38 protein-coding genes (1 of these 38 running past the window's edge) are annotated in these 46737 nt (G+C 31.7%); 32 read left to right on the forward strand and 6 right to left on the reverse strand.

Annotated features, from left to right (window positions below; translation table 11 throughout):
- Positions 1-383 carry the final stretch of a [FeFe] hydrogenase H-cluster radical SAM maturase HydE gene (gene hydE, locus GC105_RS01820; protein ID WP_152801094.1) on the forward strand. The gene continues 658 nt to the left of window position 1, outside the view, so the window shows 383 of its 1041 coding nt (coding positions 659-1041); its start codon lies beyond the left edge, outside the window; its stop codon occupies positions 381-383.
- 14 nt (positions 384-397) lie between these two features.
- Positions 398-1816 (forward strand): [FeFe] hydrogenase H-cluster radical SAM maturase HydG, encoded by a 1419-nt coding sequence (gene hydG / locus GC105_RS01825; protein ID WP_152801096.1) that lies wholly within the window; start codon positions 398-400, stop codon positions 1814-1816.
- Positions 1817-2048: 232 nt separating this feature from the next.
- On the opposite strand, the gene GC105_RS01830 is transcribed toward hydG, so the two are convergent.
- A complete protein-coding gene (locus GC105_RS01830) occupies positions 2049-2933 on the reverse strand; it encodes a LysR family transcriptional regulator (RefSeq protein WP_193708234.1) in 885 nt (294 codons plus the stop codon).
- 256 nt (positions 2934-3189) lie between these two features.
- Here GC105_RS01830 and GC105_RS01835 point away from each other — a divergent pair, with 256 nt between their 5' ends.
- From GC105_RS01835 to GC105_RS01845, 3 genes are read left to right on the forward strand one after another with little or no spacing between them, the layout of a single operon-like run.
- Entirely contained in the window at positions 3190-3702 is a 513-nt protein-coding gene (locus tag GC105_RS01835; protein ID WP_152801100.1) for an NADH-quinone oxidoreductase subunit NuoE family protein, read from the forward strand.
- Positions 3689-5269 carry an NADH-ubiquinone oxidoreductase-F iron-sulfur binding region domain-containing protein gene (locus GC105_RS01840; RefSeq protein WP_193708235.1) on the forward strand — a complete coding sequence of 527 codons (1581 nt, stop codon included), beginning with the start codon at positions 3689-3691 and terminating at the stop codon, positions 5267-5269. Before GC105_RS01835 ends, GC105_RS01840 begins: the two co-directional genes overlap by 14 nt.
- An 8-nt stretch (positions 5270-5277) precedes the next feature.
- Positions 5278-7011, forward strand: coding sequence for an NADH-dependent [FeFe] hydrogenase, group A6 (locus GC105_RS01845; RefSeq protein WP_152801102.1), 1734 nt, complete (start codon positions 5278-5280; stop codon positions 7009-7011).
- A gap of 241 nt (positions 7012-7252) precedes the next feature.
- On the opposite strand, the gene GC105_RS01850 is transcribed toward GC105_RS01845, so the two are convergent.
- Positions 7253-8161, reverse strand: a complete 909-nt coding sequence (locus tag GC105_RS01850) for an AraC family transcriptional regulator (RefSeq protein WP_152801104.1) — start codon at positions 8159-8161, stop codon at positions 7253-7255.
- Positions 8162-8571: 410 nt separating this feature from the next.
- Here GC105_RS01850 and GC105_RS01855 point away from each other — a divergent pair, with 410 nt between their 5' ends.
- The 7 genes from GC105_RS01855 (at position 8572) to GC105_RS01885 (ending at position 16456) form a co-directional block, all read left to right on the forward strand.
- The gene (locus GC105_RS01855) at positions 8572-9627 is read left to right on the forward strand and encodes an alcohol dehydrogenase catalytic domain-containing protein (RefSeq protein WP_152801106.1); all 1056 of its coding nucleotides are present in this window, start codon (positions 8572-8574) and stop codon (positions 9625-9627) included.
- 22 nt (positions 9628-9649) lie between these two features.
- Positions 9650-10516, forward strand: a complete 867-nt coding sequence (locus GC105_RS01860; RefSeq protein ID WP_152801108.1) for a transketolase — start codon at positions 9650-9652, stop codon at positions 10514-10516.
- A gap of 1 nt (position 10517) precedes the next feature.
- Positions 10518-11486, forward strand: coding sequence for a transketolase family protein (locus tag GC105_RS01865; RefSeq protein ID WP_152801111.1), 969 nt, complete (start codon positions 10518-10520; stop codon positions 11484-11486).
- Between the two features lie 15 nt (positions 11487-11501).
- Entirely contained in the window at positions 11502-12287 is a 786-nt protein-coding gene (locus GC105_RS01870) for an SDR family oxidoreductase (protein ID WP_152801113.1), read from the forward strand.
- A gap of 147 nt (positions 12288-12434) precedes the next feature.
- Positions 12435-13385, forward strand: coding sequence for a 6-phosphofructokinase (gene pfkA, locus GC105_RS01875; RefSeq protein ID WP_152801115.1), 951 nt, complete (start codon positions 12435-12437; stop codon positions 13383-13385).
- A gap of 129 nt (positions 13386-13514) precedes the next feature.
- Entirely contained in the window at positions 13515-14999 is a 1485-nt protein-coding gene (glpK, locus tag GC105_RS01880) for a glycerol kinase GlpK (protein ID WP_152801117.1), read from the forward strand.
- A gap of 239 nt (positions 15000-15238) precedes the next feature.
- Entirely contained in the window at positions 15239-16456 is a 1218-nt protein-coding gene (locus GC105_RS01885; protein ID WP_152801119.1) for an MFS transporter, read from the forward strand.
- 188 nt (positions 16457-16644) lie between these two features.
- Here the strand turns inward: GC105_RS01885 and GC105_RS01890 are convergent, their stop codons facing one another.
- Positions 16645-18882, reverse strand: a complete 2238-nt coding sequence (locus GC105_RS01890) for an FAD-dependent oxidoreductase (protein ID WP_152801121.1) — start codon at positions 18880-18882, stop codon at positions 16645-16647.
- Between the two features lie 414 nt (positions 18883-19296).
- On the opposite strand from GC105_RS01890, the gene GC105_RS01895 reads away from it, so the two are divergent.
- Entirely contained in the window at positions 19297-19887 is a 591-nt protein-coding gene (locus tag GC105_RS01895) for a TetR/AcrR family transcriptional regulator (RefSeq protein ID WP_152801123.1), read from the forward strand.
- Between the two features lie 138 nt (positions 19888-20025).
- Here the strand turns inward: GC105_RS01895 and GC105_RS01900 are convergent, their stop codons facing one another.
- The gene (locus GC105_RS01900) at positions 20026-20169 is read right to left on the reverse strand and encodes a hypothetical protein (RefSeq protein WP_207706923.1); all 144 of its coding nucleotides are present in this window, start codon (positions 20167-20169) and stop codon (positions 20026-20028) included.
- A 65-nt stretch (positions 20170-20234) separates the two neighbouring features.
- Complete coding sequence (locus tag GC105_RS01905; RefSeq protein ID WP_152801127.1) at positions 20235-21938, reverse strand: aldehyde ferredoxin oxidoreductase C-terminal domain-containing protein; 1704 nt, start codon at positions 21936-21938, stop codon at positions 20235-20237.
- Positions 21939-22195: 257 nt separating this feature from the next.
- Here GC105_RS01905 and amrS point away from each other — a divergent pair, with 257 nt between their 5' ends.
- The 4 genes from amrS (at position 22196) to GC105_RS01925 (ending at position 29446) form a co-directional block, all read left to right on the forward strand.
- On the forward strand, positions 22196-23041 hold the full coding sequence (gene amrS, locus GC105_RS01910) for an AmmeMemoRadiSam system radical SAM enzyme (RefSeq protein ID WP_152801129.1): 846 nt from the start codon (positions 22196-22198) through the stop codon (positions 23039-23041).
- 4 nt (positions 23042-23045) lie between these two features.
- A complete protein-coding gene (amrA, locus tag GC105_RS01915; RefSeq protein WP_152801131.1) occupies positions 23046-24485 on the forward strand; it encodes an AmmeMemoRadiSam system protein A in 1440 nt (479 codons plus the stop codon).
- Between the two features lie 265 nt (positions 24486-24750).
- A complete protein-coding gene (locus GC105_RS01920) occupies positions 24751-25980 on the forward strand; it encodes an exonuclease SbcCD subunit D (protein WP_152801133.1) in 1230 nt (409 codons plus the stop codon).
- Entirely contained in the window at positions 25955-29446 is a 3492-nt protein-coding gene (locus tag GC105_RS01925) for an AAA family ATPase (RefSeq protein ID WP_152801135.1), read from the forward strand. The genes GC105_RS01920 and GC105_RS01925 overlap by 26 nt, the downstream gene beginning before the upstream one ends.
- 95 nt (positions 29447-29541) lie before the next feature.
- On the opposite strand, the gene GC105_RS01930 is transcribed toward GC105_RS01925, so the two are convergent.
- Positions 29542-29997, reverse strand: a complete 456-nt coding sequence (locus GC105_RS01930) for a GyrI-like domain-containing protein (RefSeq protein WP_152801137.1) — start codon at positions 29995-29997, stop codon at positions 29542-29544.
- Between the two features lie 249 nt (positions 29998-30246).
- Between GC105_RS01930 and GC105_RS01935 the strand changes: the two genes are divergently transcribed.
- The 15 genes from GC105_RS01935 (at position 30247) to GC105_RS02005 (ending at position 46049) form a co-directional block, all read left to right on the forward strand.
- Positions 30247-31272, forward strand: a complete 1026-nt coding sequence (locus tag GC105_RS01935) for an XdhC family protein (RefSeq protein WP_246169659.1) — start codon at positions 30247-30249, stop codon at positions 31270-31272.
- Positions 31273-31648: 376 nt separating this feature from the next.
- Positions 31649-32671 carry a tRNA preQ1(34) S-adenosylmethionine ribosyltransferase-isomerase QueA gene (gene queA / locus GC105_RS01940; RefSeq protein ID WP_152801139.1) on the forward strand — a complete coding sequence of 341 codons (1023 nt, stop codon included), beginning with the start codon at positions 31649-31651 and terminating at the stop codon, positions 32669-32671.
- Between the two features lie 109 nt (positions 32672-32780).
- Positions 32781-33896 (forward strand): tRNA guanosine(34) transglycosylase Tgt, encoded by a 1116-nt coding sequence (gene tgt, locus GC105_RS01945; RefSeq protein ID WP_152801141.1) that lies wholly within the window; start codon positions 32781-32783, stop codon positions 33894-33896.
- Between the two features lie 55 nt (positions 33897-33951).
- Positions 33952-34260 (forward strand): preprotein translocase subunit YajC, encoded by a 309-nt coding sequence (gene yajC, locus GC105_RS01950; RefSeq protein ID WP_152801144.1) that lies wholly within the window; start codon positions 33952-33954, stop codon positions 34258-34260.
- A gap of 146 nt (positions 34261-34406) precedes the next feature.
- Positions 34407-35843, forward strand: a complete 1437-nt coding sequence (locus tag GC105_RS01955) for a spore germination protein (protein WP_152801146.1) — start codon at positions 34407-34409, stop codon at positions 35841-35843.
- Positions 35844-35927: 84 nt separating this feature from the next.
- Entirely contained in the window at positions 35928-36317 is a 390-nt protein-coding gene (locus GC105_RS01960) for a TIGR04086 family membrane protein (protein WP_152801148.1), read from the forward strand.
- Between the two features lie 67 nt (positions 36318-36384).
- Positions 36385-36522 carry a six-cysteine ranthipeptide SCIFF gene (scfA, locus tag GC105_RS01965; protein WP_343029927.1) on the forward strand — a complete coding sequence of 46 codons (138 nt, stop codon included), beginning with the start codon at positions 36385-36387 and terminating at the stop codon, positions 36520-36522.
- A gap of 173 nt (positions 36523-36695) precedes the next feature.
- Positions 36696-38030: a thioether cross-link-forming SCIFF peptide maturase gene (gene scfB / locus GC105_RS01970; protein ID WP_152801150.1), complete on the forward strand. Its 1335-nt coding sequence runs from the start codon at positions 36696-36698 to the stop codon at positions 38028-38030.
- A gap of 32 nt (positions 38031-38062) precedes the next feature.
- Positions 38063-39310 (forward strand): protein translocase subunit SecD, encoded by a 1248-nt coding sequence (secD, locus tag GC105_RS01975; protein ID WP_152801152.1) that lies wholly within the window; start codon positions 38063-38065, stop codon positions 39308-39310.
- Between the two features lie 11 nt (positions 39311-39321).
- Positions 39322-40200 (forward strand): protein translocase subunit SecF, encoded by an 879-nt coding sequence (gene secF / locus GC105_RS01980; RefSeq protein ID WP_152801154.1) that lies wholly within the window; start codon positions 39322-39324, stop codon positions 40198-40200.
- Between the two features lie 80 nt (positions 40201-40280).
- On the forward strand, positions 40281-42053 hold the full coding sequence (gene recJ / locus GC105_RS01985; RefSeq protein ID WP_343029928.1) for a single-stranded-DNA-specific exonuclease RecJ: 1773 nt from the start codon (positions 40281-40283) through the stop codon (positions 42051-42053).
- 39 nt (positions 42054-42092) lie between these two features.
- Positions 42093-42611, forward strand: a complete 519-nt coding sequence (locus GC105_RS01990; protein WP_152801156.1) for an adenine phosphoribosyltransferase — start codon at positions 42093-42095, stop codon at positions 42609-42611.
- Between the two features lie 192 nt (positions 42612-42803).
- A complete protein-coding gene (locus tag GC105_RS01995; RefSeq protein ID WP_152801157.1) occupies positions 42804-44960 on the forward strand; it encodes a RelA/SpoT family protein in 2157 nt (718 codons plus the stop codon).
- Between the two features lie 10 nt (positions 44961-44970).
- Entirely contained in the window at positions 44971-45420 is a 450-nt protein-coding gene (gene dtd / locus GC105_RS02000; protein WP_152801159.1) for a D-aminoacyl-tRNA deacylase, read from the forward strand.
- A gap of 17 nt (positions 45421-45437) precedes the next feature.
- Positions 45438-46049, forward strand: coding sequence for an MBL fold metallo-hydrolase (locus tag GC105_RS02005; RefSeq protein ID WP_152801161.1), 612 nt, complete (start codon positions 45438-45440; stop codon positions 46047-46049).
- Positions 46050-46737: the final 688 nt, after the last annotated feature.

Raw genomic sequence — 46737 nt, forward strand, 5'->3', positions numbered from 1 at the left:
AAGAGATAACGCCACAAATGATAGGTATTGGACCGTATATACCTCATCATGATACTCCATTTGCAAATGAAAATGCGGGTAGTTTGGAGCTTACTTTATTTCTAATAAGTGTTATAAGACTTATGAATCCAAATGCTCTTATTCCTGCCACTACATCACTTGGTACTATAGACCCAAATGGACGTGAAATGGGAATATTAGCAGGGGCAAATGTAGTCATGCCAAATCTTTCTCCCGTAAATGTACGGAAAAAATACGAATTATATGATAATAAAATTTGTACAGATGAAGAAGCTGCTGAGTGTAAAGTGTGTTTGAGTAATCGTATAAATAAGATTGGGTATGAGATTGTTGTAGACAGAGGAGATTATGTCAATATATAAGAGGGAGAGTAAATATGTATAATAAAAAATCTAAGATTGCTACTGAATTTATTGATGATGAAGAAATTTTAAAGACTATAGTATATGCAAAAGAAAATAAGAATAATAAAGAATTGATTAACGATATATTAGAGCGGGCAAAAGAATATAAAGGGATTAGTTATCAAGAAGCAGCAGTATTATTAGAATGTGAATTAGAAGAAGAAAATGAAAAGATGATATCACTTGCAAAAGAAATAAAACAGAAGTTTTATGGAAATCGTATTGTAATGTTTGCACCTTTATACCTTTCTAATTATTGTATTAATGGATGTGTATATTGCCCTTATCACCAGAAGAATAAATCTATTTCTCGTAAAAAACTCTCTCAAGAAGAAATAAGTAGAGAAGTGTCCGCATTACAGGATATGGGGCATAAACGTTTAGCGCTAGAATTAGGCGAAGACCCAATACATAATCCTATTGAATACGTTTTAGAGAGTATCGAAACAATATATGGCGTAAAACACGAAAATGGAGATATTCGTCGTGTAAATGTTAATATTGCTGCAACTACTGTAGAAAATTATCGTAAACTAAAAGATGCTGGAATTGGGACATATATTTTATTTCAAGAAACTTACAATAAAATAGTATATGAAAAAATTCATCCTACAGGTCCTAAGCATGATTACGATTATCATACAGAAGCAATGGATAGAGCAATGGAAGGTGGAATTGACGACGTAGGTATAGGCGTTTTATTTGGATTAAACACTTTCAGATACGATTTTATAGGCCTTCTTATGCACGCAGAACATTTAGAAGCGGCTAATGGTGTTGGACCACATACTATTAGTGTTCCTCGAATTTGTCCTGCAGATGATATTAAGAAAGAGGAATTTACTAATTCTATATCAGATGATATATTTGCTAAAATTGTGACTGTTATTCGAATTGCTGTTCCATACACTGGGATGATAATCTCTACTCGTGAGTCTCAGAAATCTCGTGAAAGAGCTCTAGAATTAGGTGTAACACAAATTAGTGGAGGCTCTAGTACAAGTGTTGGTGGTTATGTCGAAAAGGAAGCAGAAGACGATAATTCTGCACAATTTGATTTAAATGACAATCGAACTTTAGATGAAATTGTAAATTGGTTAGTTACATTAGGATATGTTCCTAGCTTTTGCACTGCATGCTATCGCGAGGGACGTACGGGTGATAGATTTATGAGTTTAGTAAAATCAGGACAAATCATAAACTGTTGTCAACCAAATTCTCTCGTAACCTTAAAAGAGTATTTAGAGGATTACGCTTCTAAAGAAACTAAGGTTAAAGGTGAGACAATTATTTTGAAAGAGTTACTACAAGTTGGAAGTGAAAAGGTACGAGAAGTTGCAATGAAAAATTTACTAGAAATAGAAAATGGAAAGAGAGACTTTAGATTCTAAGTATCAAAAATTATTACTCCAAAGAAAAATTAAATTAATTTGATCTTTATAAAGCACTGTATCTTAACTGAATAACAGTGCTTTTGTTTATCACGTATTTACAGGCACTAAGACTCACGGCGATCAGTAGTTATCTACTTTGATCTATTTTCTAAAAAAGGGTTCTTCGAACCCATAAATGGTAAATGATTAAGATTAATCATTCTCAAATATTACAAAAGTATCTCTTAGTCTAAGTAGTTTGTGAATGACTTGTTAGGAAATTCCATAGAGTATTACACCCAACTGAATAAGTTTCATTCTTTCGTCTCACAAGGTATATCTGTAGATTCAATCTATCTGGAAATTTGACAGGAATAATATTAGAATAAACTAATTGAGGTACATCATGTCGTGGTAGAATAGTAATTCCCTCGTTAAAATGAACCATTCTTTGTAAAAAAGATATTTCATTCGACACAAAGTTTACATTAGGAGTAAAACCATTGCTCTTACAATAAGATTTAAAGATATTTGATATCCTAAAATCGTCTGTAGGTAAAACATAGTCTTGATTTTTAAGGTGGTTAATAGTTAGACTATCAATCTGCGAAATATAATTGTTTTTATTGATGAGCATATATAAATCATCTGACAGTAACAAGGTACTTTCAAATAAATCGTCATCTACTGGACCTACAACACATCCAAGATCAGATTGGCTATCTAGGATGATATGTTCACAAATTAAATCAGGATGATCTCTTATAGTTAGTTCAATATCAGGATATAAATTTCGAAATTTTGGTAAAATGTTTGTAGATAGTTCCTGTATAAGCCCATAAGATACAACTATTGTTACTTTTCTATCAAAATTAAGTTTAGATTTTTTTATCTCATCAAAAGTCTCTACTGATTGATTTATAATATTTTTTGCTCTCTTATGTAATATAGTTCCATACTGAGTAAGTTCTAATCCTGAATATGTTCTGTTAAACAATGGTACATCTAATTCTTCTTCTAAATTTGAAATTGCTTTACTTAAAGCTTGCTGAGTTACAAAAAGGTGTTTTGCTGCTTTAGAAAAACTTTTGTCTTCTGTTATCTGTATAAAGTAAGTTAGTTGTTTTAATTCCATTTTTACCTCGCTAACGTTAAAAATATAAATAATATTAGTTGTACAACTTATATTTGTATAGATGAAAATATAGGTTGTTTGCATATTAACAAGCAATATATTAGTATTATTTTAACATAGCATTTAGAAATAAGCGCAATATATTTTAAGTTTTAATCGTTTTCATATATTTAGATCAAATAAATTGCATAGAAGGATAAATCAAAATAGGTTTTACCATCTATGCTTTCAAGTAAATTATATAAAGGGGGATATTATGGATTTCAAGTTTGATATTGAAAAAAATATGGAGAAAGTTAGATGCCTTGAAACTTTCATTGAAAAAAATAGGCAAGTACCTGGAGTATTAATTCCAGTTCTACAAGAAGCACAAGGTTTATTTGGATATTTAGCAAGAGAAGTTATGGAAATTATTGCTAGGGGACTAGATGTGCCTGTATCTAAAGTCTTTGGTGTAGCTACATATTATACTCAATTTACTTTTATGCCAAAGGGTGAAAATGATATTAGTATTTGTTTAGGAACAGCATGTTATGTAAAGGGAGCACAAGAGATACTAGAAGAGGTTCAAAATATACTAGGTATTAAAGATGGTGAAACAACTCCAGACTTAAAGTTTTCAATTACATCTACTAGATGTGTAGGAGATTGTAGTTTAGCACCTGTAGTATTAGTAAATGATGATATTTATCCAAATGTAAATAAAAAAGAAGTAAAGGATATTATCGCTAAATATAAAGTGGAGGTGGAATGTTATGATCACCTATGAAAAGCTTGTACAAATGAGCCTTGAACAAAGAGCAATTTTAGAGGAAAGGCTATTAAAAGAAGATAAAATCGAGATAAAAGATGGATTTATTGTTTTAAAAGGAGACTATTATAAAGAACAAATAAGGATTGCATTAAAGAATTGTGGAATTATTGATCCAGGTAATATAGAAGAATATATAGCATTAGACGGTTATAAGTCCTTAGCTAGGGCTTTAATAGAAGAAACTCCGATTAAGATTATAGAGCAAATAAGTGAATCAAACCTAAGAGGTAGAGGTGGAGCAGGATTCCCTACAGGTAGAAAATGGAATGAAGCTTACAAAACCCTATCAGATCAAAAATATTTTATATGTAATGCTGATGAAGGGGATCCAGGTGCATTTATGGATCGTTCAATCTTAGAAAATGATCCTCATTCCGTATTAGAAGGTATGGCAATAGGTGGATACGCTATTGGGTCAAATCAAGGATACATATACGTTAGAGCAGAATACCCCATGGCGGTAAAAAAACTTAGAATAGCCATAAAGCAAGCTAAAGAATATGGACTTTTGGGGGATAACATATTAGGTACTGGATTTAATTTCGACATAGAATTAAGGCTTGGATCTGGAGCATTTGTCTGTGGAGAAGGAACTGCTCTTATAGAATCGATTGAAGGTAAAAGAGGCATGCCAAGAAATAAAAAAGCCAGAACATCTCACAAAGGATTGTATCAACAACCAACTATTCTAAACAATGTCGAAACAATAGCATGTGTTCCAGTTATACTACAAAGAGGTACAGAGTGGTTTAAAAATATAGGTACTGAAAAATCTACTGGTACTAAAGTATTTGCACTTGTTGGAAAAGTTGAAAAAGCTGGACTTGTTGAAGTGCCAATGGGTATGCCTTTAAGAAACATTATTAATGATATAGGTGGAGGGGTACAAGATGGCAAGGCTTTAAAAGCAGTTCAGACAGGTGGTCCATCAGGTGGATGTATTCCTGTTAGTTTAATGGACACTCCTGTTGATTTCGAATCTCTTGATAAGATAGGATCAATTATTGGTTCTGGTGGAATGGTTGTAATGGATGAAAACACATGTATGGTAGATATAGCAAGGTTTTTCTTAGAGTTTACAGTAGATGAATCCTGTGGTAAATGTACACCATGTAGAGTAGGAAATAAAAGAATGCTAGAAATACTTACTATGATAACAAATGGAACTGCTGAGCTTCATCATATTGAGGATTTAAAAGAAATTGCAGAGGTTATTGCAGAGACATCTCTATGTGGTTTAGGTCAAACAGCGCCTAATCCAGTCCTTTCTACACTTAACTATTTTTATGATGAATATTTGACTCATGTTAAAGACAAAAAATGTCCTGCTGGAGTATGTCAGGCTCTTATTACGTATTCTATAGATGAAAAATGTATAGGTTGTACCAAATGTGTTAAGGTCTGCCCTACATCGTGTATTTCAGGTAACAAGAAAGAACAACATGAAATTGACCAGAATTTATGTGTCGTGTGCGGAGCCTGTTTTGAAATTTGTCCCGTAAGTGCTATTAGAAAGGGTTAGGTGATAAAATGATAAAATTGACTATAAATGATAAAGAAGTATCAGTGCCAGAGGGATCTACAATATTAGATGCTGCTAAGCAGTTAAAAATAAAAATACCAACATTATGTCATATGAGCTTATATGATATTCAATTTTTTAATCAATCTGCATCATGTAGAGTATGCGTAGTAGAACAAGAAGGAAGGAATAATCTTTTGCCTGCATGTGCTACTCCTGTATCTGAAGGAATGAAGATTAGAACAGATACTAAAAAAGCTATTAGAGCGAGAAGAACTATTGTAGAGTTACTTCTTTCTGATCATCCAAATGATTGTTTGATTTGTGCCAAAAATGGAGATTGCGAATTACAAAAGATAGCAGCAGACCTAGGAATACGAGAAATAAAGTATCCAGGTGAAATAGCTACATTCCCTACGGATAATAGTAGTAAGTCTATAGTAAGGAATATGACAAAGTGTATACTATGTAAGAGATGCGAAACTATGTGTAGTTCGATTCAAACTGTAGATGTATTAACTGAGATAGGAAGAGGTTTCGATACAGTAATGGGAGCAGCCTTTAATCTACCCATGGATGAGACTACGTGTACCTTCTGTGGTCAATGTCTAGCAGTATGTCCTACAGGTGCATTATCAGAGGTGAATAATGTATCTAAGGTTTGGGATGCCATAAATAGCGATAAAGTAGTAATTGTTCAAACCGCTCCTGCAGTTAGAGTCGCATTAGGAGAAGAATTTGGAATGGAAGTAGGTTCATTGGTAACTGGGAAGATGGTTGGTGCTCTAAGGAGAATTGGTTTTGATAGAGTATTTGATACAGATTTTGCAGCAGATCTTACGATAATTGAGGAAGCATCCGAATTAATTCATAGGATACAACATGGCGGAAAACTTCCTATGCTAACGAGTTGTTGTCCAGCATGGGTAAAATTCTTTGAACATCAATTTAGTGATATGTTAGATATTCCATCTAGCTGCAAATCACCACATGAGATGTTCGGAGCATTATCAAAAACTTATTTTGCTGAAAAGATGGGATTAAAAGCAGAAGATATAATAGTAGTATCAGTTATGCCATGTGTTGCTAAAAAATATGAAGCTGCTAGACCAGAACTAAGTGAAGGGTCAAGTAGTGATGTGGATATAGTAATCACTACAAGAGAATTAGCTTTAATGATTAAAGAGGCATCTATTGATTTTGAAAATTTAGACGATAAAGAATTTGATAATCCGCTAGGAGAGTCTACTGGAGCGTCAGTAATATTTGGAGCTACAGGTGGTGTAATAGAAGCTACACTAAGAACTGCATATGAATTTTTGACAGGAAAAACTCTTGAAAATGTTGAGTTTAGTTCTTTAAGGGGAATGCAGGGGATAAAAGAGGCTACAATTGATATTAATGGTATGTCAATTAATATCGCTGTAAGTCATGGATTAGGGAATGCAAGACACCTACTAGAAAAAATTAGGTCAGGTAAAGCAAATTATCATGCTATAGAGATTATGGCTTGTCCTGGGGGATGTATCGGTGGGGCTGGTCAGCCATTCCATCATGGGGATCTTTCCATCCTAGACAAGAGAATGAATGGACTTTATAAAGAAGATAGGGGAAAAACTCTAAGAAAATCTCATGAAAATCCTATGATAAAAAAATTATACGATGAATTCTTAGGAGAGCCATATGGAGAAAAGGCACATGAGTTACTACATACGACTTATGTTGCAAGAAAGAAAATTTAATAAAAAGGCTTGGATATATACATAAGCATTTAAATAAATAGACAAGGGTTCGTGAACAAATCACGACTCTTGTCTTTTTTAATTATTATGAAGCTATTACTATGGATTGATATAGTAAAAAAAAGTTTTACAAAGGTTATAATAATGAATTAGGTAATTGATTTTTGGTGAAGGATAGATAACTAAATACTAAGGTTATCTATCTTTTCTCGTAGGGCAAAAATGAATAATCAAGAGTAATTTATTGATGGGATTTTCGAATATTATCTCTATATTGAGTAGTTGTCATACCTTCAACTTCACGAAATAATCTAAGGAGTGTTCTAGATGCAGAAAAACCGACTAAGTTAGCTATTTTCTCTACAGAGTAGTTTGTGTTATACAAATAATCTTTTGCATAATTCAGTCTAAAGATACTTAAAGTCCTACTAAATGTCGTGCCAAAGCAAGCTTCAAAAACTCTATTAATGTGACGAGGTGAAACGTACATAGCATTTGCAACATCTCGCAGTGTTATATTGCTATTGTAATTTTTATGCATATACTTTGTTATCTCAATTGCTAAATTAACATTAGATGGAAACTCTACTCTAGATTTAGAATGTTCTGAAGTAGGCATAAGATTTCTGAAGGTTAATATAATAAATTTAAGGTAAAGACTCCTAAGTATAGATTGCCATCCAAAGCTTCTAATTATAAGTTCGTTATTGATTTGATCTATTATTGTATGACAATTATATTTATCGTCTATGATATAGTACTGGTTCGTTTTTACATTTGTCAATACCTTTTGCAGTTCAGAAATTTCTAATTCTGACCAAATATTATCATCGCAGGTAGAAATACTTTCTATAATGTCAAAAATCATAATAAAGTACTTTCTTTTAACATCAGGTTCATAAACTGTACCATGCCAAGTTCCAGGAGCTAATAAGAGTAATTGTCCGGCGGGGATGTTTATTTGACTGTCTGAAACATCTATTTTTAAATTTCCTTCAATTGGATAGTAGATTTCTAGAGAATTATGAACATGCTTAAATTCAGGAGTTTTATTATCTAGTATCTCTACATGACGAATCAATACTTCAGTGTTTAACATTGGAATCTTTAGTATATATGGTTGGTAAATATTAGTTGAATTTTCTACCATTTTTCAAACACCTCAAAGTGTAAATATTAGACCTAAGATAATGATAACACTAAAGGTACATAGGTTCAATTTAAATAATAATATAATATATTATTACAAAACATGTCGTGTATTTACGAATATACAAATTATTCAACAAATTAATTATTATGTGATTTGGATGGACTATCGTAGTTTATATATGTCCCTCTCAATCATTGTTTAAATAGTGTGTAAAATTTATAATTAATATAAGAGGTGATATTTATAAAATTCACTATTACTATATTTAATTTGACGAAAAGGCGATTAGCTACTATAATGCACTCCTTATCTATGGGAAATATACCACCAGAGGAAATTAAATCCAAGAATATGTAAAGAGATGTGTTAACTTTTTTCATGACTAAAAAAAGGAAGGAGATATATTTATGAAAGTTGTTGCAGCTATAAAAGTTGGAGACATGAAAGATAATGATATTTCTAAACGAGGTAAAGTTGGCATAATAGACATGCCAATAAATGCTTTAGGCGACGAGGATGTAAAATTAAAAGTAGCATACTGCGCTATTTGTGGATCTGATCCTCACTTGGTAGGAGGTATTTTTGGATGGGAAGCGCCATTCGGTTTGGGACATGAAGTATCAGGTGTTATAGTAGAATTGGGAGAGAAAGCGACTAAAAAAGGGTTGAAAGTTGGCGATAGGGTAGCTGGTAATTTTCTAAAATTCTGTGGCACCTGTTATTACTGCCAAAACGGTCAACAACAATTTTGCGAATATGCTAATGAATCTAATCGTCCAGGAATGAGTGAATATATTGTGTGGCACGAATCACAAATTTATAAATTGCCTGATGATGTATCACTAAAAGAGGGGTGTTTATTAGAGCCTATATCTATAGCGGTACGTATGATGGATAAAATTAGTCCCAAATTTGGCGGACGTGTCCTCATTTCAGGTGGTGGACCTATTGGACTTCTAGGTTTGCAAGCCGTGAAAATGTATGGTGCAACTTCACTTACAATAAGTGAACCTATTGCTGAGAGAAGAGATTTAGCTATAAAATATGGTGCAGATTACGCAATTGATCCAATTACACAAGATATTGAAAAAGAGTCAATGAAAATTACAAATGGTAGAGGATACGATACAGTTGTTGATTGTTCAGGCTCTGTAAGAGCAGTAGGTGTACTGCCTAAAATCACAGCAAGAGGTGGTACATTACTGTATGGTGCAATGTATCCAAATGATTATGAAATGCCATTTAACCTATATAAATATTGTTATATGAATGAATTAACTGTATCAGGATATTATGTAGCACCTTATGCTTTTCCAAGAGCAATACAAATGCTGACTAAAATGGATTTAAGTGATCTTACAACTAAAATTTATAATATAGAGGATGCAGATGAAGCTTTTAAAGCACAACTTACTGGTAAATACCCTAAAATACTAATTAAGTGTAATAAAGATTTAGAATAGATATAAGGAAGGTGCAAATATTATGAGTGAAATTAAACTAGAGAGAGTAAAAGAGCTAGATGACAAGTGTTTAAAAATAAGAAAAGATTTATTAAACTTTATCTATCAAATCGGTATGGGTCATTTAGGTGGAGAGTTATCTATGGTTGAAATAGCAGTAGCTCTATACTATGAGTATATGAACTTTGATCCTAAAAATATAGAAATGGTAGATAGAGATAGATTGGTTTTAAGTAAGGCACATTGTAGTGAAACATTGTATACTATTTATTCAGATTTAGGCATATACACAATGGACTATATGGTTGAACATTTTGAGTCATTACATACAGCAAAATTTGGTATGCACTGTAACAGAAAATACTGTGAACCAATTGAAGTCTCAACAGGTTCATTAGGACATGGACTTCCAGTGGCTGTTGGTATGGCACTAGCTGCGAGAAAACAGAAAGCACCTTGGAGAACCTTTGTTATAACAGGTGATGGGGAGCTAGATGAAGGAACAAACTGGGAAGCTATTATGGCAGCTGGTCATTTTCAACTGGGAAATTTGGTAGCTATAGTTGATAAAAACCAAGTTCAAATGACTGGTACAACAGAAAATGTTATGAGTCTAGATCCCTTAGCGCCAAAGTTCGAAGCATTTGGATGGGAAGTAATTGAAATAGAAGATGGTAATGATATGCTTCAAGTGTGTGAAGCATTTAAAAAAATAGGTCCCGCTGAACCTACACTAAGGCAGAAACCTATCTTCATAATTGCCAATACTGTTAAGGGTAAAGGTGTAGATTTTATGGAAGGCAATCCAAAATGGCATGGCGGTGGCATTGCAAAAAAACAACTTGATGAAGCATTACAACAAGTCGAGAAGAATAGGATGGTGAGATAATATGGCAGTACAAACAACTTTTGATTTTGATCAGATGTTATCTAGTGCAAAAGAAGCATATGGAGAAGAATTATTAAAAATGGCTGAAGAAGGTTTTGATTTCGTTTTTACATATAGTGATAATGTTGCACCTTCTACTGCAGCAGGTAAATTAACTCAAAATTATCCTGAGCGGTGCTTTAACTTTGGAATTGCAGAACCAAATCAGGTTGGTGCATCTGCAGGGCTTGCTTTAGCTGGAGAAATTGTTTTTGCACAAGTATTTGGACCATTTTTACCACTTCGTGCTGCAGACCAGATTCATACAGATATTGCCTACAATGATGTGAATGTACGACTAATAGGAACTCATTCTGGTGTGACAGCTGGTGGCGGACCTACACATAATGATATTGCTGACTTAGCACTTTATCGTGCTATACCAAATTTAACAGTTGTAGTTCCAGCAGACGCAGGGCAATGTCGCAAGATAATACGTGCTTCTATGGAATATGATGGTCCTATGATTATTCGTATTGACCGTGCAGGTTCTCCTAATGTTTACGCTGACGACAATTATGAATTCACAATTGGAAAAGCTATAGAGACTATTGAAGGAACAGATGTTACAATTATTTCAACAGGTTCATGTATCTATGAGTGTATGATGGCATCTAAGGAATTACAAAAAGATGGTCTAAGCGTTGGAGTAATAGATATGCATACGATAAAACCATTAGATAAAAATGCTATCGTGAAATATTCTAACAAAACAGGAGTTGTCGTAACTGTAGAAGATCATTCTATAAATGGCGGGTTAGGTGGTGCAGTTGCAGAGACTCTTTGCGAAGCAGGATTCTGTGGGAAATTTAAACGAATAGGAATGCCAGACGAATTTGCAGTATTAGGTGATCCTGATGAAGTATATAAATATTATGGTGTAGAAAGAGTTGGTATTGCAAAAACCATCAGAAAAATGATGAGCAAATAGGGGGAGGAGAGCGAATTGACAGATATATTCGATAATTTTACATTAGATTACTTTAGTCTTAAGGGAAAAGTAGCAATTGTAACTGGTGCAAATCAAGGTTTGGGAATGGCCTATGCTGTTGCATTTGCAAAAGCAGGAGCAGACTTGTTTATACCACATTTTACAAGTGATATTACGGAAATAAGAGAACTGATTGAAAAAGAAGGAAGAAAGGTTGTCTTTCTCCAAGGTGATTTAACACAAAAGTCACACCGTAAAGAAGTAGTGGATACTTGTATGAAAGAGTACGGAAAAATAGATATCCTCGTCAATAATGCAGGTGTAAGTAAATTTGCTGATTTTGAATATTATCCCGACGAGGCTTATGATGCTTGTATAGAACTTGATTTAAATGTGGCATACTATTTGTCCCATGAAATTGGGAAAATAATGATTAAACAAAAAAGCGGTAAAATTATTAACATCGGTTCTGCATTATCTTATACTGCTGATAAGAGTTGTCCTCCATATGTTATTGCAAAACACGGCATTATTGGCTTAACTCGATCTTTCAGCAATGAATTGGGTCAATACAATATTCAAAGCAATGCGATTTCTCCAGGATTTTTAGCAACAGAAGTAAATGCTGAACTAAGGAAAGATCCTTTATTTTATAAAAAGATAACAGATAGAATCCCAGCAGGGCGATGGGGAGAGATGGAAGATTTAATGGGTACAATTATATTTTTAGCAAGCAAAGCATCTGATTATATAAATGGCTGGAGTATAAGTGTAGATGGAGGATTTACTACTACACTTTGATAGTAAACTAGTTTGTATCATATTATAAAAACGGAAGTAAAAATACGTTGATTACAAGTTAAAACTTTAATCAACGTATTTTTACTTAATGAAATACTTAAGGCTAATTTGTTATAAATTTGCGAAATTTGAAGAAGGTGAAATTGGATGAGAATTGGAATTTTAACAAGTGGAGGAGATGCTCCAGGCATGAATGCAGCGATTAGTGCAGTAGTTAAATCCGCAGAGCACAATAACATAGAAGTTTTAGGAATAAAATACGGATTTCAAGGTTTAGTAAAAGAAGAAGTTATTTCTTTAAATTGTTTCGACGTCGATGGTATATCCCAAAGAGGTGGTACAATACTAAAAACTGCAAGATGCCAGGAATTTATTAAAGAAGATGGAAAACAAAAGGCAATTAACACATTAAAAAAATACAGAATCAACGGTCTAATTGTTATAGGTGGAAATGGTTCTTTTGAAGGAGCTAAAGAGCTTGCTAAGTCAGGTATAAAGGTGGTTGGTATACCTGGAACAATCGATAATGACTTAGCTTATACAGACTTTTGTATAGGTTTTGATACGACTTTAAACACAGTTTTAGAGTGTATTGGAAAGATAAAGGATTCAGATTCATCACATGAAAAGACTACAATTGTCGAAGTAATGGGAAGGTACTGTGGCGATTTAGCTCTATACGCTGGTTTAGCAGGAGGAGGAGAGATAATTGCTACTCCTGAAAAGAAGCTAAGTTATGACATTATTTGCAAAAGGTTAAAGGAAAATGTTGATAAGGGAAAAAAGGATAATGTTATTATTATTACAGAAAAGATGTATGATATTGAAGATCTAAAAGAATACATTGAGGTCAACCTGAGAATAAGTTTAAGAAGCACAGTTTTGGGATTTGTTCAAAGGGGAGGTAACCCATCAGGTTTTGATAGAGTATTAGCTACTAAAATGGGTGTTAGAGCTGTTGAGTTATTGAGAGATGGAATTGATAGAAGATTTGTGGGGATTAAAGAAAATAAAATTATCGATATAAATTTTAACGAAATAAATTACCAGAACATAAGTAGACAAAAGGAATATGATTATTTAGATCAGATATTATAAACTTACAAATAAAAATATTATGGGTATCTGTTAGAGTTAGTTATACTAGATTAAATGTACAATAATAATTAAAATCATTATACAAAGTATTGTATAATAAACTTAATATAATTGCACAGGAGGATTAATATGAAAAAATATATACTCGCATTAGATCAAGGGACTACGAGTTCAAGAGCAATTTTATTTAATAGAGAGGGTAATATTATTGGCACTTCTCAAAGCGAGTTTACACAAATTTATCCTAAATCTGGTTGGGTAGAACATGATGCCATGGAAATATGGGGAACACAAAGCGGGGCAGCAAGGCAAGTATTAGACACAATAGGAATAAAAACTAATGAAATAGCAGCTATTGGAATTACTAATCAAAGGGAAACTACCATAATATGGGATAGATACACAGGTCGTCCAATTTATAATGCTATCGTATGGCAATGTAGGCGAACAGCAGATATATGTGAGGAATTAATTGAAAAAGGTTGGCAAGAAATAATCACTAAAAAAACTGGGCTTATTATTGACGCATATTTTTCAGCTACAAAAATAAAATGGATATTAGACAATGTAAAAGATGCTAGAGTAAAAGCTGAAAGAGGTGATTTGTGTTTTGGTACAGTAGATTCATGGCTAATTTGGAATTTGACCCGGGGAAAAGTGCATGTTACAGATTATTCCAATGCGTCGAGAACAATGCTTTACAATATTAATGAATTAAAGTGGGACGAAGAAATACTAGCTGAACTGGATATACCTATAAGTATGTTGCCAGAGGTAAAACCATCAAGTCATATATATGGATATACAGATCCTGAAACTTTTGATGGTGTTCAGATACCAATAAGTGGAGATGCAGGGGATCAACATGCAGCTTTATTTGGTCAAGGATGTTTTGAACCTGGAATGGCTAAAAATACATATGGAACAGGGTGTTTTATGTTAATGAATACTGGTGAAAAACCTGTAAAATCAAATAATGGACTCATAACAACTATTGCGTGGGGGATAAACAACAAAGTTGAATATGCTTTAGAGGGTAGTATTTTTAATGCAGGCTCTTCTATTCAATGGTTAAGAGATGAATTAAAATTGATATACGATGCAGCTCAATCTGAATATTATGCAAATCTTGTAGAGGACACAAATGGTGTTTATATGGTGCCAGCTTTTACAGGATTAGGTGCTCCATACTGGGATATGTATGCAAGAGGGGCTATTTTAGGTTTAACTAGAGGTTCTAAAAGAGAACATATTGTAAGAGCTACGTTAGAATCTATTGCATATCAAGTTAAAGATGTATTGCAAGCAATGGAAGAAGACTCAGGTATAAAATTAAAAGATTTAAATGTTGATGGAGGAGCATCAGCAAATAATTTTTTGATGAAGTTTCAAGCAGATATACTTGGTGTTCCGGTGAATAGACCAAAAGTTCTTGAAACAACAGCATTAGGAGCAGCATACTTGGCAGGACTTGCTGTAGGATTCTGGAATGATCAAGGAGAAATTAGTAATAAGTCTAGTATCGAAACTACATTTATAGATTGTATGGATGAAGAAAAAAGAGAAAAACTCTATGCTGGATGGTTAAATGCTGTTAAAAAAGCTATGGAGTAGATGATTCAAAATAAAATATTAAGTTTCATACAAGTTTGAACACCATAGGGAATTTGTCTAGGAAAGAAGTAATAATAACAAACAAAAAATTAACTATGCATAAGAATCTATAGCAAAATACTGGTATGAATGTTATAATTGAAGCTAAATTATAATTATTTCACAGATATATATTTAAAATTAAAATAAGAAAGAACTAAGCAGCTTGAATCGCCCTAGCTGCTTTGTAATAATAGGAGTTGGTAGGTATTTTTGGAAAAAAAGCAAGTAGTACTTTATGGACAAAGAATTTTATTTTATTTAGTGGCCTAAATTTATTTTTAAATTTAGGAGTTCAGTTTTTAATACCGATTTTACCTTTATATGCTATAAGTGTATTAGGTGCTAGTGAATCTCAAGTAGGATATTTGTTAGGTCTATATTCTTTTGCTGCATTAGCTGCAAGACCATTTGCAGGATACGCATATGATCATTTTGGAAGAAAAAAACCTTTCGTTATTGCTTTAATTGCATTTTCAATATTGTCATTTCTTTATAATTTTACAGCTACATTTATTCTTTTAGTTATTCTCAGAGTTATACATGGATTGGCATTTAGCTTTACTACTACTGGAACAGGTGCTATCGTTGGTGATATTGTACCTTCTGAGAGAAGAGGAGAAGGAATTGGCTATTTTGGAATGACAAATACCTTAGCTATGGCTTTGGGACCTGCAATCGCTTTATCGATTATGGGAAATAATAATTATTGGATATTATTTGCACTTTCAGGTTTTTTAGCTATATCAGCTTTTTTGATGTCTAACTTTGTACACTTTCCTAAAATCGAATTGTCATCTAAACCATTTAATATAAAGACAATTTTTGAGAAAAAAGTATTTTCTGTTGTACTTGTTGTTCTCATGTTTGGTGTAATTAACGGTGGTGTATTATCTTTTATAATAATCTACAGTCAAGATATTGGAATAATTAATGGAGGGCTTTTCTTTTTAATTAATTCTATTGGAGTTATAACTATAAGGCTCTTTACAGGTAAGATAATGGATATACATGGTCCGAGACCTATGATTATTTTTGGATTTATTATACAAAGTATAGGGCTTGTTTTATTATCAGCAGCAAATGGTATATTTCTTTTTTTAACTGCAGCTGTTCTTTTAGGAGTTGCTAATGGAACTTTAATGCCAACCCTACAAACAATGGTCATGAATATGGTAGAATCTAATAAAAGAGGAGTAGCAAATGCAACTTTTTTTGCAGCAATGGATATTGGTGTAGGTGGTGGTTCTATTCTATTAGGTTTGATAGCTGAATTAGCATCTTTTAAAATTATGTATCTATTTTGTGCAGTTTATCTTGTGATACCTTTGATATACTTCCTTAGCTATGTTTCGAAAGACTATGAGAGGAAAATAGTTGAAATTGATACTACAATCATTAATGAAAAGTTTAAGTAGGTAGATATTGTATATTTATCATCATCAACAACTTGTTAGCATAATAAAAAAAATCATACTAATTATGAGTAAAAACAAGCATGAATAGCCTTTAGGCTATTCATGCTTGTTTTATAAGTTTAAGTTTTTTTAGTGGGGTAATTTAATTACATATTGAGAGTATTTTTTTATAATACGCATAAATACAATTATCTTAATGATTCTTTTCCGGCTTCTATTCCGCCAATTCTACCCGAGTTTAATCCCCATCCTAATGCTACACCGTCTAGTTCGGGATAAGCAACTCCATCTAAGACTGCACCAATAGAATCTACACCTACTGCATATAATCCTTTAATTGGTTTTCCATCAGCGGTTAATGCTTGCATATTTTCGTCTATTCTTAATCCACCAAGGCTGCTATATGCTAATGGTACTGCCTTGATAGCATAATAAGGACCTGTATCTCCTAGATGATCCATATATTGACTTGGTTTGTTGAAATAAGTATCTACACCATTAGTAGCCATTTCATTGTATCTTTCGACATTCCTTACAAAAGTAGCTGGATCCATATCTGTTGCTTTTGCTAGATCTTCAAGTGTATCACCTTTGAATATAATGCCAATTTCTTCTCCTGCTTCAAATACTGCTTCAATGTTTTCCATTTTATAGTCTGGAGTAAGGGGTTGTAAGAAGAAGTTAGCTCCTGGAGGATAAGTATCCATTCCAGTACCAGCTAAACCATCGGCTTTTAGGGCATTTAATTGTTTTTGAGATACAATAGTATAATTATATTGTCCAGCTGCTAAAGCGTAGTTTGTACTAGCATTCATAGAGCCTGATTTACCATTTTCATCCATAAATCTTTCTCCTCTTGGATTAACCTTAAGAAGTGTAGGTGTAACTGAAAGTGTATAAGGTATTGAAGTATCATATATATTAAAACCTTCTATTCTTTTTCTACCAGCAATATCTGTTAAATGGGCAGCTACACCACCAACATTCCATTCTACTGATCCAGCTTCTACTCCCATTTTAAAACCTTCTCCTATATTTTGTGATAAACCAAAAATTTCATAAGAGCTTCCATTGTTGTATTTAGCCATTAGCTCTTTGTTACCAAGCATTCCGCCAGTAGCAATAATAACTGATTTTGCATTAACTATAATTTTTGCACCATCATATCTTTCTGCATTGACTCCCACGACTTCACCGTCACTATTTAGAATCAAAGATTGACCTGTTGTTTCATATAATACATTATCTACATCAGATACAAGTGATGTAAAAGAATTTGCTACTCCCATGCTACCTAGGGCATCATCTGCATAGTCGACATTCCAGTGTTGTCCCCATGGAGATAGTGACCAATTAAAACCTTTTGTCTCTAGCCAATCTACTGTGCTACCTGTTGTTTGAAAAAATCTTCTAAGTATTCCACCGTTTGAATACCAGTGGTTTTGTCTCATCCATTCTTCAAAAAGTTCATCCTCATCCATTACTTCTACACCATTTGCTTCTTGGATTTTTGCACCTAGAGTAAGTGGAGAACTTGATAGTGCGCCAGTACCACCAACTCGACCTGATTTTTCAATCAATATTACCTTGGCTCCTTCTTCTTTCGCACTAGCTGCAGCTGAAGATCCTGAAGTTCCACCACCTATAACTACAACATCAGCATCATAAACAATTTCTTCTGTACTTTTTTCTATAGGTCTATTAAGTGCTGCTGGATTTCCGCCAGCTTGTTCTATAGCGTCGCTCATAGCCAATAGAAAACCATTACTAGATGCTGTAGCACCTGCTATTGAATCAACAGCTAAAGATTGAGATTCAACTATTCTATCAGGTAATCTATCTGAAACGGTTTTTAATATTTGGTCTGTATCCCTTAGCATAGATATAGGATATTTTGCTGCCCAAAATTCTCTATCAATCATTTCATTTTCTTGTGGAATATTATCTGTTAATTCAATCGAAATAATTTCATTTTGAGATACTTCCACAGTTACTTCAAGTGTTCCAGCATATCCTTTTGCTTGTCCAACATATGTACCTGGTGTCATACTAAGTTCTGGTAAATCTACATTAGACGCCCCTTTAGATTGATCTATGGCAGATTGAGCAGCTTCTTTAATTGCATTACTGGTTACAGTAGCTCCAGATGTTGCATCTACATCAGCTGAGTTTGCTTCTATAATCGCATCAGGAAGTTGTTCTATAGCGTTACTACCTATACCAGCAGTTTCATTATCTCCTTTTGCATCTACTGAAATGATTTTATCATTCTCAATTATAATTGTTACTTCTACATCACCACCATAGCCTCTAGCTACGCCAGTAAAAGTACCATTCTTACCTGAATCTTGACTACACCCAGTTATTATACCCAGTGCTATAGTTATAGCTAAAAGGCATGTTATACTTTTTTTTGCTTTCTTCATTTATAATCCCCCTTATAATATATTTAAGTGACCGAAAACCAATGACTATTGGTCACTTAATAAGATAATAACTGATAGTTAATCTTATGTCAATAATAATAAACATATTTTTCACAAAAGAGAACAATTGTCTTTTCTATGAATTAATTAATAAATTATTATACAAAATCAATTAGGTTAATAGATCATAATCAATATAGCATAATAGAGGGTGGAGTACGGATTTTTGTATATTAATCAAAAATATTGACACCATTAAATAAAGATATTATACTAACCATATATTAAATTGAGTCTTTATAATTTTATGTACTAAAAAAGAGATATACTTAATTATAAAAAGTAATAATTACATAATGTATTAGGTTCAGCACTGTAATTTAGCTGATTTTTATAATAGAAGAAGGTGAATTAATGGCTAAAAAGCAAACATTAAGAGATGTACAAGCTCAAGAGACATACAATAAACTTTTAGATATGTCTATGCATTTAATGAAAAAATACGATTATACAAAAGTAACGATAAGTCAAATATGTGATGCTTGTGGTTACGCTAAGGGAACTTTTTATAATCACTTTAATAGTAAAATAGATATGTTATTTGAAATATCAATACAACAAAATATCAAGGTATCAAAGTTATTTGTATATGATAAAGACAAGAGTGCATCGGAGTGTTATTTAGAATTTGTGAATTCATATTTAAAGTTTGTTAAAATAAACGGAAATATTTTCTCTAAAAACATTGTTATGATGTTATTATCTGAGTCAATGACAGGCGAAAAAATAGGGCTAAGTATACAAAAGGACTATATCCTATATTTGTTAGATAGAGGGAAAAATGAAGGTGAGTTTTCTAAAGAGACGAGTCTTGAAGAATTATATAATTTATGGAGAGCTACAATAATTGGTGTTTTTGCATTATGGGGTATAGAAGGAGAAAGATACGATGTTGTTAAAGACGGATACAATACTTTAGCAAATTTAATAAAGGTTATAACCTAGTATTAGAATTTTATATTAATCAATCAAACACATTATCTATAAAAAAGAAGTTACTCGTGATTTAATTTACATATAGAAGCAGTAAAAATTTTTACAAAACACGAACGAAAGTTTAAAAGCTCTCGTTCGTTTTTTGAATCAGCCTCCTACAGGCATAACTCTAGCATTTATAATATCTCCATCCTTTACTTTCTCGATATATATTTCGGAAGGTGATATTAATTTATTATTTTTAGTTATAAGTAAAGCATTGTGGCTATTTAGGACTTTTCTATCTTTCATAATTTGAATAAATTGGGAAATGGTTACATTATCAATATACTCAAACTCTTGGTTATTAAATATTATCATTGAACTTTATCAATTCCTGAAAGTAGAGATTGTGGAATATCAAATTTTCTTCCAGTAGATGGTAAAGGCTCATTCCGAAAGAACTCTGGAATTACGTTGTCTTCAGGCTTCCAACCAGCTTTTTCGTTAAATTCTTTTTCTAATAATAGATTTTTATCAGCTGCAGCAAAAAGATCACCTGCATTCAACTCAGTATCGTACATTGCATTATAGAGCAGTGCAACCTTATCTAATTGACCACCAAGTGTTGCCATTGCCATCATACAAGTCATGCTATCAGCAATTGCAAAAATATGTTGCATGGTGTCTGATGTAGCAACTGCTGCTTCAATATCTGTAGGATCATCAGGACCTAATGTAATACCTGCAGTATGATCAGCCCCCATAGAAGTAGTAGCATATGTAAAACCTGTGCCTATTGAGCCTCGAGGATCATAACCAGGGATTGCTTGACCTTTGCATGTAGGTATTCTATTGCTATTATAGTGTTTTCCAACTATTTCAGTTCCTTGACCTAATAAATTGCCAAGATCAGTGCCTTCTCCCATTTGTTTACATAAGTCTAGAGCAGCATGAGTATCTCCCCAAGGAATAACTCCAGCGTCCATACAGACACCAATAGTTGCACCTGTCTCAATTGTATCTAATCCAATATCGTCACAATATCTGTCAATTTTAGCAATAGTCTCATAATCGTAAATATCACAGTTAGGACCACATAGTGCTATTGTTTCATATTCGAAACCACCGGTAAGGAAATTGCCTTGGTCATCGTTTACTATATTTGAGCATTTTATGAGGCAACCTGCTTGACAAGGGTGTTGATTTTTACCATTTTTATTTACAAAAGACATAAATTTATCAGACTTTAAATTATCAATTTTATCAGAAATTTCTCCTGTAAAGTTATGAGTTGGTATAATACCAGCAGGTCCAACAAAATCAATTGTAGATGCGGTTCCTACTAATGAGAAAGGACTTGTTTTAGATGATTCTATCACGGACTGGTTAAGTTCTTTCCTTAGTCTCATAAAAGTCTCTTTGTCAGCGTAAGGATACTCAGTTTTTGCTTTGGCCTTCTGAATGACTATACCTTTAATACGTTTAGAACCAAGTACTGAACCTAAGCCACCTCTACCAGCAGCACGACAAGGGTAATTTGTACCAAACTCAGTAACTTGAAGTGAAGAGTTTTTATATAGCCTTTCTCCTGCATTTCCAATAGAAATAACAGACACCTTCTCACCATATAGTTTTTGCATATTTTCAACAAATTCATAATTATTCATGCCCTCATATGTTGAAGCATCTTCCAAACTTATATTTCCATCTGCATTGATGAATAACATATAAAGAGAGTTACTATTTTCAGGTTTATTTTCGATAATAATAGATCTAATATTATGCTCAGCAAAAGCTGCTGCAGCATTACCACCAACATTAGATTCTTTAATTCCCCCAGTTAAAGGACTCTTCGCTCCAACTGATAACCTGTTAGCACATACTAAACCAGTCCCTGCGAATAAACTAGTACAAAAAATAATTTTTGAATCTTCACCTAATGGATCGCAAGTTGGGTCAACCTCGTCATGGAGAAACTGAGCTATTAAACCTCGTCCACCTAGACCGACATATGTTTTATTATAATCCTCAGTTGTAATAGTTTTACTTTTCGAATTAATTCTTACTGTTTTCCACATGTAACTTAACTCCTTTGATTTATTATAGTTTACATTATGTCATATACTTTATAATTGTATGTTATTATATAATATTATAATTTTATATAATAAATAACAAGTACTAAATTTAGAAGTCAGAAGTATTAACATTTACATACGTTGTTGAAAATAGTATATTGTATTGTAATAATGATAAAGTATTCACTTTATTAATATTGTTAATTATTGTGTGTTTAAAAAACGAAAAGTTTGGATAAATAATAATAGGTGATTAAATGAAAGAAGCTATGTTTTATGATAAGAACGGTAAGATAATTCTTTGTAATCTATGTCCACATCATTGCAAACTAAAAAATGGTCAGACGGGAAGATGTGGTGTACGCAAGGTTCTACATGATAAGTTGTATAGTCTAAATTATGGAGAAATCTCTGTTATTAATGTTGATCCTATAGAAAAAAAACCTATTGTCAACTGGATGAAAGGGAGTAAAATACTTTCTATTGGTAGTTTTGGTTGTAACCTACATTGTGGCTTTTGCCAAAATTATGAGATTAGTTTAGAAACTCCACTTACAGTACAGATGAAACCATCTGAAATTGTAGACAGAGCTATAGATAGTGGAGTACCTTCAATTGCATACACTTATAATGAACCTACAGTATTTTATGAGATGATGTATGATGTCGCTAAGTTAGCAAGAAGACAAGGAATAAAAAATGTCATGGTAACTAATGGTTTTATAGATGAGAAACCGCTTATGGATATTATAGAATATATAGACGCTATTAATATTGATCTAAAGACCTATAATGATGATTTATATAAACAACTAGGTGGTAGAACTTTAAATGATATTCTTAAAACAATTGAGATTGCATCAAAGAGATGTTATGTAGAAATTTCGTTGCTGATAGTTCCAGGAATTAGCGATCAGTTAAATGAAATGGAAGAATTATTTAAGAAATTATACCTAATCAATAAAGAGTTTGTATTGCATATATCTAGATACTTTCCTGTATATAGATATGACGATCCTCCCACTGATATAGGTATAATGACAGAAATTCGAGAAAAAGCACTCAAGTATTTTAAAAATGTATATTTAGGAAATGTGAGGTAAGATAATGTTAAATTTTAATGTAGTGTTTATGCCACATCCACCAGTAATCATTCCAGAAATAGGCGATGGTAAAGAGAGCAGTTGTAAAGATACTATTCTTGGTATGGATAGATTAGGGCAGTTAGTTGGTAAATTAAAACCACAAACTATTATTTTCGTAACACCTCATGGTAACAGTTTTAATAATGGAACATGTATATTAAACAAACAAAATATAAATGGAGATTTTTCGGCTTATGGATCTCCACAAGTTGTATTCAAAAAGCAAACGAATGTTAAACTGGCAAACGATATCTTCAATATGTTCGAAAAAAGTGACTTTGTATCTATTCTATTAGATGAAGAATTGGCAAAAAATTATTGCGTAGATATTACACTAGATAATGGTGTAATGGTTCCAATGTATTTTATAGATAAATACCACTCAAATTACGACATAGTTCATATAACACCAGGATTTACGTCTTTAAAAGAAAATTACTGTTTAGGTCAAAAGATTCAAGAAGTTATTAAAGAAAGAAATGAATCAGTACTAATTGTATGTAGTGGAGATTTGTCTCATGCACTAAAAAATGAAGGACCTTATGATTTTCATCCTTCTGGACCAGCCTTTGATTTAATGGTTAAAAAAGCTATTATTGATAAAAATCCTTTATCCTTAATAACTTTAGATAAAAAATTTTTAGAAGAAGCAGGTCAATGTGGAATTAGATCTTTTTTAATGGGATTCGGGTTTTTAGATGCAATAGCATATGATTCTAAAATTTTTAGTTATGAAGGACCTTTTGGAGTTGGATATCTGACAGGCTATTTAAGTAGCAATGATGGTTTAAAAGAGTTGTCACTATTGCCTGATCTACTTAACTTAAGTATGAATATTTATAGAGAAAAAATTTATAATGAAGATGACTATATAAAATTAGCTCGTTTGAGTATAGAAAATTACGTAAATAGTGAACGAAAACTTGATTTAGAGACGGTTAGAAATGAATTTTCTAAAGATTTCATTAAAGAAACTCAAAGTAAAAAAGCGGGAGTATTTGTCTCTATTTACAAACACGATGAATTAAGAGGTTGCATTGGAACTATTTCACCAGTTCAGGACGATATAGCAGAAGAGATTATATATAATAGTATTAGTGCTTGTAATGATGATCCTAGATTTGATAGTGTTGAATCTAATGAGTTGTTGGAGTTAGATATTAAAGTAGATATTTTAATGGAACCAGAAATGATTTATTCAAAAGAAGAATTAGATATTATAAAGTACGGTGTAATTGTCGAGAAGGGGTCGAGGAGAGGTTTATTATTACCTAACTTAGAGGGAATAGATACTGTAGAAGAGCAAGTGCAGATAGCTATGAACAAAGCTGGTATAATCAATGAATTAGGAATGAAACTCTATAGATTCAGAGTAAATAGGCATGAGAGATTATATCATTAAATCCCAGAATCATTAAGACAATTATACTTCAATAAATTTATAACCCTTACAACTGATATGCTCCCCTTTAAGGTAGACAGAATATTAAAAATCTGTTTTCTTTAAGGGGAGCTTTTAGTGTCTAATAGATCTTATTGTAGTCAGTTAAAGTAAGAGTGCTATTAGTCACTTTTGTAGCTATTGACAAATTTCACAATATGTATGAAACTGATAATAAAGAATTTTGATATAAACACTAACAGAAGAATAAATTGGGGGTGAGATTATGAGGATTTTACATACAGCGGATTGGCATTTAGGAAAGCATTTAGAAGGTTACAGTAGGATGGATGAGCAGGAAGCCTTTTTAAATGATTTTGTAGAAATAGTAAGAGAAAATCAGATTGATATAATACTTATAGCTGGGGATGTATATGATACAAGTAACCCACCTGCTAGAGCAGAAAGGTTGTTTTACGATACCCTTAAAAATATCTCAGCTAATGGAGAAAGATTGATTCTAATTATTGCTGGGAATCATGACAATCCTGAAAGATTAGTGGCTGCAGGTCCATTAGCAAGGGATCATGGAATTATCATGGTAGGGACGCCAAAAACTGTTGTAGATACTGGAAACTACGGGCAACACAAAGTAGTAAATTCTTCAGAAGGAATGGTAGAAGTAGAAATCAATGGAGAGAATGCAGTAATACTTACATTAGCTTATCCAAGTGAGAAGCGGTTAAATGAAGTGCTCTATAGAGAGGCAACTACTGAAGAAGATAGACTTAGCAGCTACACCCTGCGTATTCAAGAGTTCTTTCGACAATTAGAACATTATTATAGAGACGATACAATTAACTTAGTAGTAAGCCATTTATTTGCTATGGGAAGTGAGACAGTAGGCTCTGAAAGAAATATTCAACTGGGTGGTAGCTATATTGTAGATGGTAGTAGCTTCCCTCAAAAAGCACAATATATTGCTCTGGGGCATATACATAAACCTCAAATAGTTCCAGGTACTTTGAAAAAAGCTCGTTACTCTGGCTCTCCTATTCACTATAGTAAAAAAGAAATTCATTATCCTAAAATGTGTAATGTAATAGACTTAGTGCCTGGTGGAGAACTGAATATAGAAGAAATAGACTTTAAAGTTTATAAACCTATAGAAGTATGGAAATGTACAAGTATACAACATGCTATAGAACTTTGTGAGAAAAATAAAGGTAGAAATTGCTGGACCTACTTAGAGATTGAAACCGACAGGTATATTAAAGAAGATGAAATAAAGATTATGAAAAGTTATAAAGATGATATTATAGAAATTCTCCCAATAATTAATACTGTAGATGATTGTTTTGACACATTAGAAAATTTAACTGAAAAGCCTTTCGAAGAAATATTTAGAGAATTTTATTTTAGAGAGAGAAAAGTAGAACCACAAGAAGAATTAGTACAGCTATTAATGGATGTAGTAAAGGAGGAGTATATTGAAACCGCTGAAGCTCAAGCTTAAAGGATTAAATAGTTTTATAGAAGAACAGACTATAGATTTTGAAAAACTAACTCAAAAGGGTCTTTTTGGAATATTTGGACCTACTGGAAGCGGAAAATCTACTATACTAGATGGCATTACTCTTTGTTTATATGGCGAAGTGTCGAGAAAAAGCTCTGATTACATAAATACTAATGTAGAATTATTACAAGTAAGCTTTGAATTTCAAATTTCTAATACTGAAATTAAAAAGTATAGAGTACATAGAGAGTTTAAACGAGATAAATTAGGTAATATTAGAACCAAGTTAGCTAGAATATTAGATATTACTAGTGGAGAAGAAATTGTATTAGAAGAAAGTGTTAGACAGGTGACAGTAAAATGCGAAGAAATTATTGGGTTAAATCTAGATGATTTTACAAGAACAGTTGTACTTCCACAAGGTAGATTTAGTGAATTCCTCAAGCTACAAGGAAAAGATAGAAGAGATATGTTAGAACGTTTATTTAATTTAGAGAAGTATGGTGATGGTTTATCAAATAAACTTGTTATCGAAATAAGAAGATATAGGAAAATGGAAAACGAATTAGTTGGTCAACTTAAAGGCTTTGAAGATATTAGTCAAGATATATTAGAACATAAGAAACTCAATCTAAGTTGTATTGAAGTTGAGTTAGAAAAAAATAATAATGAACTAATAAAAATTAAAGAAAACTACATAAAGTCAAAAGAACTTTGGATTCAGCAAGAAGAATTAAAGACTTATAATGATAAGTTAGTCAAATTAAAGTTAAGAGAAGAAGAAATTGAAAAAGGAAAACTAAAGCTTAAGCTAGGAGAAAGTGCAAATGCTGTAAAACCCTATATGGAAAGTTATGAAAATACAAAAATCGAAGTAGTATATGTAGAAGATAAATTACAAAAGCTACAAACCCGATTTAAACTTATAAATACTCAGAGAGCTGATATATTAGAACAATTCGAGAGTATATTAAAAGATAAAGAAGAGAAGTTACCTATATTGAACCAAAAACTCATACATCTTGAAGAAGCTGTAAGCGTTCAAGAAGTAATAGATAAATTGGTTAAAGAAAGAGTAGAACTAAGAGATATAATATCTACATTAGAATTAGAAATAGAAAGCACTAATCAAACAATACAAGATTTTGATGAAAATATAACGAGATTGAACTTGGAAATATTACATAAAGAAGACGAGAGTGAGAAAAGAAATGTACCTTACGAGTATAGGGAAAACTTAAGACTAGCACTTTCGTTAGAAGAAAGAATTCTTGAAAAAATAAATAACAAACTACAAGTTGAAGAAAATATAGAATTGCTCAGTAGGAATATAGATAAGCAAGAATATCAGTATAATAATCTCAAAGTAGAACAAAAGGCATGTAATGAATCTATTGAAAGTGTCACTCGGGAATTAGAACAGCTTATTGCTACTTGCCCAGGTGATCATGAACTAATCTTACACAAAAGAGATCAACTAAACATTTCTATTCAAAAATGGGATTATTACAATGAACTGAGTGGTTCCCTTACGTTAAAAGAAAGAAAATATGAAGGTCTAATTAAGAGTTTAAAAGAAAAGTATATAGATAAAAATTTATTGGTCTTAGAATTAGATAAATTAAAACTAATTGTTGAAAAATTAGAAAAAGAAAACATAGCATATACATTAAGAAACAACTTATTACCCGGCGAGTACTGTCCTGTCTGTGGTTCAGAAGATCATCATCTAGATCGCATTAATCATATAGATGCGACACAGTTAAATAAATATCAAAACGAATATAATAATCAAAATATTAAAATAAATAATTTAGATAGAGAGATAACTACACTAGAAACAAATAGAAATATAGAAGAAAATTCAATTAAAGAAGTTAAAAGAAATTTAGAGGAATTAGGCGTAGACTTTTTAAATACAAAAGTTGAGAAAATACAAGTAGAGTACGATGATTTAAAGGAAAAAGTGGTATCTTTTGAGACACAAAAAAGCTCGCTGGAAAAAAAACTATATAATATGAAAGAAGAAAAAAATAAAATTGATGTTTCTAGTAGCGTTTTGGAAGCTAATTTAATACAAAATCGAGATTACAAAGAAAAATATACACAAGAGTTTAAACAGATAAATCAAAATTTAAATGTAGATCAAAAACAATTGAATAAGTATCAAATAGATCTAAAAGTTGTAGATATCAAAAAAACAAGGGATGACATTATAAAAAAGGATAAAGAGATAAGTGAATTACAGGCTAGTATAAAAAAAGCTAGAGAAATTATTGAAATAAAAATTAATAAAAGAGAAAAGTTAAGAGTAAATAATTCTTTATTAAGAGAAAATTATGCGAAACAAAAAGTTGCATTAGTTGATAAAGAACGAAATATAGTAGAAAAAGAAACTTCGATAATAGAAAAATTAGGCAATATTAGTGATTTAAGATTTGAACTAAAAAATATTACTGGTAGTATTGAAGCTATAAAAAATAATTATATTAAAGTAGAAAACCAAAAAAAAATATATGACGAAGAATACAGTAATTATAATGAGCAAATTATAATAAATCAAAATAGCTTAATATCTTTGCAAAAACGCGCAGTAGAAGATAAAAAAACTTTAGATATAAAATTAAAAGAACATGACTTTGTAAATTTAGCAGATGTTAAGAACTATCTTTTACCAATAAACGAAATTAAGTCATTGCAAGATGAAATTGAACAATACACTCAAATATTAAATAAATTAACCGGAACAATGGAAAGTATTGTTAAAAAAATAGATGGTAAGAGTATTACACTTAACCAGTGGGAAAGAATTCAGTCAGATCAAACAGAAAAAGAGGCTAAAGTTAAAGAACTAGAGGAAACCAAATTTTCACTTTATACTGAGATAAATACAATTTCGAATAGATTAGATATACAAAAGTCAGTATTAAAAGATAAAATAAATGTAGATAAGAAATTGGGTCTGTTGAACGACTTAGAAAAGCTATTTAAAGGAAAGCGTTTTGTAGAATATGTCGCAACTCATCAACTACAATACGTATCTATGGAAGCATCTAAAAAATTAAAAGAGATTACAGGTGGTAATTATGGGATTGAAGTAGATGAAAATGGTAAATTCATTATAAGAGATTATAAAAACGGCGGGGCTAAAAGAGATGCAACTACATTATCTGGCGGAGAGACGTTTTTAGCTTCATTAGCTCTTGCATTAGCCCTATCAGCACAAATACAATTAAAAGGAACCGCGCCTTTGGAATTATTCTTTCTAGATGAAGGCTTCGGTACATTAGATGACAATATTTTAGAAGTAGTTATGGATTCACTAGAAACTATTCATAATGATAAATTATCCATTGGCATCATAAGTCACGTTGAGTCAATAAAAAATCGAGTACCTATTAAATTATTAATTAAACCAGCAGTATCTGGCTTGGGAGGTAGCAAAGTTAATATCGAGTACAGTTAGCTTCTTTTAATAGGTATTCATAGTACTATTAAAAAACAGACAGTTCTATCAATAATTGATAGAACTGTCTAATAAGTTATACTAATATAATACAATTACTCTACCAAGTATACAATTTCAGTGAGAAGTGCGCTTTCAGGAACGTCTTTGATTGAATTGTGGTAAAATTCATAATTAACTTCTGGTTTAAAACCATTCTCATCCATGTACTCTTTTAATGCTTTGTAAGCAGGTGCTATTTTTTTGTATGGTCCTGTATAAAAAGTAGAAACTTTTTTGCCCGCAGGAATGATACTAGAAGTTATTGATCCTAGACCAGTAATATTTTTGGAAAGGGTAAAACCTATTTCAACATCAAGTTTTTCCTTATCCCAGTTATAATAAGCTGCAAAATTAGGTCCATTAGGTTTTTCTCCTAGTTTCGCTAGATAAGATTTTATTAGAGTGCAAGTCTTTTCAATTTCAGCGAGTAAGTTATTTAAAGGAGTTATTATCCTTATAGAGACAGTTGGCTGAGCTTTTGTTTCATTTGTAAGAATTTCGTATTTCATTATTCCACCTCCAAGTTAGTTTACAATAGAACTTATTGATTATAGAATTATGTAATATATGAGGTGTTTAAAGGGAATAAGATACATTATCTTTGAAATGGTAAACCTCATAATTATTTTCTATTATTACCCCATTATTTGAGTAGGAAACAGGGGTATTATAATTTAGAATTCCAATATCGTACTTAATGCATTAAATAAAGTATGGATAAAGTGAAAGGAATTGTATTTTGAAGGAGAGAAAATACATTGGAAAATCAATATATGAAACTTTTAAGTAAAATAAACGCAGGTGAACGATGTGTTATGTTAACTTATTTTAATAAAGTAAATGGATTAACATTAGACAAAGTATTAATCACAAGTGAGGATAAAGATAAGGATCTAACTGATATTTATGACAAAATAAGTGTAGCTTATAATTCTGGAAACCTAGAATTTTACGAATTAGAAAATAATATAAATCTTTTGATCGAACCATTTATTCCAAATCCGCGTTTAATTATATTTGGAGGTGGACATATTTCAAAACCATTAACTGAACTTGCAACAAGAATTGGCTTTTTAGTTACTGTAATAGATGATAGAATTTCTTTTGCAAATCAAGCAAGATTTCCTGAAGCTAAAGAGATAATTTGTAATAGTTTTGAGAAATCTTTTAATGAAATCACCTTTCTAAAATCAGATTTTGTAGTTATTGTAACGAGAGGTCATAGTTATGACGGAATTATACTTAGAGAGGTTCTACAGCATAAGCTTCATTATATTGGTATGATTGGTTCTACTCGAAGAGTAAAAGGAATGATGAAAGAGTTAGTTGATGAAGGGTTTCCCAAAGATATACTGGAGCAAGTAAAATCACCTATAGGACTTAATATTGGTGCTATCACTCCAGATGAAATAGCTATTTCTATTATAGCAGAGCTAATTGCGAGTAAAAATAATAGTAAAGAAAATAAGGGTAGTGAATTAAATATTGAGGTAATGGAAAAAATAAGTGAAGTATCGGATATACCGAAAGCATTAATTACTATACTTTCTACAAAAGGTTCAGTTCCTAGAAAATCAGGCGCTAAAATGATAAGTTACTATGATGGAACGACAATTGGAAGCATAGGTGGAGGGTGTAGTGAAGCAGCAGTTTTAACTAAAGCAAGAGAAGTGATCCAAAGAAAAGGATTTATAGTAGAACATGTGGATATGACAGGCGAAGTTGCAGAATCAGAAGGTATGGTGTGTGGCGGTGTTATGGATGTACTGATAGAAACAATTTAATTTATCAATAATTTTATCCCTGATTAACAACTTAGACTCGAACTCCAAGATTTCAAGCAAAACTTTTATGGCTGGCTCATTGTTTTTCAAAAACTAATATACAGTAGGGGATAAAGATTAAGAGCACAATTCCTTATGTGCAAATAATGGGGCATTGCGCTCTTTATTAATATTTTTACTAATAATTCTTTTGTTATAAATTGTTTGCTTTAATCTATTGAATCTAGTATTATATTTGAATATGATTGTTAGTATTAGTTAAACCAATCGGGCATTTTACAGGCACTTAATTTCCCACTGAAATAAGCTAGAAGCTCACAACCTACGGCGGGAATCTTAGTGCCTGTTAATGTGGTATAAAGGAGAATATGCTCTAATGAATACAAAAGATTTTGATTACGATTTACCAGATGAGTTAATTGCCCAACGGCCGTTTAAAGATAGAGATACATCAAGATTAATGGTATTAGATCAACATACTGGAGAAATTGAGCATAAACATTTCTATAATATATTAGATTATTTGGATAAAGGGGATACCTTGGTTTTAAATAATACTAGAGTTATGCCTGCAAGATTATTTGGTAAAAGAGTTGAGACAGGAGCAGTCATTGAAATTTTATTACTTAAGTCAGTAGAAGGCAATGTGTGGGAAACTCTTGTAAAACCGGGAAAGAAAGCTAAAGTGGGTGTAGAAATAAAATTTAGCGAAAAACTTACTGGCACAATAATTAAAATAAAAGAAGATGGCAATAGACTTATTGACTTTAAGTATACAGGTATTTTTGAAGAAATTTTAGATGAGCTAGGACTAATGCCATTGCCACCTTATATTAAAGAAAAGTTAGATGATAAAGATAGGTATCAAACAGTTTATTCAAAAGTAAAAGGTTCAGCTGCAGCCCCAACAGCAGGTCTGCATTTTACGGAAAAATTATTAGAAAAAATAAGTGACAAGGGAGTCAATATAACTTTTGTAACGCTACATGTTGGTTTAGGCACCTTTAGACCAGTAAAAGTAGATGATGTATTAGAGCATAAAATGCATGAGGAATATTATACTATAAGTCAAGAGACAGTAGATATCATTAATGAAACAAAAAAGAAAGGTAAAAAGATAATAGCTGTTGGAACTACATCAGTTAGAACACTTGAGACTGCTGCTAAAAAGAACAACACCATAACCGCATCTTCTGGTTGGACAGATATTTTTATATATCCAGGGTTTGAATTTAAGATAGTCGACAAACTAATAACTAATTTTCACCTACCCCAGTCTACGCTTATGATGCTAATCTGTGCATTTGCATCAAAAAAAAATATAATGGATGCATATCAAGAAGCAATAGATGAACAGTATAGATTTTTTAGTTTTGGAGATGCAATGTTAATAGAATAATAAATTATTTTGTAACAAGCTTATAACTAAACAGATTATATCAGCTTAACATAATTCGAGTGAATAGAAGCTATGAGGTAAGCTATAATATTATTTTGGAGGAATACGAATGGGAGCAATAAAATATGAACTTATAAAAGAATGTAAACAATCTGGTGCTAGATTAGGGAAATTACATACTCCTCATGGGATTATTGAAACACCAATATTTATGCCAGTAGGTACTCAAGCTACAGTTAAAACTATGACTCCAGAAGAATTGAAAGATATAGAAGCACAGATAATATTATCAAATACCTATCATTTGTATATGAGGCCAGGACATGAACTCATTAAGAGAGCAGGAGGTCTTCATAAATTTATGCATTGGGATGGACCCATTTTGACTGATAGCGGTGGTTTTCAAGTTTTTAGTCTAAGTGATCTAAGAAATATAACTGAAGAAGGGGTTACATTCAAATCTCACTTAGATGGCTCAAAACATTTTATCTCGCCTGAATTAGCTATTGAAATTCAAAATGCATTGGGATCAGATATTATCATGGCCTTTGACGAATGTACACCATATCCAGCAACATATGAATATGCTGAGAAATCTTTAGAGCGAACAATAAGATGGGCTAAAAGGTGTAAGGATGCTCATAATAATACTGATAATCAAGCTTTATTTGGAATAATCCAAGGTGGTATGTATAAAGAGCTAAGAGAAAAAAGCGTAAAAGAGATGGTTGAACTTGACTTCCCGGGCTATTCTATTGGAGGTTTAAGTGTAGGAGAGCCAAAAGATATCATGTATGAAATGTTAGAATGTACTGCACCTTTACTTCCAAAAGATAAGCCCAGATATTTAATGGGTGTTGGTAGTCCAGATGCATTACTAGAAGGTGTAATACGAGGAATAGATATGTTTGATTGTGTGCTACAAACTAGAATCGCACGTAATGGTACAGCTTTGACTAGTGAAGGTAAGGTCGTAGTAAGAAATGCCACATATCAGGAGGATTTTACACCACTAGACCCCAACTGTGAATGTTATGTATGTAAAAATTATACTAGAGCGTATTTAAGACACTTAGTTAAAGCAAATGAAATGCTAGGAGCTAGGCTTTTGTCTTATCATAACTTATACTTTTCTCTTGAACTTATGAAAAATATTAGAATAGCTATTGAAAATGATAGTTTACTAGATTTTAAGAGTGAATTTTTTAGTAAATATGGATATTAGACTTATAATCATGTATAATTATAAAAGTGTTAATAAGAAAGGAGAGATAGTATAAATGATGGAAAACTTATATACATTTATCCCATTGATTTTTGTATTTGTATTTTTTTACTTCTTTATCATTAGACCGCAAAATAAACAGCAAAAGAAGATACAAAATATGAGGAATAGCTTACAAAAGGGAGATAAAATCGTAACAATAGGCGGTTTTTATGGAAAAGTATTAAACTTTAAAGACGATGCAATAACTCTTGAATTAAAGCCTGATAATGTAAAAGTTCAAATTACTAAAGCAGCCGTTGCGGAAGTACTGAATAGAGAAGAAGAATTAGAAACAAACAAAAAAGATAATAAAGAAGATTAAGATGTTGGACAAAGTAGAATATGCTTTGTCTTTTTCTATCAGGAAGTTAAAGAGCAAATCTGCTTATAGACGATGTATACGGTTTTATAATATGGAAAGACTATACTTCTATTAAGCTTTTAATCAAGCTATTAGGAGTTGTATAAATGAAATTAGTGTATGATATAGAGAAAAATATTGCAACTGTAAAAGAAATTATAGGAATTGATAGGAGCTTTGATATTGCCGGCAGAGAATTTTTGATAGGTGATAAAAAAGCTTATTTAGTATTTGTTGATGGATTTGCTAAAGATGATACTATGTTACATATTATGAAAGCACTCCAGAAGATAGATAAAAAAGATCTAAAGAAAGATACAATTAGCAGACTCCTAAATAAAGAAATATCTTATATAGAGGTTGATACTTTTGACGATATAAGTAAAATGGAATTATCCGTCCTTTCAGGAGCTATTGCTCTTATTTTAGATGGTGAAAAACAAGGTATAATCATAGATGCTAGAACATATCCTGTGAGAAGTCCACAAGAACCTGATACCGAGAAAGTCACAAGAGGTGCTAGAGATAGTTTTGTAGAAACTATAGTATTTAATACCGCTCTTATAAGACGGAGAGTAAGAGATCCAAAACTTTATTTTGAGATTCAAAACGTAGGGAAAAGATCTAAAACTGATGTTGTAATTGGGTATATTGACGATTTAATAGACCATGGTTTACTTGAGAAAATTAGAAAACAAATTGAGGATGTAAATGTAGACGCATTAGTCATGGCGGAGAAGACTTTGGTTGAACTTATGGTCAAATCTAGATGGTATAATCCACTACCACAAGTAAAATTTACAGAGAGACCTGATGTAGTAGCAGCTCATTTAATGGAAGGGCATTTTGCAATAATTGTGGATACCTCACCTAGTGTAATGTTACTACCTGTTTCTATTTTTCATTTTACTCAACATGCAGAAGATTATTACCAAAATATAGTAGTTGGAACTTATCTAAGGTGGGTTCGGTTTTTAGGAATGTTTGCATCGTTATATACTATCCCATTATGGTTGTTATTAGTGTATAATCGCAACTTGCTACCAGAGTTTCTCCAGTTTATTGGACCTAATGAAACAGGAGAGATTCCGATTTTTCTACAGTTTTTAATATTAGAACTAGGACTAGGTATTCTAAAGATTGCATCTATTCACACGCCAAATGCATTGTCTACTTCATTAGGTATTATTGGTGGTCTTCTTATTGGAGACTTAGCTATTAAAGTAGGATGGTTCTCACCAGAGACTATTTTATATACAGTCGTATCAGTAGTAGGTACATTTGCAAATCCAAGCGTGGAATTTGGAATGGCTATTACAATATTTCGTATTCTACTTTTAGTACTTACTGGGTTATTTAGTATACCTGGTTTTATAATAGGAAATATGTTTATTTTGTATATTATATGTACAACAAGTTCATTTGATCATAAAAAGTACACGTGGCCACTATATCCTTTTGACTGGTCCGCACTAAAGAGCGTATTGATCAGAAAACCTATTCCACAACTAGGCAATCAAGAAAAAAGAAAAAATAAGACCTAATTACAATATTAAGACAATCATCAGAATATCTGTTCTAAATTTTGTTTTCCCTGAATATTTATTGAGTAATAGGAGGGGATAGTTATGAGAGAACTAAAACAAGGGGTTATAAGTTCTAATCTTACTTTATATTTGAGAGGATTAATATATAGCTTCGGGCTGGCTTTAGTACTTGTTTTAATACTAACAACGGTGTTCTTTTTTATAGACTTAAATAGCAATTTGATTGGTCCATTAGAGTTTGTTATACTGTTATTAACTGTACTTTATGCTAGTATATTTATATCAAGAAAAAAACATACTAAGGGTTGGTTGCACGGGATTGTAGTTGGTTCTATATATTTCTTTATTTTTATGCTAATTAATTTAGGGATAGCCACAGAGAGTTTTCAATTATTTAGTATTCTTCCAAAATGGTTCTTCTTTGCAAGTACAGGATTTTTAGGAGGATGTATAGGTGTAAATATAAGATAATTTTGTTTTAAGATAATAATTATTATGATATAATTACTTTTGATAAAAAAGGTAGGGAGTGAAGAAAGTGAAACATATAATAAAAATAAATAAAGGTACTCTAAACAACTTAGAAAAAAAAGGTTGTGGTGAATGTCAGACATCTTGTCAATCCGCGTGTAAGACTTCATGTACTGTAGGAAATCAAAAGTGTGAAAATAAATAGTATTAATTTTAGCAGTAAATGATATATTTACTGCTGTTTATTTTATGAAAGGAAAGTTTGACGAGCTCGCTTATATTTTTAAAATTTAAGTATGGTTTTCAACGATCTTTTACTATAAGTAAGGACAAGTTTAATAACTGCCGTGGCATTAGCACTCATAGGAGGAAAAATAATTGATACATAAATATAAATTGAATGACAAATTCATTTTACTAGACATAAATAGTGGAGGAGTTTTTAAGATAGATGAAATAACTTATGATATATTAGACCATTACCCTGAAAAGGATAGGAACACAGTCACTAAGTTATTACAATCAAAATACAAAGTTTTAGACATAGGACAATCTATTGATGAAATTGATACCCTTATTTCTAGTGACGAGCTATTTTCAGAACAAGAATCTATTACATATGATTTTAAAAACAATACTTCTATAAAAGCTATGTGCTTACATGTGTCTCATGATTGCAATATTAGGTGTAAATATTGTTTTGCGTCACAAGGAAATTTTCAAGGCGAAAAATTACTTATGGACGAGGAAACAGGTAAAGCTGCAATAGATTTTCTAATCTACAACTCAATTGGTAGAAGAAACCTGGAAATTGATTTTTTTGGAGGAGAACCACTCCTAAATTTTGCATTAATTAAAAAACTAGTAAATTATGCTAGAGACAAAGAAGTACAACACAATAAAAATTTTAGATTTACAATAACTACAAATGCCTTATTGTTAAATGATGAAAATATAGAATATATCAATGATAACATGGATAATGTAGTACTTAGTATAGATGGAAGGAAAGAAACAAACGATAATATGCGTTATACCATTAATAACCAAGGTACTTATGATATAATTATTGATAATTTAAAAAATCTAGTAAATAAAAGAGGCGATAAGGATTATTACCTTAGGGGAACATTTACTAAGTTTAATCTAGATTTTAGCAATGATGTATTACACTTAGCAGATTGCGGTTTTGACAAAATATCTGTAGAACCTGTAGTGGCCAAGCCAGATATGGACTATGCTTTATGTAAGGAAGATTTACCTAAATTATTCGACGAATATGAAAAATTATCGATACAATACCTAAAACGAAAAAAAGACAATCCATTTAATTTTTTTCATTTTAATATTGATTTAGATCATGGTCCATGTCTGTACAAAAGAGTATCAGGGTGTGGAGCAGGAAATGACTATATTGCGATTACGCCCCTAGGGGATATTTACCCTTGCCATCAATTTGTAGGTGATGAGAAGTTTAAACTAGGAAGTTTAGAGACAGGTATTATTAATAAAGATATAAAAGATCAGTTCTACAAAGCGAATTTAGTTGAAAAGACAAAATGCACAGATTGTTGGGCAAAATACTATTGTGGTGGTGGATGTCTAGCAAATGCTTACAATACAAACCTAGATATTCTTTCACCAGATGAGGTAGGTTGTGAATTAGAAAAAAAGCGTTTAGAATGTGCGATTATGATACAGACAGAACAGTAAAAGATTACTAAATAAGTACGAGGAGGAAAACTATGAAATTGAAGAATGCTTTAATTTTTTGTATGGTATTAACACTAATATTTGCTTCGGGACTAGTTATGTTTAATGGGCTTTCTATTGGAAAATATGAAGTAGTACCTATAAGTGAAGCAATTAACTATGGTCTAGATTTAACTGGGGGAGTATATGTGGTATTAGAAGCACAAGACTCGCCTGATGATCCTGTTACAGATGAAAAAATAGATAGAGCAATTGCTACTATTCGAGAACGAATTGATAATCTGGGTGTTTCAGAACCTATAATTGCAAGACAAGGTAATGATAGAATTAGAGTATCTATACCAAATATTCAAGATCAAAGTGAAGCCCTACAGCTAATAGGCAAAACAGCTCAATTAGAATTTGTAGATCCAAATGGAGAAATAGTCTTAACTGGTGCTCATGTTGACCAATCTAATGCTGTTTACCAGACTGATGATTTTAATAGACAAACTGCAGTCGTGACATTAAAGCTGAACCAAGAGGGTAGCGATGCATTTGCAGAAGCTACTAAAGAATTTATCAATCAAGTTATAGAGATAAGACTAGATAATGAAGTTATATCAGCACCTAATGTTCAAACTGAAATTACTGACGGTGAAGCGGTTATAACTGGTATGGCAAATCTTGAAGAAGCTGGTAATTTAGCTATGCTAATTCGCGCAGGTGCGCTACCGGTTCAATTAGAACCTATAGAAATAACAACAGTAGGTCCATCACTTGGACAAGATTCCCTAGACAAAAGTATTCTAGGTGGGATTATTGGCATATCTTTAGTACTTGCTTTTATACTACTTTATTATAGAGTACCTGGACTAATTGCATGCCTAGCATTAATTATTTATATACTATTGAATTTTTTAGTTTTTACTTTAATCGGAGTTACAATTACACTTCCTGGTATCGCTGGAATAATATTATCGGTAGGTATGGCAGTAGACGCAAATGTTATTATTTTTGAAAGAATTAAAGAAGAGTTGAAGTTAGGCAAATCATTAATGGCTTCAATAGATGCAGGCTTTAAAAGAGCTATTACAGCGATTATAGATGGTAATATTACTACAATAATAGCTGGAGTTGTCCTATTTGCATTGGGGTCTGGAACAGTAAGAGGATTTGCAGTTACATTAATGATAGGTGTAGTAATCAGTATGTTTACGTCTCTAACCATCACCAAACGCTTGCTAAAATTGTTTGCAAGTACACAATTCATAAAGAATAACAAATTTTACGGCGCATAGGAGGTATTATGATGAAAAAAACTATTGATATTGTTGGTAAAAGAAATATATTTTTCACCTTTTCTGCGATCTTAATTGTGATAAGTTTAGGTTCATTATTTATAAATGGACTGAATTTTGGCATAGATTTTATTGGAGGCACGATCATACAAATAGAATTAAATCAGACATTTGAAACAAATGAGATAAGAGAAATAACTGATAAATTTGACGAAAGTGCTAGTATTACCAACGCAGGAGATAATCAAACGCAATTAATTATTGATACAAAAGAAAACCTAACACAAGAAGAAATAGATTCAATCTATGGTGAGTTTGAAGAAAAGTATGACGCAGATATAGAATTACTAAACTCAGATTATAAAAGTGCCACAATAGGAAACGAACTAAGGCGACAATCGCTTATTGCTGTAGCTGTAGCAGTGCTTCTTATGATGGCGTATATTTCTTTTAGGTTTCAATTTAGTTATGCAATGGCTGCATTATTAGCCCTGTTACACGATATTGTAATTGTATTGGGAGTTTATTCACTTTTCAATATACCTGTAAATACGGCGTTTATAGCTGCAATACTTACTATACTTGGTTACTCAGTAAATGATACTATTGTTGTGTTTGATAGAGTAAGAGAAAATAGAAAAAAATATAAAAAGAGTCAATTAGCTGAGTTAGTTAATGACAGTGTATCTCAAACAATGCCAAGATCTATTAATACAACACTAACTACATTATTAGCTATTACAGCTTTATATCTAATGGGAGTACAAGCAATACAGAGTTTTACACTTCCTCTTATGGTCGGATTTGTTAGTGGTGCTTACTCTTCAATCTTTATTGCAAATTCTTTTTGGTATGTAGTTCAAGAAAAAAAGGTGAAAAGTAGTAGGTAAATAAATAGATAAATAAATAGATAGATAAATATATAGGGTTAAGAAGTACACTAGTAATTGATCTTGCAAGAATAAAGAAGGTGAAAGTACTGTATAGATGGACATTAAAGAATAAAAAAGCAGATTATAAACTGATGTCTTCTCAATTAAAAATTAGTGAAGAGGTATGTAGAGTGATGGTTAATAGAGGTATTACCTCTAAAGATACCATTAGCCAATATTTAACTCCAGTTATAGAGAATCTTCACAATCCTAAAACCATGTTAGACCTTGAAAAGGCAGTCAATATATTAACAGAAGCAATTAATACTGGTAAATCTATTAGAATTGTTAGTGATTATGACGTAGATGGAGTGATAAGTTGTTATGTGCTGATTAGAGCCATCAAGAGGTGTGGCGGGATTATAGATTATGTAATTCCACACAGAGTAGAAGATGGTTATGGTATTAACGAAAGAATTGTACAACAAGCAGCTGCTGATAGTATTGACATTTTAATAACATGTGACAATGGGATATCAGCTTTTAATGCCATTGATTTAGCTAAAAGTCTTGGGATTACCGTAATTATTACAGATCATCATCAAATACCTTATAAGTTAGATGAAAATAATAATAAGATTTATCAGGTGCCCTGTGCTGATGCGATTGTTAACCCTAAACAAATTAAATGTCAATACCCATTCAAAGAATTATGTGGTGCTGGAGTAGTATTTAAATTAATACAATACCTTTATGAAGTTATGAAGATCCCAAATGATGAATCTATTAACTTACTTCAATATGTAGCTATTGCAACTATATGCGATATCGTAGATTTAGTCGGAGAAAATAGGATAATCGCTAAAAATGGTTTGGAAATGCTCAATAACACTGAAAATTTAGGCTTGAAGGAACTAATCAAGGTCAGCAAACAAGATAAAAATAAAATAACATCGTATACATTAGGCTTTATTCTTGGACCTTGTATAAATGCAGTTGGTAGATTAGATAGTGGTGACAAAGCAGTAGAACTACTTTTATCTCAGGATGAGACAAAAGTAGAGGCTCTAGGAAATGAACTTTATGAATTAAATATGAAAAGACGAGCTTTAACAGAAGAGGGTTTTAATAGAATAATTGAGAGTATAGAGAACTCAACTGTTAAAAATCATAAAGTCAAAATTTTTTATGATGAAGAGATACATGAAAGTGTTGCTGGAATTATTGCAGGAAGAGTAAAGGATAAGTACCATGTTCCAGTTATTATTCTCACAGATTCAGGCGGCGTAGCCAAGGGCTCTGGTAGATCTATTGATAGTTATAATATATATGAAGAATTATCGTCATGTAGTGATATACTAGAGAAATATGGTGGACATTCTATGGCAGCAGGTTTATCAATAAAAGAATTAAATATTCCACATTTAAGAGATAGATTAAATGAACGGTTTAATATTAGCGAAGAAGATCTTATTCCTAAATTACCTATAGATGTTTTTATGCCTTTTGAAAGAATTACACATAACTTAATTCAGGAATTAGAAGTTTTAGAGCCTTTTGGAAAAGGTAATGGAAAGCCTGTATTTGGAGATAAGGATGTTAGAATTATAAAAGGAAAAATTTTTGGTAAGAATAGTAATGTTCTATCATTAAAATTAGTATCATCTAGTAAAGGCATTTTTGATGGAATATATTTTGGTGATATAGATAAGTTTAATAAATATATTAAAGAAAATTTTGGGTCGAAAGAACTTGAAAATGTGTATAATGGAAGTCGTAATACAATAAAATTAGATATTGCATATTTTCCAAAGTTAAATACATATAGAGGAAATTCAACTACTCAAATACATATACTGCATTTTAAATAATGAATATAACTATAATAGGTGAAAATTGGAGGAATAAAAATGGATATAAAAGGTCTTATAAGAATAATACCTGATTTTCCTGAAAAGGGGATAAGTTTTAAAGATATCACTACTTTACTAAAAGATGGCAAAGCAGTAAAATACGTTATAGATGAATTTTGCGAGAAAGCTAAAGGATTAGACGTAGATATTGTAATAGGGCCAGAAGCTAGAGGTTTTATCTTTGGAACAGCAGTAGCTTATAGTCTAGGATGTGGATTTGTTCCTGCACGAAAACCTGGAAAATTGCCTTTTGACACTATAAATGCAGAATATGTATTAGAATATGGAAAAAATTCGTTAGAAATCCATAGTGACTCCATATCATCTGGACAAAATATTTTAATCGTTGATGATTTATTGGCTACAGGAGGAACTTTAAAAACTACTGCAAAGCTCGTTGAAAAACTAAAGGGAAATGTAGTTGGTATTTTCACTTTAATTGAACTTGATGATCTAAAAGGGAGAGACCAGTTACAAGGTTATAATGTTGAATCGTTAATAAAATATCCTTATTAATTAGTACTAGTTCAAGTATGAATAGCTTTGTCTATGTTAACCTATATATCAGTATGGATAAAGCAGTTTACTTTTTCATCGTAGTAAATGTATAATAAGTTTGCATGTTGTATTAAATTTGATTTTACTATTATAGAAAAAAGCTGACTTCAGGTCAGCTTTTAGTGTATGAAATTATTAGGATGGTGCTTTATGCTAGACAAATTGCTAAAAAAGATAAATACATATAATAAAGATGCTGATATAGATATTGTCATTAAGGCATATGAATTAGCACAAAGTGCACACAAAGGTCAAAAGAGGGTATCTGGGGATGATTATATTATCCATCCACTTGAAGTAGCAGAGATTCTTGCAGACTTACAATTAGATATGCCAACTATCACAGCTTCTATATTACATGATGTAATTGAAGATACAGATTATTCCTTTGAGGATATTGAAAAAAACTTTACTTTAGAAATCGCTGAATTGGTAGATGGTGTAACAAAGATTAGCAAATTAGAATTTAGTTCTAAAGAAGAACAACAAGCAGAAAATTTAAGAAAAATGATTATTGCTATGGCAAAGGATATACGAGTTATATTAATTAAGTTAGCTGATAGACTCCATAATATGCGTACACTAAAGTATATGTCTGACAAAAAACAAAAGGAAAAAGCTCAAGAGACAATAGATATATACTCTCCTATTGCACATAGGTTAGGTATTTCAAAAATAAAGTGGGAACTAGAGGATCTTGCTCTAAGATATATAGATGAAGAAGGGTATTACGATCTAGTAAATAAAGTATCAAGTAAGAGAAAAGAACGAGAAGAGTATATCGATCTTGTGATTGAAACGCTTAAAGAGCGTTTGGAAAAATCAGAGATAGAAGCAGATATTCAAGGTAGGCCAAAACATTTTTATAGTATATACCGCAAAATGTATCAACAAAATAAAACATTTGATCAAATATACGATCTGATTGCTGTGAGAGTAATTGTAAATAATATAAGAGATTGTTACGGTGTTTTGGGGGTAGCCCATACTATGTGGAAACCTCTGCCTGGCAGATTTAAGGATTATATTGCCATGCCAAAACCTAATATGTACCAGTCTCTTCATACGACGGTAATTGGTCCTAAGGGAGATCCATTTGAGATTCAAATCAGAACATGGGATATGCACAGAACTGCTGAATTTGGTATAGCTGCCCATTGGAAGTATAAAGAAGATGTTCAAGATGAAGATAATTTTGAAGACAAGCTAGTATGGTTAAGACAAATACTGGAATGGCAACGAGAACTTCATGATTCAAGTGAATTTATGGAGACGCTTAAACTCGATTTATTTTCTGATGAAGTTTTTGTATTTACACCTAAAGGTGATGTAATGCAGTTCCCAAAAGGATCGTGCCCTTTAGATTTTGCATTTAGAATTCATAGTGATATAGGTAATAAATGTATAGGTGCTAAAATTAATGGTAAAATTGTTCCATTAAATTATACTTTACAAAATGGAGATATAGTTGAAGTACTTACTTCTAGTAGTTCAAATGGACCTAGTCGTGATTGGTTAAAAATAGTAAAAAGTTCTCATGCTAAGAATAAGATTAGACAATATTTTAAGAAAGAAAAAAAAGACGAAAATATCATTAAAGGAAAAGATGCACTTGAAAAAGAAGTAAGAAGACAAGGCTTGCAGCACTCAGGGATACTAAAACAACAATACCTAGATCATGTAACTAGTAAAGCAAACTATAATGAGATAGAAGATTTGTATGCTGCTATTGGATTTGGCGGTATTAAACCTAATTATGTATTACAGAAAATTAAAAACCAATTTAAAAATGAATTAAGTATTGAAGAACCACAACCAATAGTACATGATATAAAAGAAAGTAAGGCAAATAAAAATTATAATCAATTAGAAAAAGCTGTTAAAGTATCAGGTTTTAAAAATATGGCTGTTAGATTTTCTAAATGTTGTAATCCAGTACCAGGTGATAATATTGTAGGATATATAACTCGAGGTAGGGGAGTATCAGTACATCGAGGAGATTGCGTAAATATTCGTACAACAGATGACTTAGGTAGACTTATAGATGTAGAATGGGTCAAATTTACTAATGCAAATTTCAATACAGAGATAAATATAAAAGCAAAAGATGGAAGAGGACTTTTGACAAAAGTAACAAATACTCTATCCGATCAAAATATAAGTATAATATCTTTAAATGTTAAAACTGATACTCAAGGCTTTGCATACTTAAATATTAGTATTGAAGTTAAGACCGTAAAAGAACTTAGTATACTCATTAAAAAATTGAATAAAATACCAGAAATACTTTCAATATATAGGACATAGGTGATTAATTATGCGTGCAGTAATTCAAAGAGTAAAAAATTGCAAAGTAGAAGTCGACTACCAGCCATACAGTGAAATAAGACGTGGTTTGCTAATTTTACTTGGAGTAAAAGATAGTGATGAAGATCAAGACATAGCTTATTTAATTGAAAAAATAAGCAACCTAAGAATATTTGAAGATCAAAATGGAAAGATGAATCTGTCTATATTAGATATTCTAGGAGAAATAATGATAGTTTCTCAGTTTACACTATATGGAGATTGTAAAAAAGGCAGAAGACCAAGTTTCATAAAAGCTGCAAAACCAGATGACGCCAAGGCTTTATATACTAAATTTGTAAGTGAGTTTCGCAAAACAAATTTAGTAGTTGAAACGGGAGTTTTCCAAGCACATATGAATGTGATATTAGATAATGATGGTCCTGTAACGCTATTATTAGATAGCGAAAAAAATATATAAGGTAAGGTGAAATGAATATGAAGATAGAATGCTTCAATAATAATCCTATGGGAACTAATACTTATGTAATAAGTAGTGATAATAAAAACGCAGCTATTATTGACCCAGTCGGAAATATTGATAATATTATTAGATATTTTGATGAAAAGAATCTGAATCTAAAGCATATAATATTAACTCATGGTCATGCAGATCATATAGGTCTTGTGACCAAAATAAAAGAGATCACTGAAGCTTTAGTGTATATTCACAAAGATGATGAGAAAATGTTAAATGATAAAAAATTAAATTTGTCTACTTTATTTAATGATCCAATGGAGTTTAGCGGTGATATTCAGTTGACAGACTCTCAAGAAATAATGGTAGGGGATATGATTCTTGAGATAATTCATACTCCAGGACATACACCAGGAAGTATTTGTATTAAAGTAGATCAAAATCTATTTACTGGAGATACGGTATTTAAAGGGTCAATTGGTAGAACTGATTTTCCAGGAGGAGATTACAGTAACATAGTAGAATCTATCAGCAAAATATCCAAGTTAAACCCAAACTTAATAGTTTTTCCCGGTCATGGAGAGTCAAGTACACTTCAGGATGAAATAATATCAAACCCATATTTCAACTAATGATTGGGTCAAATATATGATATTTGTTCTTGACACATATTAGATTAAAAATTATAATTATAAGCAATTGCATAAGAGAGACGAAGAAAAAGCGAGTAAGCTGTAGCGAATTTTTAGGGAGAGGATGTCTAGACTGGAAGCATCTTTAAATTTTAGCAGTTGAAAAACACTTGGGAGTCTATAAGTATATACGCGACAAGCGTATTAATAAAGTGGGTTTTATACCAAACAGGGTGGCACCACGGGTTGATCTCGTCCCTGACATACAGTCAGAGACGGGATTTTTTTTGCGCGAAGTAAAATGGCATGCGAAAAACAGCCGGAAAACAGCGACTGTCAAATCCATAGGATTTGACACGATTCAATAATTAATACTAAATCTTAAATTTATTTAAGATTTAGTATTGATCGTTGAATCGCCAAATTGATATATCAATTTGAAAGGTCGCGTAGTACAAGACAAAACAAGTTTTTCATATGCCGACTACCGCGAACCTATCGAATTGCGAAGCAATTAGATAGGTTGAGAGGTACCAAATTGATATATCAATTTGAAAGGTCGCGTAGTACAAGACAAAACAAGTTTTTCATATGCCGACTACCGCGAACCTATTTAATTGCGAAGCAATTAGATAGGTTGAGAGGTAGAACTAATTGATATATCAATTTGAAAGGTCGCGTAGTACAA

This window comes from Alkalibaculum sporogenes (assembly GCF_009362815.1).
GTDB classification, from domain to species: Bacteria; Bacillota; Clostridia; order Eubacteriales; family Alkalibacteraceae; genus Alkalibaculum_A; species Alkalibaculum_A sporogenes.

Coding starts and splice junctions, on each gene's coding strand:
- hydG (WP_152801096.1), top strand. CDS start 398: ATGTATAATAAAAAATCTAAGATTGCTACTGAATTTATTGATGATGAA.
- GC105_RS01830 (WP_193708234.1), bottom strand. CDS start 2,933: ATGGAATTAAAACAACTAACTTACTTTATACAGATAACAGAAGACAAA.
- GC105_RS01835 (WP_152801100.1), top strand. CDS start 3,190: ATGGATTTCAAGTTTGATATTGAAAAAAATATGGAGAAAGTTAGATGC.
- GC105_RS01840 (WP_193708235.1), top strand. CDS start 3,689: ATGATCACCTATGAAAAGCTTGTACAAATGAGCCTTGAACAAAGAGCA.
- GC105_RS01845 (WP_152801102.1), top strand. CDS start 5,278: ATGATAAAATTGACTATAAATGATAAAGAAGTATCAGTGCCAGAGGGA.
- GC105_RS01850 (WP_152801104.1), bottom strand. CDS start 8,161: ATGGTAGAAAATTCAACTAATATTTACCAACCATATATACTAAAGATT.
- GC105_RS01855 (WP_152801106.1), top strand. CDS start 8,572: ATGAAAGTTGTTGCAGCTATAAAAGTTGGAGACATGAAAGATAATGAT.
- GC105_RS01860 (WP_152801108.1), top strand. CDS start 9,650: ATGAGTGAAATTAAACTAGAGAGAGTAAAAGAGCTAGATGACAAGTGT.
- GC105_RS01865 (WP_152801111.1), top strand. CDS start 10,518: ATGGCAGTACAAACAACTTTTGATTTTGATCAGATGTTATCTAGTGCA.
- pfkA (WP_152801115.1), top strand. CDS start 12,435: ATGAGAATTGGAATTTTAACAAGTGGAGGAGATGCTCCAGGCATGAAT.
- glpK (WP_152801117.1), top strand. CDS start 13,515: ATGAAAAAATATATACTCGCATTAGATCAAGGGACTACGAGTTCAAGA.
- GC105_RS01890 (WP_152801121.1), bottom strand. CDS start 18,882: ATGAAGAAAGCAAAAAAAAGTATAACATGCCTTTTAGCTATAACTATA.
- GC105_RS01895 (WP_152801123.1), top strand. CDS start 19,297: ATGGCTAAAAAGCAAACATTAAGAGATGTACAAGCTCAAGAGACATAC.
- GC105_RS01900 (WP_207706923.1), bottom strand. CDS start 20,169: ATGAAAGATAGAAAAGTCCTAAATAGCCACAATGCTTTACTTATAACT.
- GC105_RS01905 (WP_152801127.1), bottom strand. CDS start 21,938: ATGTGGAAAACAGTAAGAATTAATTCGAAAAGTAAAACTATTACAACT.
- amrS (WP_152801129.1), top strand. CDS start 22,196: ATGAAAGAAGCTATGTTTTATGATAAGAACGGTAAGATAATTCTTTGT.
- amrA (WP_152801131.1), top strand. CDS start 23,046: ATGTTAAATTTTAATGTAGTGTTTATGCCACATCCACCAGTAATCATT.
- GC105_RS01920 (WP_152801133.1), top strand. CDS start 24,751: ATGAGGATTTTACATACAGCGGATTGGCATTTAGGAAAGCATTTAGAA.
- GC105_RS01930 (WP_152801137.1), bottom strand. CDS start 29,997: ATGAAATACGAAATTCTTACAAATGAAACAAAAGCTCAGCCAACTGTC.
- queA (WP_152801139.1), top strand. CDS start 31,649: ATGAATACAAAAGATTTTGATTACGATTTACCAGATGAGTTAATTGCC.
- tgt (WP_152801141.1), top strand. CDS start 32,781: ATGGGAGCAATAAAATATGAACTTATAAAAGAATGTAAACAATCTGGT.
- yajC (WP_152801144.1), top strand. CDS start 33,952: ATGATGGAAAACTTATATACATTTATCCCATTGATTTTTGTATTTGTA.
- GC105_RS01955 (WP_152801146.1), top strand. CDS start 34,407: ATGAAATTAGTGTATGATATAGAGAAAAATATTGCAACTGTAAAAGAA.
- GC105_RS01960 (WP_152801148.1), top strand. CDS start 35,928: ATGAGAGAACTAAAACAAGGGGTTATAAGTTCTAATCTTACTTTATAT.
- secD (WP_152801152.1), top strand. CDS start 38,063: ATGAAATTGAAGAATGCTTTAATTTTTTGTATGGTATTAACACTAATA.
- secF (WP_152801154.1), top strand. CDS start 39,322: ATGAAAAAAACTATTGATATTGTTGGTAAAAGAAATATATTTTTCACC.
- GC105_RS01990 (WP_152801156.1), top strand. CDS start 42,093: ATGGATATAAAAGGTCTTATAAGAATAATACCTGATTTTCCTGAAAAG.
- GC105_RS01995 (WP_152801157.1), top strand. CDS start 42,804: ATGCTAGACAAATTGCTAAAAAAGATAAATACATATAATAAAGATGCT.
- dtd (WP_152801159.1), top strand. CDS start 44,971: ATGCGTGCAGTAATTCAAAGAGTAAAAAATTGCAAAGTAGAAGTCGAC.
- GC105_RS02005 (WP_152801161.1), top strand. CDS start 45,438: ATGAAGATAGAATGCTTCAATAATAATCCTATGGGAACTAATACTTAT.